Genomic DNA, 57,422 nt, shown 5'->3' with positions numbered 1-57,422 from the left:
CCGTGGGCTTGGCGCTGGCGCTGATGGCGTCTTCACGCGGCCGCGCGCCCGCGGAACCTGCGTGCGCAAACGCCGTCTAAGCCGAGTAAGACACTGGCCGAAACCGCTGTCGCCCCCACGCCACGCCTTGTTTGGCAGGCATGTGGACAGTACAGCAGGCTATGGCATTTACCAGTACAATAGAAAGTTCTTGGGGCCGATCCGGATTCGACGTGGGTCGCGAAACAACTCAGGGCATGCCGAGCACCAGTTCGCTCGTTAAACCACTGGAAACACTACAAACGCCAACGACGAGCGTTTCGCTCTCGCCGCTTAAGCGGTGAGCCGCTGCACTGATCTGTCCTTGGGTCAGGCGGAGGAAGGCAACTTCCTAGGGGGGTAACCCTCGAACCGCAGCAGCGACATTCACAAGGAATCGGTCTGCGCTGGGGTCACACGGCTCAGATTTAAATTACGTGAATCGCTTTGGTCCGGCCTGTCGGTTGGCTAAGTCCAAAGTTAAAACTAAATAAATCGACTACGCATGTAGAACTGATTGCAGAGGGCTTGCGGACGGGGGTTCAATTCCCCCCGGCTCCACCAAATACCCTTGATGCCGGTTTTTCTGATTTTCGACATTTTGATTTTCAGGAATAACGTTTTTGCCGAAAGGCACATTACTGACCGGCACTGACCGCTAGACGCAAAAAGCCGCTCGACATATCGTCGAGCGGCTTTTTCTTTTGGGATTTCCGAAACGGTTTGGCCGATCAACCCGCCGCCTTCGTCGCTAAATGGCGGTCCAGCGCGGCTCGGGCCCGCTGCGCATACGCGGGATCCGCGCGTTCATCCAGAATCTGCCCAAGGTGACGAAGCTGGCCCTCGGTAATGCCCACATTCATGCTGATGCGCATGTGCGCCTGTAACTGCGGTTCAGTGCCCGGCAGTGCCGACAGCATTGCCACCGTGGCGAGCTCCCGGCTTTGCCAATCCAGATTGTCGCGTTCAAAAATATCGCCGAACAGATGCGCACGCAGGTATTCGTTGGCGACGGGTGCGAAGTCGAACAGCGGCCCCGCCACCTCCCCGCCCGACAGCTTGGTTTGATTGGCGGTGCCCGCCGCAAGCAAGGCGTCGCCTTTCGGGATGGGACGGCTGGGTTCGGTGCCGGGTGCGTCGTTGATGCCGCGCTGCTTGCGCGCCTGTTGCACTTTCATCAACTCGCCCAGGGCGTTCAGGCTGCGCGGGAATCCGGCGTACGCGTAGAGCTGCACCAGCACTTCCTTGGCGTCGCTAAGCGTCATGCCGGCATCCAAGCCTTGATTTAAAGCGGCGTTCAGCTTGCCCAGGTCGCCGGCGGCTGCAAAAGCCGCAATCGGCACAATCGCTTGTTGACGGATAGAAAGCGTCTGGTCGGTAAGCGAAGACGCGGTTTGTGCGGGGGACATGGGTGGGGACTCCTGTGGATTCGCGGCGGACCGGGCGGTCGGGGTGGGCGGCGCGGTCGGGGTGGGCGGAGCAGCCTGGACGCCCGTGCAAGCCAGGCTCAGGCTCATCGCCAATGCGCGGCCATAACCCCGCGTAGCGGCGGATTTAGCGCGCGTTATATTGTTCATCGCTGACTTTTTCCATCCAGGTCACGTTCTTGCCTTGAGCCGTGCCGGTGACCGCAAGGTGGGTCATCGCGGTGTGGGGCGCCGCGCCGTGCCAGTGCTTGACATTGGGCGGGCACCAGACCACGTCGCCTGGGTGTATCTCTTGCACGGGGCCGCCCCATTCCTGAGTGAGGCCCACGCCCGACACCACGACCAGGCGTTGGCCCGCGGGGTGCGTATGCCAGGCGGAACGCGAACCGGGCTCGAAGGTGACCAAGCCGCCCGACGCGTTGATGTGCGCGTCGGCCGGCCAGACCGGATCCACCCGCACAGGTCCGGTGAAGTAATCCTCGGGCCCGGCCATCGAAGGCTGACTGCCCGCGCGCGTTAGCTGTTGGCTGCCTTTGGCCGGCTTGGATTCGAGCGCTTCGGCGGGGCCCGCGCCGCTCGCAGGGCCCGCGGAACCCGCGGAACCCGTGTGCAGCGCCGCCAGGCAGATGGCTGTTTTACAAAGCGTGTTCATGGATGGGTCCTGTTCTGTGTTGGAAAGGCGGCGCAATGCCGTTGCGCCGATCGCTTTTTCACACTGTATGATCCGAATCATTAGCTGAGAAGACTGCAAAATACGCACACACCGGTGTACAAAATTCACCAATGGCGAAAGGAAACCTGAACGACCTGCAAGCTTTCGTGGCCGTGGCTCGCGAACGCAGCTTTACCCGGGCGGCTGCGCAACTGGGCGTGTCGCGCTCTGCGCTCAGCCATGCCATGCTTGCCCTGGAAGCGCGCCTGGGCGTGCGCCTATTGACGCGCACCACCCGCAGCGTTTCCACCACCGAGGCCGGCAAGCGGCTGCTGGACGTGCTGGCGCCCAGGCTTGGCGAGATCGAGCAGGAGCTGGCTTCGCTGAGCGCGATGCGTGACAAACCAGCTGGCACGGTGCGCATCACGGCGCACGACCACGCCATCGCCACGGTGCTTTGGCCACGGTTGGCGCCCTTGCTGAAGCAATATCCCGACATCCAGATCGAGTTCAGCGTGGATTACGCGTTCACGGATATTGCCGCGCATCGTTTTGATGCGGGCGTGCGCGTGGGCAACCGGGTGGATAAGGACATGATCGCGGTACGCATCGCGCCCGAACTGCGCATGGCTGTAGCGGGATCTCCGGAATATCTGGCGGGCAAGCCGCTGCCGACCACACCGCATGAGCTGACCGAGCATCGCTGCGTGAACTTGCGCCTTCCCACCCATGGCGGCCTGTATGCCTGGGATTTTGAAAAGAATGGGCAGGCTTTGAATGTCCGCGTTGATGGCCAGACCGTGTTCAACAACACCTTCCTGATGCTGCAAGCGGCGCTGGACGGTCTGGGCCTGGCGTACGTTCCGTTTGACTTGATGAAGCCGCATATCGACAGCGGCCGCCTGATCCCGGTGCTTGAGGATTGGTGGCCCCAATTTCCCGGCTACCACCTCTACTACGCCAGCCGACGCCAGATCTCGCCTGCGCTGGCGCTCGTGATCGAAGCGCTGCGTTACCGGGCCGACGACGCGCAGCCGTAGCGCCGCCCCGCAGCAAACCCTTCCGCGCCCGCTCACAAAGTTGGCTTTTTTGCGTCTTAACAACGGGCCACGACACCTCGCGGTCGTCATCCCCTGCGTCTCGGAATATTGCAGTTACAGACATAATCCGTCACATATTACGAATACTTTCACGACATAATGGACGCCACCACGCTCTGGGGAGGGTCATCTTGTGATGAAAGTCCTATCCATCTTTGGGACCCGTCCCGAAGCAATCAAGATGGCACCGCTGGTCACCGCGCTTGGCAAAGAGCCACAGATACAGAGCGTGGTTTGCGTGACCGGCCAGCACCGCGAGATGTTGGACCAGGTCCTGGCGCTGTTTGACCTGCGCGCCCAGCACGACCTGGACGTCATGGTCCCCAACCAAACGCTCAACGGCCTGTATGCGCGGCTGATCGCAAGCGTGGACAGGGTACTGGACGCGGAGCAGCCCGACTGCGTACTGGTGCACGGCGACACCAGCACCGCGTCGGCGTGTGCGCTGGCATCTTTCCACCGGCGCGTGCGCATCGGCCACGTCGAAGCCGGTTTGCGCACCGGCAATCTGGCGATGCCGTTCCCGGAAGAGATGAACCGGCGCGTCGTCGATGCCGTGGGCGATTGGTTGTTTGCCCCCACGGCGCAATCGCGCGCCAACCTGATGCGCGAAAACCTTGCCGGAAAAATCACCGTAACGGGCAACACCGTGATCGACGCCCTGGCGATGACCTGCGCCAAGCTGGACCCGGCCGGGCCGCTCGCACAAGGTCTGGACGCGCGCTACGACTGGTTGGACCCCAAGCGGCGCCTGCTGCTGGTCACCGGCCATCGACGCGAGAGTTTCGGCGGCGGCTTCAAGAACATTTGCGCGGCGCTGGCGGAACTGGCGCGCCGCAATGATTTGCAGATTGTGTACCCGGTGCATCTGAACCCGCAGGTGCGCAATGTGGTCATGACGGACCTGGCCGGGCTATCGCATGTCCATCTGATCGATCCCCTGGATTACCTGGATTTCGTGTGGTTCATGCAGCGCGCCCATCTCATCCTGACGGATTCGGGTGGCGTGCAGGAAGAGGCGCCCTATCTGGGCAAGCCGGTCCTGGTGATGCGCGACGTGACCGAGCGCCCCGAGGCCGTGGAAGCCGGCACGGTGGCCCTGGTGGGCACCGACACGAGGCGGATCGTGACCCAGGTCAACCGGCTGCTGGACGACGCCGACCAGCACGCCTCGTTCTCACGGCGCATCAACCCCTACGGCGACGGCCACGCCAGCCAGCGCATCGTGGACGCGCTATGCGGGCGGGAGGTTTCCGAGTTCGATCCGTACCGGGACGCCAACGCGCCCTCGCCCTGACGTAACGCCCCTGCCCCGATCAATAGCCCCGATCAATAGCCCTGAACAGAAGCCCGATCAGCCATCCCGAGCCGTTGCCTTGATCGGCCCGACCTTATTCGCGACGCATTCCGCCCCGGAGCCCCCAATGCACCCCAGCGCCCTGCCCGTCCCCGTTGCCCGAGTCCTTTGCCATGCCTTGATGATGGCGGGGTTGGCCATGCCGCTAAGCAGCCTGGCCAGCCCGGCCGGCGATGCGTTGCGGCGCTTGCAGGGCGACGGCTGGATCACGCGCGACACCACCTTGCTGGACCTGGGCGTCAAGGACCCCGTCGTCCTCAGCAACAGCGATGCACGCCAGGAGTTCTATCTGCCCGTGCCGCGCGGCGTGCCGATCTCGGACGCCACACTGACGTTTGATGCCAGATATGCCAAGGGCGAGGCCGGCCGGACCACCTTGGTGCTGTGGCTGGATGGCGTGCCGCAAACGGCGGAGCGCATCGCCGATGGCGACGGGTCGGTCACACGCAGCCTGAACGTTGATAACCGCAACCGCGAGTCCGGGTTCTTGCGCCTGGGCGTGGACTGGCAATCGGAAATCGCGCTGCGCCGCTGCGAAAGCAACCGCGCCACCGCCAATGCGCTGGTCATTTCACCGCAAACGCACCTGAGCTATCGCTACGACGCCTCGGCCATCGGCAATCTGGACGACGCGTGGGGCACGCTGCCCGGCAAGCCAGTGCTGATGGTGGCGGGCGCCAAGCTGGACCAGCAGGCCTTCGACAGCGCCTGGCGCCTGGGGGTGGCGTTGGAAAGGTCGGGCAAGCGCGTCGCGGTTCGTGCGTTCCCATCGGTGGGCGACGAGGTCGATACGCGTGGCCTGCAAGCACCGGCGGGGCTGGAACAGGTTGCGGCATTTGCCGCCGTTGCCAACAAGCCTGCGCACAAACTGGCCGGCCCGGCGGAAATCGGCGCGCTGCTGGTGTTGGGCGCCCCCGCCGTCAGCGGCGACGTCGTGATTGCCGACGCCGCGCTGCGGGGCCGCTATAACGAAGCGCTGGATGCGCTGGCCGCGCAGCTTGCCGGCGACACCGATGCGGCCGCCGCCTTCAAGACCTGGCGCCAGGCGCGCATGCCGCTGGCAGGCACCGACCTGCCCTCGGGCGATATTCGTTTGCTGCCGCTGGGCCGGCAGGCCGTCATCGCCGTGGCGGCGGATGCCGGCGCGCAAGCGGCGGGCGCGTTCGACAGCGCATGGCGCCGCATACTGGTCACACGGCAGGTCAATGTCAAAACGGCCACCTCGCCGCAGGCTTCCGACGACGGCGCCGTGCGCCTGACCACCCTGGGCGGCTCGGCGACCAGCTTCGACGTCGTGGCGCGTGGCGACTGGACCACCACTTTCCCGCTGGGGACCGTGTCCTCGGACGGCCTGATGCCCGACGAACTGGTGCTGGACCTGGCGGCGGCCCCCGGCGCATCGTCGACGCGGCCCGTGGCATCGGTGTTCTGGAACGGCATCTTGCTGGCCGCCCGGCAGATGGATGCCGACGGCAAACCCGAGCGCCTGACGGCGCGCGTGCCCGGCTATGCCCTGGGGGTGACCAATGCGCTGCGCGTCCAGTTCCAACGCCAGCCCGTATCGGTCGACTGCAACGAAATTTCCCAGGGCTACCCGGTAAACGTGCTGCCCACCAGCTACGTAAAGCCCGGCAAGCCGCAGCCGGACGGCACCTTTGTGGGGCTGTTGCCGCTGATGGCCGGCAACCCGCAAGTGATCATTCCGGACAGCTACCTGGCCGACGCGCCGGACAACATCAAGCGGGTGATCGGCATCGCGTCGGCAAGCGGCGTGTCGCCCACGCGCGCGGAATTATCGGTAGCGCCGGCAGGCCAGCCGTTCAAGCCGGCCCGGGCCTTCCTGGCCATGGAAGTGCCGGTGGACGGCGCCAAGCCCATGGTCCAGGTCACCGACCGCAAGCAATTGAAGGTGGATGGCCGCAACGCAAGCTGGCTGGACATCTCCGGGCTGGACCACCTGAGCACCGCCGAGGTGGTGCGCGGTAATGGCCGGGACGGTGTGCTTTGGCACACCGTGGGCCAACACCCGGGCATGCTCGACGCGCCTTTCGTGCTGAACCGCGGCAACGTGGCCGTCGTCGGCGTCAACGGACCGATTGCTTGGATAGACAGCGCCAACCCGGAAGCCAGCAACCCCGCGGGCCCCGGAGGCAGCGCGTTCTTCGAATGGCGCCGCTACATCGCCTGGAGCGTGCCGGCGATCAGCGTAGCGCTGCTGATCCTGATATTGATCCTGATCGTGGCGCGGCGCGTGGGCCGCAAGAAGAACCGCGGCAACCCGTAAGCCGGACACCGCCATGTCTTCGCTTTATTGGCCGTATTTCATCGCGGACTATTACCGCGGGCTGGAAGTGGTGACCGCCGTCGTGGGGGTCATCATCTTGCTGTCCAGCCTGGATGATCTGTTCATCGACGCCTGGTTCTGGCTGCGCGAGCTGCGCCGTTCGCTGACCGTCAAGCGACGCTACACCGCGCTGTCCGCCGAGGAGTTGCGCGCCAAGCCCGAACAGCCGCTGGCAATCATGGTGCCTGCCTGGCTGGAGTACGACGTGATCTCGTCGATGCTTGAAACCATGGTGTCCACGCTGGAATACAAGGACTACATGATCTTCGCGGGCACCTACCAGAACGACCAGCGCACCATCGACGAAGTCGAGCGGATGCGGCGGCGTTACCGCAAGCTGATCCGCGTTGAAGTGCCGCACGACGGGCCTACCTGCAAGGCCGATTGCCTGAACTGGATCGTGCAGGCCATCTTCGCGCAGAACGCGAAGCAGCCGGTGCCATTTGCCGGCGTCATCCTGCACGACAGCGAAGACGTGCTGCATCCGCTGGAGCTCAAGTACTACAACTATCTGCTGCCGCGCATCGACTTCATCCAGCTGCCGGTCACGTCGCTGGAACGTCACTGGCACGAGCTGGTGGCTGGCACCTACATGGACGAATTCGCCGAATGGCACACCAAGGACCTCGTGGTGCGCGAGAGCTTGTCCAAGATGGTGCCGTCCGCCGGCGTGGGCACCTGCTTCTCGCGACGCGCGCTGGAGGAGCTGGCGGCCGAAACCAACAACCAGCCGTTCAATACCGACACGCTGACAGAAGACTACGACATCGGGGCGCGGTTGGCGCAGCGCGGCATGAAGCAGATCTTCGGCAAGTTCGAAGTGGAATACGTCACGCGCCGCCGCTCGTGGTTCGGCCTGGGGCCGGAAAGAGTTTCCACGATCCGCATGCCGCTGGGCGTGCGCGAGTATTTTCCGAACACGTTTCGCACCGCGTACCGGCAAAAGGCGCGTTGGACATTGGGCATCGGTTTGCAAGGGTGGCAACAAGTGGGCTGGACCGGGTCCCTGGCCAATCGGTACCTGCTGTTTCGTGACCGCAAGGGCCTGGTGACGTCCTTTATCGCGATCCTGGCCTACGTGTTGCTGGCGAACTTCTTCGTGTTCTTCCTGGCCGATAAATTTGGATGGTGGAAGGTGTACTACCCGTCGTATTTCCGGCCCGGAGGATGGTTGGTGATTTTGATGTGGCTCAACGCCGTGGCGCTGCTGCTTCGCGTTGTGCAGCGCGCGTACTTCGTCGGGCGCATGTATGGCTGTGAACACGCGGTGCTGTCGATTCCCCGCATGATCGTGGGCAACTTCATCAACGCCATGGCCGCGGCGCGCGCGTGGCGCCTGTTCATCGCACACCTGATTACGGGCAAGCGACTGGCATGGGACAAGACCATGCACGACTTCCCCAGCACGGACCAGTTATCGCAGCAACGCCAGCGGCTTGGCGAATTGTTGTTGTCCTGGCAGGCCATTGACCAGGACACGCTGGCGCGCGCGCTTGAGATCCAGGCGCGCGAAAAAAAGCCGTTGGGACAGATCCTGACCGAGCAAGGCTGGTTGGACGAAGGCACGCTAAGCGAAGCCATCGACTTTCAACAATCAGGACAGGCGACCACCCCACCGCACTCCAAAGACAAACCCGCGCCGACATGACACCGTTGACCCGTTCGCTGATTCTGTCCGCCGCCCTGGCCGGCATGGGGGTTGCGCCGCCAGCCAGCGCGCAAAGCGCCACGCCCGCCACCGCGAAAACGGAAGCGCCGCTGGAAGGCGCCGCGTTTCGGTTCGCCGAAGAGGCTTACAAGAATTTCGATGCCGGCAACTATGAGCTGGCTGCGCGGCAGGCCGCATCGGCCATTGTGCTGCGCCCGGACGTGGAACGCTTGCACCTGCTGCGAATCTACGCGCTGCAAAAACAAGGCAAGCTGAAAGAAGCCGACCAGGCCGCCGCCGACGCCATCAAGGAAGGCATCGATACGCCCGCGTTACGGCAGGCCCGCGCCAATCTGCGCGCGGCACCGCCAGCCGCCTCGGCTTCCACGCCCGCCCCGGCGACCGTGCCTGGGCCAGGGCCGGGGCCCGGTACTGCTGCCGCCACCGCGCCCGGCTCCGCATCGGCCGCTGCATCGGCCTCTGCATCGCCTGCCGCATCCCCCGCCGCCTCGGCCTACCGTCGCGGCTATCCCATCGCCACACGCGCCTACGCCGACTACAAGCGCGGCGACTATGCCGCTGCCGCAAGCGGCGCCGAGCGCGCATTTCGCATCGACCCCAAGCAAGGTGCGTGGGCCATGCTGTGGCTGGACGCATTGGAAGCGCAGAACCAATACGCCCAGGCCGACGCCGCCATCGACCGCGCAATTGCGCTGGGCGCTCCGAACAAAAAAGATCTGGCTGCTCGGCGCCAGACGATGGCAGCGCGCATGGCCGCCAAACAGGCCGATGCCGCCTACCAGGCATTAAGCAACAACCGTGTGGATGATGCCGTGCCGTTGGCGCGCCAGGCCGTGGCGGCGTCACCCGACACCGCCAGCTATCGCATGCTGCTGATAACAGCGCTGATGCAAAGCGACCGCCTGGCCGAAGCCGAAGCGGCCGCCACCGACGCCATCAACGCCACCGCCGGCGCCGAAGCCACCCCCGCCACCCGCGCGCCCAACGGCAACGTTACGGCACTGGTCATGCGCGGCTACCTGCGCCAGCGCCAGGGCAAGACCGATCTGGCGAACGCGGACTTTGACGCGGCGCTCAAGCAAGGACAATTAACCGAAGCCCAGCGCCGCAACGTCCGGCTGCTGGCCGCCGACGCCGCATTGGCCGGCGGCGAAAATGCCCGCGCGCTGGCCTTGATGACGCCATTGGGCAACCAGGACAACGCCGCCGATGCGCGGATAAAACGCGCGCGTTCCCGGCCCGCCGTGCCCGCCACGCTGACGCTGGCCAATTACCCCGCGCCGGTCCAAGACTGCCGCAATGCGCAGCCCGGCGCCTACTGCGAACTGCTGCCGTCCGACGCGGTCGGCAGCGGCGGCCCCGCCGCGCGGGCCTATGCCGCCTATGCGCGCGAAGATTATGCCGAGGCCATCGCTCAGGCCCGCCTGGCCGTCGAGCAAGACCCGGCCAACCCGGAATACCAGCGGCTGTTGACCACCACGCTTGCGGCCGGCAAAGGCGCACAGCTGGCCGAGGCCCATCAACGCATGACCGACGCGCTGGTGGCGCAACCCAACGACCCCACGCTGCTGATGCAGCGCGGCTACCTGCGCCAACGTATGAAGCAGCCGGCCCTGGCATTGCAAGACTTCCAGGCCGCGCGCGCCACCGGCAAGGCGCCGCCCACCGTGATCCTGGACGAAGGTTATGCGCGCGCCGGCGCGGGCGACAAGCGCGGCGCGGTAGCGGATTTAAAGCAGGCTATTGATGAAGCCGATGCCGGCAAACTGGAACTGACGCCGCAGCAGCGCTTCGACACGCGCAGCGGCGTTGCCGAGTTGTCGCGCGAATGGGGCGGCTATGTGTCCGCCGGCTATCGCGGCGCGCGACCGGCGTCCTCCGGGCTGGGCGGCGCGGCAATCACGGTGCCTGGCGACGCCGTCTTCAGCACGGCCGAGATCTTCTGGCGCCCGGCTGACTTCCTGAATTCGGCCACGCAGACCTTCGAGTTGTATGGCCGCTTTTCCAACACCTTGTATGACAAAGGCGGCAAGACGACCGGCCAGACCGTCGCCGACCCATGCGGGGGCAGCATCGATGTCGCAGAGACCCGCAACGAAGGCATCGCGGGCTTGCCCACGACGGTCGGGTCGCTGGGCATGCGCTTCACGCCATCCACCGAGGTGGGCCTGACGTTCGGCATTGAACGGCAGTTCAACCTCGGCACTGCCACGCGCCAGGGCACGTTCAGCCCCGCGCCGGCCGCCCTGCGTTGCGCGCTGAATCAGACGAATCAATCGCCCCACTACCAGACCACGGCGGACAACGGCGCGTGGCTGGCCTACATCACCTATGGCTTGTACGAAGGCACGAACCTGCGCATCGACCGCCCCGACTGGTTCACGATGGAAGGCTATTTGCAGGGCGGCTATTCCTGGCAGGACATGCCCGCAAAATTCTGGCTGCGCAACAACGCCACCGGCGAAGACAGCGACAAGGTCTCGGGCCGCATGAAACGCGACCAGGCGTTTGGCGCCGGTGAACTGCGGGCGGGCCGCAGCTATCGGATGGATGCCATCAGCGACCGGCTGGTGTTCTTTCCGTATGCAGTCGTGGGCGCCGACTGGCTGTGGAACAAGAACCGCGCCTCCTTCAACATCCAAGGCGATTCATATTCCATCGACCAACAAGGCAATGGCTCGTCATGGTCACTGGGCGCGGGCCCCGGCTTCAACGTGCGTTACTGGTTCCGTGAAGACCACTACAACGCGCCACGATCCTATCTGGACCTGACCACGCAGTACCGTTTCAACATCGGCGGGGGCGCGGCCGACCGGGCGCGCGGGCTGTTCATCAACCTGACGCTGTCGTACTAGACGCGCGCGTCCAGCCAGGCGCGCATCAGCGCTCGCGCCTCGGGCGTGTTGTCGATGACCCAGGGATCAATCGCAAACGCCACCACCCGCTTGGCGCCATAGCCGCGCGCGACTTCCCACTGTTGCTTGACGCGATCGAAGTCCGCCGAGCGTGCCTTGAAGGTCGAGCCGTCGGTGCTGCCCGAGGGCAGTTCTTCGAACAGTTCCAGGACCAGATCGAACGATGCGCGGCGCGCCAGCAGCATGTCGTGCAGCGGCGCAAGCGCCTGGTAGTTGGCCAGGCCGGACACGCCCACGCCATCCTGGATCATGGGGTGAATCGCCACCTGGTCCAGGATGGCGCTCCACAGGTTCATCAGCGAACCGTCGGTGGGCAGGCGGGAATGGTAGGTGGAAATACAGGGCGGGCGCCCCCGGCTGGTGTCCTGCGCCGCGCGCGACAAGGCGTCCAGCCACGGCATCAGCAACGCTTGCCGCGCGGCAGAGGCCCAGTTGTATTGTTCCAGCTCGTAGGGCAGGTACCACCCACGAAACGACCTGCGCTTGGGCCAGGGCGCGGCCTGCATGTACGCCACGCCGCGCGTGCGGGTGTGGTCCAGGTAGGCGGCCAATGCCCGCGGGTTGGCGTTGCCCAGCATCTCCCACCAGCGTTGGTCGTAAGGCAGGCCCACATGCACGCCCAGGCCCTGGTGTTCGGCCTCGTCGAAAATCATGCGCAGCGTGGCATCGGACGCCATCCAGTCGTCAGGGCGTCCGCCTTCCAGGCCGACCCATTGCAGGAAGATCTCGCGGCATCCCAGGCGCCGATAGGCGGACAGCCGCACGCGCCAGTCTTCAGGCGTCAAATCCAGATGGCTGCGCCACAGTTGCAGAAACGTGGCGTTCAAGGACAGGGGCGGCGCACAGGCGGCCAACGGCGCCAACGCGCCCACGGCCAGCGCCTGCAACAGGCGCCGGCGGGTGGGAGAGGAAAGCGGTTGACGTATCAGGGGTAAGCCCGTCCCGCTGGGTCAGCCCCGATTGCCGAACATGCCGGACAACGAGGCCAGCAGGTCGGTGGGGTTGAAATCCTGGCCAGGCTGGACCTCGCCTTGCGGCGTGGCCTTGTCCACCAGTTGCGGCAACAGCGACGACAGCGAACCCAGCACCGAATCGGTGTCCTGCCCGGTCTTGGCGGCCAGTTCGTTGACGACGCCCGGGTCCAGCACGGCGCCCAGCTGGTCGGGACTGACGGGCAGGTTCTGCCCCGTGCCCACCCAAGACGCCACGATTTCGCTCAAGCCGCCCTTCTGAAAGCTGGCGATCAGGCCGGTAAGACCGCCCGGATATTTGTTCAATTGTTCGATCAGCGCCGGCAGCAGCGATGCCGAGCCTCCTTGCTGACCGCCGCCGGCCATCGAGGCCAAGGTATCCAACAAGCTCATCGCGGTGCTCCTGAAAAGTGGGAAAACCAGTATAGGGCCGCGACCGGCGCGCGGCATGTCAAGGCGGTTACCCGAGGCCGGATCTTTGCAAAACTTGTAAATCCGGCCGCTGGGCGGGATCAACGCGGCAGAGTGGGCGCCTGGGATGCCTGCGACGCCCGCAGCGCCCGCAGCGCTTTCTGGCCCGCGCGCCCGTCAGCGGGCAGCCCCAGTTCACGTTGGGCGGCTTGCAAGGCCTGGCGCGTGCGGGTGCCCACCATCCCATCGGGTTCGCCCACGTCATAGCCCTTGGCGATCAACAAGCGTTGCAGGTCGCGGCGTTCCGCCCGCGACAGCCCCGGGTCATCGGTGGGCCAGGCTTGCAGCAGCGGGCCGCCGCCGCGCAAGCGGTCCGACAGATGGGCGATGGCCAGGGCATAGCTTTCGGCCGCGTTGTACGAATACAGCGCATCGAAATTGCGAGTTACGAGAAACGCGGGGCCTTTCCTGCCGGCCGGTAGCAGCAGGCCGGCGGGCGTATCGCCCGCGGGCAGCGCTTGCCCGTCCGCGCGCGTCACGCCTAGTTTTGCCCACGCGGACATTGCCCGTTTGTTCTTGCGCCCCGCCCCGGCCGTATCCAGCGCGGCGGGCAGGCGGACTTCATAGCCCCAGACCAATTGCGGATTCCAGCCGGCGCGTTTCAGGAAATTGGCGGTTGAGGCCAGGGCGTCGGGCACGCTGTCGACCAGGTCGCGGCGGCCGTCGCCATCAAAATCCACCGCCAGCCGAAGATAGGTCGACGGCATGAACTGCGTTTGACCAAAAGCGCCGGCCCACGAACCCACCAGCCGCTCCGGCGCGATGTGTTCGTCCTGGATGATTTTCAGCGTTGAAAAAAATTCGCCTCGAAAATACGCTTGCCGCCGGCCAAAGCACGACAGCGTGGACAGGGACGTCAACAAGGGGCGCCCGCCCAGCGTACGGCCGAAGTTGCTCTCCACACCCCAGACCGCCGCGATGGTGGCTGGGTCAACCTGATAGCGCGACGCCGCACGCGCCAGGTCAGCCTGCCAGCGCGCCATGCCGGCCTGCCCGTCCGCCACGCGCTCGTCATCCACCAGGCCCGCCATGTAGTCCCAGATGGGCGTCTTGAATTCGGGCTGCGCATCCAGCAGATCGATGACCGCCATGTCGGGCAACAAGCCTTTCGTGTGGGTGTCGAAGGTGGCGGCGGACACGCCCGCTTTCTGCGCGGGGCCGCGCAGCTGCGACAGGCAGGCGGCGTAAGGGTCGGCCGCCTGGGCGCCGAAAGCAGGCACGGCAAGCGCCGCGCAGCAAAGTGCCCGGGCCAGGGCGGATGTAGTCGGTAAGGACACTTTCATGTTTAACGTTCCTGCGATGTCGGGGCGTCCACATCGCCTTGCAGGCGGCGGGTCCAATCTTCAACCTGCCCGGCCTGAGCGCGCTTTTCGAACAGCGCCCGCCAGTTCGGCGACAGTTCGGGCAGCGCAGCCAAGGCGTGCAGCACATCCGCGTCCAGCACGCGCCGGTTCAGCACGTCTTGCACGCGGGCAAGCGGCCATTGTGCATGCGGGCGTTCGGACAGCGTCAGCGTGTCGCCCGCGCACAGCCAGCCCTCTTGCAGCACGCGGTAATACCAGCCCGTCATGCCGCTGGCCTGCACGCGGGCCGCCATGCCGCGCCGGGCGAATCGGTGATCCAGTTTCCAGCACGGCTGGCGCGCTTGCGACACCTGGATCAAGGCGGTGCCCGCGCGGAACACATCGCCCACGCAAACGTCGGCTTCGGTCATGCCTTGGGTGGATATGTTTTCGCCGAATGCGCCCGGCGCCTGCAACACCGCGCGTTCGCCCAGTTCGGCTTGCCAGGCGGGATAGTGTTCGCGGGCGTAATGATGCAGCGCCTTTTCCGGGCCGCCATGAAAACGGCGGTCGGCTTGTTCGTCGCCGCGCAGCCCTTCGGCCCCCAGCCACAGGCGCTGGGCGACCGGGTGTTTGTCGATACCGCTATCGCGGCCGGAATCGCCCAGCGGACGCACGGTGCCGGTCAGCAAGGCATCAATGGTGATCGGTGTCATCGAGTGTTCAGTTCCGGCTGGTCGGCTTGCAACGCGGCCAGCTCGGCGTCGTCGAACCCCGCCGCGCGGCGCGCTTCCAGGTTGAACGGGCCGCGCAACCGGGGGGCGTCATAACGCCGCGCCAGGTCGGCGTAGCAGGCCACGGGTTCCAGGCCCGATTGGGCGCATAGGTGCTTGAACCAATGGTTGCCGATGGCCACATGGCCGATCTCGTCGCGCAGGATGATGTCGACGATGGCCGCGCTGGGCGCGTCCCCTGCCCCGGCCAGCTTGTTGCGGATCATGGGCGAGGCGTCCAGCCCGCGCGCCTCCAGCGTACGCGGCACCAGCGCCAGGCGCGCAAGCAGGTCGCCCCGCGTGCGCTCGGCCATGTCCCACAAGCCGTTGTGCGCGGGAAAGTCGCCATAGGCGTAGCCCAGCGCCGCCAACCGCTGGCGCAACAGGTCGAAGTGATAGGCCTCTTCGCGCGCCACGCGCAGCCAGTCGCGATAGAACGCGTCGGGCATGCCGGCAAAACGCCACAGAATATCCAGCGCCAGATTGACCGCGTTGAATTCAATATGGGCCAGCGCGTGCAGCAGCGCGGCGCGGCCTTCGACCGTGGCCATGGACCGATGCCTGACCTGCGCGGGCGGCACCAATTCGGGATGCTCCGGCCGGCCGGGCAAGCCGTGCGGCGCGACGAATTCGCGGGTGCGGTCCAGCGGCGCGCTATCGGCGATATGGTGCACGGCCGCCAGTTTTTCCGGCCACGTCTTGGCGGCAAGCGCGGCCAAGGCCTGCCCGCGCAAGCATTCCGCAATCGGCGCGGCATCTGCCGCGGCGATGGTGTTGCTGTCCATGGTGTTTCCAATCCCAGGCGGCCCGTGCCGCCGCAATCCCTGAAAAAGCCCACGGTTTCAAACCCGCGTGCTGGCGAAGACTTTATCATTCACGGATGGATTCCCTGCGCTTGACCATTGAAACCGACCTGTCCCGCATCGACGCCCATGCCTGGGACGCGCTGGCCGGTGATCAACCCTTTCTGCGGCACGCGTTTCTGTGCGCACTGCATGAGACGGGATGCGCCGCGCCGGCCTCGGGCTGGGCGCCGCATTATCTGGCACTGTGGCGTGACGGCGCGCTGGCCGCCGCCACGCCGCTTTACCTGAAGTCGCACTCGCGTGGCGAATACGTGTTCGACTACGCCTGGGCCGACGCCTTCCAGCGCCACGGCATGCGCTATTACCCCAAGCTGCTGTCGGCCATTCCGTTCACGCCCGTCACGGGGCCGCGCCTGTTGGCCACCAACGACGAAGACCGCGCCACGCTGGTGCGGGGACTGGTCGCCTTTGCCGAGGAGATCAAGGTGTCGTCGCTACACCTGCTGTTTCCGGCCGACGCCGACATGCACGTGCTGCGCGAGGCCGGCTTCATGATCCGGGAAAGCGTGCAGTTTCATTGGACCAACCCGGGCTACGCAGATTTTGACGCATTCCTGGCGCTGATGAGCCACGACAAGCGCAAGAAGATCCGCCAGGACCGCAAGAAGGTCGCCGCCGCCGGCTTGTCTTTCCGCTGGTTGCGCGGTGGCGACATTACCCCCGCCGACCTTGGCTTTTTCTACGACTGCTATTGCCGCACGTATTTCAACCACGGCAATCCGCCCTATTTAAACCGCGATTTCTTTGAACGCGCGCATCGGGAACAGCCGGACGCGTTTGTATTGATCCTGGCCGAACGCGACGGCGTGCGGGTGGCGGCAGCGCTGAATCTGGCGGGCGGCGACGTGCTGTATGGGCGCTATTGGGGCGCCACCGAATACGTGCCGGGCCTGCATTTCGAGACCTGTTATATGCAGTCGATTGCGTACTGCATCGCGCAGGGAATCCGCCGTTTTGAAGGCGGCGCGCAAGGCGAACACAAGATGGCGCGCGGCTTGTTGCCGACGCCGACATGGTCGGCGCACTGGGTGGCGCACCCCGGTTTTGCCGAGGCGATCCAGAACTTCCTGGACGAAGAAACCTCGGCGGTCACGGACTATCTGGGCGAACTGGAATCGCACACGCCGTTCAAGGGCAGCGCCTAGCGCGCCAGCGCGGTATTCCTACAAGAAGCGGTCCAGCAGCTTGCGGCTGTGCTTGTCCAACGCCAGGATGTCGCGCACCAGATAGAAGATGCCGTGGCTGTCGGCGATCAGCAGCGTCTGCGGGCTCAGCCTGCGGATGTCTTCCTCGCCGCGCAGCGTGAAAGACGTGGGGCCTCGATCCGTTTCAACCTTCCAGGTGCTGGGCGTGGCAAAGGTCGATACGCTGGCCAGCTTGCGGATTTCGGGCATGAATTCACGCCCGGCAAGCTCTTCTTCGATCAACGCCCGTTGCGGCGCCGGCACGTCGGACAGGTGTTCGATCCACAGCAGTTCGTGGCCGTCGCCGGTCACCAGCGACAGTCCGCGTCCCGCTTCGCTGATGGGGAAGGCGCGCACGGGGATGACGCCTTCGTGCGTCTGGCCGTCGGCGGATTGATATTCCAGACGCCCAAAGGCATTGCGGCGTAGCTGAAAGGTCGGCAACGTCATGAAGATAATCCCGGTTCGGCGTCAGGCCACGGCGGCCATGTCTTCGCTGCCCGACGCCTGCGCGTCGGCTTCCGCCTGGCGCGCTTGCGCCTGGTAGAGGCGATAGTAGGCGCCCTCGCGGGCCATCAGTTCTTCGTGCGGCCCTTGCTCGACGATCTGGCCGCGGTCCAGGACGACCAACCGATCCGCCTTGCGCAGCGTGCTCAACCGGTGCGCGATGGCGATGGTGGTGCGGCCACGGACCAGGTTGTCCAACGCCTTCTGAATTTCCTTTTCGGTGGTGGTGTCCACCGACGACGTGGCTTCGTCCAGGATCAGGATGCGCGGGTCGATAAGCAACGCACGCGCAATCGAGATGCGCTGGCGTTCACCGCCGGACAGGGCTTGGCCGCGCTCGCCCACCAGCGAGTCGTAGCCGTGCGGCAGTCGCAGGATGAATTCATGCGCATGGGCCGCACGGGCCGCTGCGACGATTTCATCGCGGGTGGCATCAGGCTTGCCGTAGGCAATGTTCTCGGCAATGGTGCCGAAGAACAGGAAAGGCTCTTGCAGCACCAAGCCGATGTTGCGCCGATAGTCGGTCACGCGCACCGAGCGGATGTCGATGCCGTCCACCAGCACCGCGCCTTCGGATACGTCGTAGAAACGGCAGATCAAGTTGATCAACGTGCTCTTGCCCGAGCCGCTGTGACCGACCAGCCCAATCATTTCGCCCGGGGCGATGGTCAGGTTCAGCCCGCGTATCACCTGGCGGTTGCCGTAGCGGAAACCCACGTCGCGCAATTCGATGCGGCCGTTGATGTGCGGCAGCGTGGCCGGCTTTTGCGGTTCGGGCACGCTGGACACATGGTCCAGCACGTCAAAAATGCGCTTGGCGCCGGCAGCGGCCTTTTGCGTGACCGACACAATGCGGCTCATGGAATCCAGGCGCAGATAAAAGCGCCCGATATACGCCAAAAACGCAGCCAATACGCCGACCGTGATCTGCTTTTGCGACACCTGCCAGATACCGAATATCCACACCACCAGCAGCCCCACTTCCGTCAACAACGTGACGGTGGGCGAAAACAGCGACCACGTGGTGTTGACGCGGTCGTTCACTTCCAGATTGCGATTATTGGCTTCGCGAAAACGCGCGACTTCACGCTTTTCCTGGGCGAATGCCTTGACCACACGAATGCCGGGAATGGTGTCGGCCAGCACGTTGGTGATTTCGGACCAGATGCGGTCAACCTTTTCAAAGCCGTGGCGCAGGCGGTCACGCACCGCGTGAATCATCCAGATAATGAACGGCAGTGGCACAAGCGTCACCAAGGCCAGCCACGGGTTGATCGACACCAGGATCACCGCCGTCATCACAATCATCAGGATGTCGGTGGCGAAGTCCAGCAGGTGCAAAGACAGGAACACGCAAATGCGGTCGGTCTCGCTACCGATGCGGGAAATCAGGTCGCCCGTGCGCTTGCCGCCAAAGTACTCCAGCGACAGTTGCTGCAAGTGCTCATAGGTGGTGGTGCGCAAATCGGCGCCGATACGCTCGCTGACCCAGGCCAGGATGTAGGTTCGGGCCCACCCCAGCCCCCAGGCCAGGAAGGCGGACGCCAGCAAGCCGCTGAGATACATGCGCACCTTGCTGTAGTCGATAGGCGCGCCGTTCTGGAACGGAATCAACACGTCGTCCATCAGCGGCATGGTCAGGTAAGGCGGCACCAAGGTCGCGGCCGTACCCAGCAACGTCAGCACGAAACCGACCAGCAAGTGGCCGCGATACGGCCGCGCAAACCGCCAAAGCCGCAACAACGCCCACGTGGACGACGGTGCGGCTTGTTCCTGGTTGCAGGTCGGGCATTCTTCCTCGCCTGCGGGGATAACGTTATTACAGACGGTGCAATTGCGTTCCTGCGGCGCTTCTTCGGCTTTGCCCGAAAGCCGGATCGCCTGCTGCGATTCAAACTGCGCCAACAGGCGCAGCGCGGCCGGGTTGCGGGCCAGCGTGAAACGCCAGACGGCCAGACGCGCCGTGTCGTCGTGCAATTCCAGCACGGCGGCCCCAGCGTGGTCCGTCAGATTAAGCGTTAATTGCGGCCCGTAGGCCCACGAATCCCAACCGTTATCGGCGGAATTTCGGGCTAGAAGGCGCCGGTCAGTCGCGGCGACCAGCCCCGGCTGGAACTTCAGCCGCTGGTCCAGGTCTATTTCAACCCAGGCCAGCAAGGTTTCGCCATCCGCTAATTCAGCGCGGATTTCATCCCGCCAGCGGGCAGGAAAGGCATCGGCAAGGCCGGAAAGCAGGTGTGGTTTTTTCATTGGAACGCATACCGGGCCAGGACTCTGCCCTACTAGGCGGCAACCGGTTTACCACCTATGGCGGCAAACGTGTCCCTTCCTTACAACACAACGAGTTCACGCCTTGAAGGCGTCGTATAGTAGCAGCCGATTTTTCTAATTAGGAATATCTGGGATCCCCCACTCGTTGGCATTATTCTTACAGCGCAACCCCAAAAATTCGCAATAAATTCGCGGTCTTACATAGGGGCGTCCGCGCGTGCCAACCTGCTTCTCAAGTAAATTAAAACATGAAAAAGAAAGACATTGAATTTCTCGATGTCGTGGCTTTGCGCGGCCCGAACATTTGGACGTATCGCCCGGTCCTTGAAGCATGGGTGGATATTGGTGAATTGGAAGACTATCCGTCCAACACCATTCCCGGGTTTTACGAGCGCCTGTCCGAATGGCTGCCGACGCTGATCGAACACCGATGCAGCCCCGGCGTGCGCGGCGGTTTCCTGGCCCGCCTGAAAGAAGGCACCTGGCCCGGCCACATTCTTGAACATGTCACGCTTGAATTGCAGAACCTGGCCGGATTGCGCGGCGGCTTCGGCAAAGCCCGCGAAACGTCGACCCGCGGCGTCTACAAGGTGGTGGTGCGCGCCTGGCAGGAACAGGTCACCCGCACCGCCCTGAACGAAGCGCGCGACCTGGTCATGGCCGCCATTGAAGACCGCCCGTTCGACGTGCCCGCCACCATCGCCAAGCTGCGCAGCCTGGTGGACAAGCACTGCCTGGGCCCCAGCACCGCCTGCATCGTGGATGCCGCCGATGACCGCGACATTCCCTATATCCGCCTGTTTGAAGGCAACCTGGTGCAATTCGGCTACGGCTCGGCCCAGCGCCGCATCTGGACGGCCGAGACCGACCGCACCAGCGCCATCGCCGAAGGCATCTCGCGCGACAAGGACCTGACCAAGGAACTGCTGTCGACCTGCGGCGTGCCCGTGCCCGAGGGCCGCCTGGTGCGCAGCGAGGACGACGCCTGGGAAGCCGCCGAGGACATCGGCCTGCCCGTGGTGGTCAAGCCGTATGACGGCAACCATGGCCGTGGCGTCTTCACCAACCTGACAACCCGCGAAGACGTGGTGTCCGCCTACCGCGTGGCGGTGGACGAAGGCAGCGGCGTCATCGTCGAACGCTTTGTGCTGGGCAACGAACACCGTTTGCTGGTGGTCGGCAACCGCATGGTGGCCGCCGCCGCCGGCGAACCGGCCTGGGTGACGGGCGACGGCAAGTCCACCATCACCGAATTGATCGACAGCCAGATCAACATCGATCCGCGCCGTGGCCGCACCGAAAACCATCCGCTGAACCTGGTCCGCCTGGATTCAGCCGCCCGGCTGGAAATTGCCCGCCAGGGCATGTCGGAAGACAGCGTGCCGGCCGACGGCCAGCGCGTCTTGGTGCAGCGCAGCGGAAACGTGGCGTTCGACGTAACCGACCGCGTGCATCCCAGCATTGCCGCCACCGTCACGCTGGCCGCCCGCGTGGTGGGCCTGGACATTGCCGGCGTGGATCTGGTGGCTGAAGACATCACGCGCCCGCTGGCGGAACAGCGCGGGGCCATTGTTGAAGTCAACGCCGGCCCAGGCTTGCTGATGCACCTGAAGCCGGCCGACGGCGCCCCGCGTCCGGTGGGCCGCGCCATTGTCGACCACCTGTTCCCCGACGGCGACGCCGGCCGCATTCCCATCGTGGGCGTCACGGGCACCAACGGCAAGACCGTGGTGGCACGCCTGGTTGCGCGCCTGTTGCATCTGTCCGGCAAACGCACCGGCCTGGCGTGCAGCGAAGGGCTGTACCTGGACCGCCGCCTGGTGCAAAAGGGCGACCGCGCCGATTTCGCGTCCGGCACCCGATTGCTGATGAACCGCAACGTGGACGCAGCCGTCATCGAAAACGACAGCGGCGTCATCCTGGGCCAGGGCCTGGCCTATGACCGCTGCCAGGTCGGCGTGGTGACCAATATCGACGACGCCGACCATCTTGGCGACTTCGACATCAACGAAACGGAGCGCATGTTCAATGTGTTCCGCACGCAGGTCGACGTGGTGTTGCCGACGGGCGCCGCCGTGCTCAACGCGCGCGACCCCCGCGTGGTGGAAATGGCCGAGCTGTCCGATGGCGCGGTGATCTTCTTCGGCATCGACCCCGCCCTGCCCGCCATTGCCGCGCATTTGCAGCAAGACGGCCGCGCGGTGTTTGTGCGCGACGGCGGCATCATCCTGGCGCAAGGCACCCGCGAAGAACGGCTGGCCGACGTGGCCGCCATCCCGTTGACGCATGGTGGCCGCGTGGCCTTCCAGGTGGAAAACGTGCTGGCCGCCGTGGGCGCCGCCTGGGCGCTGGACATTCCCGTGGAGCTGATCCGCGCCGGTATCGAAACCTTCGATATCGATCAGGCCGACGCGCCCTGGCAGTTCACGCTGTTTGAACGCAACGGCAGCACGGTAGTGGTAGACGACGTGCACAACGCGTCCGCGCTGCGCCCGCTGATTGCCGCCATCGACCAGTTCCCGTCAACGCGACGCGCCGCGGTGTATTCCGCCGGCGCCGACCGCCGCGACGCCGACCTGATCGAACAGGGCCGCCTGCTGGGCGACGCCTTTGACCGCGTCGTGCTCTATGACGACATGACCGTGCAAAGCAAGCGTCCCGAAGGCCAGGCGCGCGCGCTGCTGCGCCAGGGGCTGTCGCAAGGCAGCCGCGTGAAAGACATCCAGGACGAGCCGGATCATGGCAAGGCCATCGAAAGCGTGCTGAACGGCATTGCAGCGGGCGACTTCGTCCTGCTGCAATCCGACGAAGCCTTTTCGGGCCCCACCATCGATCTGGTCCGCCGCTGGATTCAACAATACTGACAGGAATACCTGCCATGGAAGTTTCCCGTATCCGTGCCCTGCGCGGCCCCAATCTGTGGAGCAAGAACACCGCGATCGAGGCCATCGTTTCGTGCGCCGACGCCGAGTGCTCCATCGATAACCTGCCCGAGTTCGAAGCCCGCCTGCGCGCGCGCTTGCCGCAAACCGGGCTGATGCGGCCGGAAGGCCATCAAGGCGCGGTGTCGATCGCGCACGTGTTGCAGATCGTCGCGTTGACGATGCAGGCGCACGCCGGTTGCCCCGTCACCTTCGGGCGCACCTCGTCCACCGTCGAGCCCGGCGTGTTCCAGGTGGTGGCCGAATACAGCGAAGAAGAAGTCGGCTTGCTGGCCATGGAGTTGGCGCAGCAACTGGTGCGCGCCGCGCTGGACGACACGCCGTTCGACTTGCCCGATGCGCTGAAGCGTTTGCGCGATCTGGACGAAGACGTGCGCCTGGGACCCAGCACCGGTTCTATCGTGAACGCCGCCGTCGCCCGCAACATTCCCTATCGCCGCCTGACGCAAGGCAGCATGGTGCAGTTCGGCTGGGGCAGCAAGCAGCGCCGCATCCAGGCCGCCGAGACCGACCTGACCAGCGCCATCTCGGAATCGATCGCGCAAGACAAAGACCTGACCAAGATGCTGCTGGACGCGGCCGGCGTGCCGGTGCCCATGGGCCGCTCGGTAACGAGCGCCGAAGAGGCATGGGAAGCCGCGCAAGAGTTGGGCGGCCCCGTGGTCGTCAAGCCGCGCGACGGCAGCCAGGGCCGGGGCGTGGCGGTCAACATCGAAACGCGGGAACGCGTGATCCAGGCATTCGAAGTAGCCGAGGAAGTCAGCTCGGAAGTTATCGTCGAACGCTATATTCCCGGCCACGACTTCCGCCTGCTGGTGGTGGGCGGCGCGCTGGTTGCGGCATCGCGCCGCGACCCGCCGCAAGTGACCGGAGACGGACAGCACACCATCCGCGAACTGGTCGACCAGGTCAACGCGGACCCGTTGCGCGGCGACGGGCACGCTACCTCGCTGACCAAGATCCGCTTTGACGACATCGCGCTGGCCACGTTGCAAAAACAGGGCTTTGACGCGGATTCCGTGCCGCCCCCCGGCACCCTCATCTTCCTGCGCAACAACGCCAACCTGAGCACGGGCGGATCGGCCACCGATGTGACCGACGAAGTGCACCCCGAGATGGCCGCGCGCGCGGTCTCCGCCGCGCGCATGATCGGTCTGGACATCTGCGGCGTGGACGTGGTGGCCGAAAGCGTGCTGTACCCGCTGGAAGAGCAGCATGGCGGCGTGGTCGAAGTCAACGCCGCGCCGGGCCTGCGCATGCACCTGAACCCGTCGTTCGGCAAGGGCCGCGCGGTGGGCGAGGCCATCATCGCCAACATGTACGCGGACGGCGACGACGGGCGTATTCCGGTCGTGGCCGTGGCCGGCACCAACGGCAAAACCACCACGGTGCGCCTGACGGCCCACCTGCTGGGCGCCGCCGGTAACCGCGTCGGCATGACCAATTCCGACGGCGTGTATATCGACAACCTGCGCATCGACACCGGCGATTGCAGCGGCCCGCGCAGCGCGCGCAGCGTGCTGATGCACCCGGACGTGGACGCCGCCGTGTTCGAAACCGCGCGTGGCGGCATCCTGCGCGAGGGCCTGGCGTTCGACCGCTGCAACGTGGCCATCGTGACCAACATCGGCATGGGCGACCATCTGGGCCTGGGCTACATCAGCACCGTAGAAGACCTGGCCGTGGTCAAGCGCGTGATCGTGCAGCACGTGCACCCGTCGGGCACCGCCGTGCTGAACGCCGCTGATCCTATCGTGGCCGAGATGGCCGCCAGCTGCCCGGGTTCAATCACGTACTTTGCGGAAGACCGCAACCACCCCGTCCTGGCCACGCACCGCGCGCAGGGGCTGCGGTCGGTGTACCGCGACGGCGATGCGATCGTGGCGGCGCAAGGCGCCGAAGAAACGCGCTTCCCGCTGGCCGACATTCCGCTGACGCGCAATGGCACGATCACCTTCCAGGTTGAAAACGCCATGGCCTCGATTGCCGCGGCATGGGCGTTGAACCTGGACTGGGACGTTGTGCGCCGGGGCCTGGCCACGTTCGTGAACGACGCGCAGACGGCCCCGGGCCGCTTCAATGTGTTCGACTATCGCGGCGCCACGGTCATTGCCGACTACGGCCACAACCCCGACGCCATCCTGGCGCTGGTACGCGCGGTGGACGCCATGCCGGCCAAGCGCCGCTCGGTGGTCATCAGCGGGGCGGGCGACCGCCGTGATGAAGACATCCGCATGCAGACGGAAATCCTGGGCGCCGCCTTTGATGACGTGCTGCTGTACCAGGACCAGTGCCAGCGCGGACGCGCCGACGGCGAGGTGCTGGCGCTGCTGCAAGAAGGCCTGGTGGGGGCGCCGCGCACGACGCACATCGAGGAAATTCATGGCGAATTCCTGGCCATCGATACGGCGCTGGGCCGCCTGAAAGCGGGCGATCTGTGCCTGATCCTGGTTGACCAGGTGGAAGAAGCGCTGGCGCACATCGCGCACCGCATCGCCCAGCCCTGAGGGGCGGCGCGGCGGACACGCCGCAATACGAAAACGGGGCGCAGCGCGCCCCGTTTGCATTTCAATCGCGGCATTTCAGCCGACGCATTTCTGCCGACGCATGCCACTCACCGCATGCCGCCCGCCATGTTCTCGCCCGCCGTGCGCAAGACGAGGGGGGCCTGAGATCCCCTGCGTTCAGGTGCTGGGCGTGGCCGCTTCCAGCGCGGGGCCGGTGGCCTGGTACTTGTCCGTCACGTGCGTGCATCCCACCGCCGCCAGCGCGGCCAGCGTCAGCAAGAGAGCGCTGCAAAGTCGTTGCGTCATGCGTACCTTCCTTTTTCGTTGATGAAAAGCTTGAGGGTTGGGCACGACTATACCGGCCGGGCCTTGCCGCCACCAGCGTGGCGAAGGCGGTTGCCCCACGCGCCGCCGGGGAAATCGACGCATCTTCCGTTACCAGCCCCGCTCAAAAGGGGACAAGACATTGCCGGAATGTAACTCCTGCGAGGCGCTTTCCCCCGGGATTTTTCCCTCGAAAAATCGCGTCCGCCAAGCCATCCGGCGCTGTTACATATACCCACAGCCGCGTTTGACAGCCCCTTTGGCCACTCGTAAGTTAGGGGCTAGCTGATCAGCGTTCAAGTCAACCGCGACAGCAGGAACTTATAGGCCATAAGCCCTGTGTCGCACGAAGATAAGAAGAGAGGTCACCATGAATAACGACATCATCGCCGGCAAGTGGAAGCAAATGACTGGCAAGGCCAAAGCCGCCTGGGGTGAGCTCACCGACGACGAACTGACTCGCACGGAAGGCAACGCCGAACGCCTGGCTGGCCTGATTCAAGAGCGTTATGGCAAGACCAAGGATGAAGCGCAAAAGGAAGTCCGGGATTTCTTCGACCGCAATCCCTGAATCCTCCCACCGCCTTGATCGGTCGAACTCACTGGAGAAGCTGACATGTTGCATTACGCCGTAGTTTTCTTCGTCATCGCGATCATCGCGGCGGTTCTCGGCTTTGGCGGTATTGCCGCCGGGGCCGCGGGTATCGCCAAGATCTTGTTCTTCGTATTCCTGGTGCTGGCGCTCTTGTCCATCTTGAGCGGCGCGCTGCGAAAAAAATAGAACACGCCGATAGCACGCATACCCTACTGAAAATTTGATCCTCTGCCGCGCAGACGCATCACGCGGCAGACCATACTAATAAGGAGCACGACTATGGAATTTCGCAAGCTGATCGCCGCCGCCGCACTGGGAACTGGCGCTGTCTTCACTTCCATGGCTTTCGCGGCGGATGATGGCAAGCCCAAGCAATCCGTGGGCGAATATGCCTCCGACGCAACCGTAACGACCAAGGTCAAGGCCGCTTTCGTTGCCGACAAGCAACTGAGCGCGTTGGACATCGCCGTGGAAACCAACAACGGCGTCGCGACGCTGACCGGTACCGTGGGCACGGCGGCTGAAGCCGACCACGCCGCTACCGTCACCCGTGGCGTTGAAGGGGTGAAGCAGGTGAAGAACAACATCAAGGTCGACCCGGCCAAGAACAAGAAGTAAGGCAGGTTTGTCAGGACGGCCGCGTTCCATACCGGGGCCTAGAGAGAGAGGGCGGCGCCTGTGGAGACACAGGCGCCGTTTTCTATGGGCGAACACAATGCAGCGGACACAATGCAGCGGCCGCAGCGCAGCCGCACGGCGCCGCCACCGCCAAGAACCGGCGACCGCGCAGCGCCCGCCTTGCCCCGGGCGGGATGCCCCGGGTCGTACGCCCCAAATCACACGCCCCCAATCAGATCGTCAGATCGTGACGGTGCCCCGCCCGATTTCCAACGCACGGCCGCCCACCTGGATGCGGCCGTCGGCATGCACGTCCAGCAGCAAGCGGCACGGCCGGCCCATCTGGTCGCCCTGCTCGACCAGGATGCTGGCGGGCAAGGGCTGCTGCTTGTGGATCAACCAACCGCCCAGATTGGCGCAGGCCGATCCCGTGCCGGCGTCCTCGTCCACGCCGCCGCCCGCCTTGGCAAAGAAGTAGCGCGCCACGACCACCTGGCGCGCATCGCGCACATGGCCTTCGTCAAACGCGAACAGGTACATCGTTTTGCGGCCCAGGCTGCTGGCTTGCCAGCGGCTTAGCTTGGCGGAGTCGGGCATGGCGCGGCGCACCGCGTCCACGCTGGCCAACGGGACCAGCAATTGGTCCGCCCCGGTATCCACCCAGATGGGATCGCTTGCCAGGTCATCTGCCGACAATCCGACCAGCGACGCGATTGCCGCGCGGTCTTGCTCGGGCGGCGCCGTCTGCACGCCGTTGGGGCACGGCGCGGTGAAGGTCCAGGCGTCACCTTGCGCCTGCACCGGCACCACGCCCGCGGCAAATTCCAGCGTCAACGCATCGCCGGTGCCACGAATGTCGCGCACCACTTGCGACGTGCCGATGGTGGGGTGGCCGGCAAACTTCATCTCGTAGCCCGGCGTGAAGATGCGCACGCGCGCATCGGCCCTGTCGGACGGCAGGATGAACGTGGTTTCGGACAGATTGAACTGCGCGGCCAGGTTCAGCATGGTGGCGTCGTCCATACCGCGCGCGTCTTCAAACACGCAAAGCTGGTTGCCGCCGAAGGTGGACGACGCAAAGACGTTAAGCAGGCGAAAGGCGTAGGAGGTCATGAGGGGAATCAAGCAGGGAAAGCGCCGGCACCCGGCAAGGCTTCCCACTTTATCGCAGCGCCCGGCAGCGATCCATCGCGCATCGCTTACCAGATTGCAAAGAAAAACACCCATGCCATGCAGAACGGTGCCAAGCCCGCGGCCAGCACCGCCCACGCCGCTACCTTGCGCGTGGCGGTGACGGGGCGTGGCGCCAGCAGGCGGGCAAACAGGCGCAAGGTCCACAGCACGGCAAGCGTCAACAGCGTGAAGCGCACCGGGCCGGCCCAGCCCGCTTGCACGCCTTCGTGCTTGAGCAGGTTAACGGTGGTGGCGGACAGGCCCAGGAACACGCCGATGCCGGCCGACGGGATCAGCGCCTGCGCCAGCTTGTGCACGCCGGGGCGGATCCAGCGCGTTGCGGCGGCATCGGCCGAGGCGGCATCGACCGACGGCGCAGCGGGCGCCAGGCGGTCGGCCAGCCACAGCGACAGGAAGCTCGCGCCGCCCACAATCACGGTGGCGCCGATGACGAACATCAGGATGCCCGCGCCGTCCAGCCACGAAAAGCTGTCGTTGACATCGGGGTAGTGCGTCAGGATGAACCAGGGCGCGTTGTCCATCAGCGGCCACATGATGTCGTGCTCGACCAGCCACGTCGCGGCCCATTGCTTGGCCGTCACGTACCAGGGGCTGGCGCTCCAGAGGAACGCCCCGATGGCGATGCCCATCAGGCCGAAGCACAGCAAGGCGGTCTGCCAGGCGTCGCCATCCGAAACGTGCACGATTTCTTCTTCGGGCGAACGCGGCGTCAGGGCGATGGCGCCGCGATAATCGCTGCACCGACCGCACATGTGGCAATCGCCCGCGCCCTTCATGTGACGCAGCGGCACCAGCGGCGCGCAGTTGATGGGCTCGATGCGGATGACGGGGTGACGCCACTTTTCTTCATCGACCTTGAAGTGCCACGGCGCCAGCTTGGCCAACAGGTTGAACACGCCGTTGACCGGGCACAGGTATTTGCACCACACGCGCTTGCTGCGGCCATACCGCCAGCCGACGATCATGGCGGCCACGGTCGAACCGCCCAGCACGGCCAGCACCGCCAGCGGGTATTGATACACGCTGACCAGTTGGCCGTACACCGTCGTCAACGCAAACGCCACAAACGGCCAGCCGCCCCAGCGCATCCACTTCGGGATGGCGCGGCCCTGCCCGCGCTCGCTGGCCCATTCGGTCAGCATGCCTTCCGGGCAAAGCCAGCCGCACCACGCGCGGCCCAGGATCGGCATCGAGATCAGCACGAACGGCCACCAGACGCCCCAGAAGGCAAACTGCGCAACGATGGTCAGGTTGTTGAACACCGATGCCGCGTTGTCGGGCAAGGGCATGATTGCGGGCACGATCAGCAGGAACGCGTACAACGCAACAATGCCCCACTGAAGCTTGCGCAACAGCGGGGCATGGTCACGGAGAAAATCGGCGATCCGGGAAGTCACCCTCCCGAGTACAGCAGCCATGGTTAAACCTTCAATATTCAGTCCGGCATCACGTCGGAATCAAGATGCGTTGCGTGCGGGGACCGGCGCGCGGGCCGGCTTGCCGCCCACCCAGCGCAGCAGCGCCCACACCACGATCCAGTAAGCCACCCACAACAACACCGAAATCAGGGCGGGCAGCGCGCGGTAGCCTGCGAAGTCGGCCAGGACCTTGCCCACGCCGGTGCTGTCGCTCAAGAGCCACGAGCTATCCCAGACGGGATCGATGATGGTGGGCAGCACGTCCAGCGAAATCAGGTGATCCAGCCCGCCGACCAGCAGCGAACCGGCCAACAGCAGCAGCAGGATTTCGGTCACGCGGAAGAAGCGGCGCCACGTAATCATCTTGCCGCCCAACTGCAACAGCCAGAACGTCAGCAGGGCCACGGCAAAACCGGCCACACCGGCCAGGGCCAGCTTGGCCATGTCGCCGCCGCCCTCGCCCGCCGATACGGTGCCGTACAGAAACACCACCGTCTCGCTGCCCTCGCGCGCCACGGCAATGGCCACCAGCACGAACAGGCCCCACCAGTTGTCATTGGCAACGGAACTGCGCGCACCGCTTTCCAGTTCGCCTTTAAGCGTGCGGCCGTGCTTTTTCATCCACACGACCATCTGCACGACCAGCGCGCAAGCGGCTAGCGACATAATGGCCTGGAACCATTCCTGGCCTTCGTCGCTAAGCCAGGACGACACGCCAAGCAACACCAGGGCCAGCGCCACGGCCAGCGCCAGGCCCGCCGCCACGCCGCCCCACAGGTAGTTCAGCCCGCGCTTGCCTTCCGGCGTCGCGCGCAGCCAGGTGTACAAGATGCCTACCACCAGCAGGGCTTCAACGCTTTCGCGCCAGACGATAAAAAGGACCTGTTCCATGTATGGCTACCGCTTATTCCTTGGGCTTGACGACCAGGGTGCCTTTCACGCTTTGGTGAAAGTCATCAAAGAAGGGGTACTCGCCGGGGCGGGAAATGGTGATGACGACGAAGGATTTAACCCCCGGCCCCAACACTTTTTCCTTGCGCAGCGGAATGCTCTCAAATTCCACCGGCTCGTTGCTTTCGTTGATGAGTTCAATCTTGAAACGGCCGGCGGGCACTTCCAGGGTTGCCGGCTCGAACGTGCCGTCCGGCTTGAACCTGAGCGTGAACGTCGGCAATTCGTCCGCCTGCGCGGGCGCCATGCCGGCAAGGCCGGCCAGGCCGATCAGTGCGGCGGCAACAACGCGAAGCAGGCGGCGCACGATCAATATCCGCCCTTCTTGCCGGTGCCGGCGTAGACGAATTCGTATTCCAGTTCAAAGGGCTCGAACCACGGGCCCACGCCGGTTTCCTTGTCGACGTGGCGGCCGAAGTGAGCCATCTTGTTTTCGGACGGCGGCAGGATCGAGTACTTCAGCTTGTACTTGCCCGGGCCTTCCAGCTTGACGTTGTCGCCATAGTGCGGACCGTCGTTGGCGACCATCGGCATGAAGGTGCCTTTCTGCACGTTCTGGCTGCCGACCTTCTGGATCTCAAAATTCACGACCAGGTAAGGCACCCATTCGCCTTCCGGGAAGCCGGTTTTGTTGCCGGCCGTGGCGTGGATATCGGCCTCAAGGTGCACATCGGAATCCTTGGCGGGGCGCATCATCCCGGGCGGGTCCATTTCAATCGGCTGCAAATACACCGCGCCGATTTCCATGCCGCCCTTCTCAACCGGCTTGCCAATGGGGTATTCGGCCGCGTTGGCGGCCGACACGCTCATTGCAACAATGGCCAGCGCCAAGGCTTTCTTGATCATGTGCATCATCCTGAGAGACTCAAATTGGGTATCGGCTCTAAAAACATAAACAAGAACCGTTTGCATTAATGTAACGAAAAAAACTGACATATCCCTGAACCAAAAGGCCCGGGATGCATCAGTTCGTTGCGTTATCTCAAAGGGAAAAGCGGCCACAAAAAAGCCGGCGGGGACGATGCCACACCGGCTGCTGGCAGGGCAAAAAGCGCGGATGCGCCCTTGCCGCTTGGCGCTATTTGCGACCCTGGCCCGGCGTGCTGCCCGGCGTGAACGGGAACGTCGAGAACATCGCGCGCGTCTGGTCCTGCATTTGATCCTGCATCTGCACGAACAGGTTTTTGCTCTGGTCGATGTAGTTGTTCATCATGTTTTGCAGCATGGGCGTTTGCACGTTCATGAACTGCGTCCAGGCTTCCGGCCCGAACTGGCTGCCGTACAGCCCCTTGGACTGTTCCGCCATGCGCGTCTGGATTTCCATGAAGGCCTGGATGTTCTTTTCAAGGTAAGAACCCATGATGCCCTGCATGGCGTGCCCGTAGAAACGGATGATCTGCGACAGCATGTTCGACGAGAACATGGGCATGCCGCCGCTTTCCTCTTCCAGAATGATCTGCAAGAGGATGCTGCGGGTCAGGTCTTCGCCGCTCTTGGCGTCGACCACCTGGAATTCTTCATTGGCCAGGACCAGTTGCTTGACATCTGCCAGAGTGATGTAGGTGCTGGTCCGGGTGTCGTATAGGCGACGGTTGGGGTATTTTTTAATCAGGCGCAGGCTGGCGCCGGTTTGTGCTTGCGTCATGTGTGTCCCCGGATCGGGCGATCTCTAAGACTTCGAATAGGGTGGAGTGTAATGCCGGAAGGCCCTCTCCCCGAGGCCTTCCAGCGCCTTGAGCCGCCGGGGGGCGGCCCGCTAGCCTTCATCAGCCCATGTGCAGGCCGCCGTTCAGCGAGAAGTCCGCGCCGGTCGAGAAACCGGATTCGTCCGACGCCAACCACGACGTCATGGAGGCGATTTCCTCGGGCGTGCCCAGGCGTCGCACCGGAATGGTCGCCACGATTTTTTCAAGCACTTCGGGGCGGATGGCGCGAACCATGTCCGTGCCGATGTAGCCCGGCGAAATCGTATTGACGGTGACGCCCTTGCTGGCCACTTCCTGCGCCAGCGCCATGGTGAAACCATGGATGCCGGCCTTGGCCGTGGAATAGTTGGTCTGGCCGAACTGGCCCTTCTGACCGTTCACCGAGCTGATGTTGATGATGCGGCCCCACTGCCGTTCAACCATGCCCTCGATGACCTGCTTGGTCACGTTGAACAGGCTGTTCAGGTTGGTGTCGATCACCGCGCGCCAATCGTCGGCGCTCATTTTGCGGAACAAACCATCGCGGGTGATGCCCGCGTTATTGACCAGCACGTCGACCCCGCCCAGCTCCGCGGTGACCTTTTCAAAGGCCTTCACCGTGGATTCCCAGTCGGACACGTTGCCCACCGACGCATAGAACGTGTAGCCCTGCGCAGCCTGCTCATCCAGCCATTGCTGGTAGTTGCGGCTGGGGCCGCAACCTGCCACGACGCGAAAGCCATCCTTGGCCAAGCGCTGGCAAATAGAGGTGCCGATACCGCCCATCCCGCCTGTTACGTAAGCCAGTTTTCCGCTCATTGGACTTCCTCCTGTGTGCGACGGACGCCTCGTTGATTAACTTCTTATTAGCCCGGGGTAAACCGCGTCGTGCGGTTTCAGGCTGCCCGGACCTTCACATACCTGCCAGGCGCCGGCTCGATCGGCTGGTACTTGGCATTGCCTAATTTTGTGCGCGCCTTGATCTGCTTGCCCGAATGGTCGGCCAGCCAGGCCGTCCAGTCGGGCCACCAACTGCCCGCGTGTTCGGTGCTTTGCGCGAACCAGGCGTTCGGGTCGCCCGGCATGTCATGGCCTTTCTTGCCCAGCTTGTCCGCGACCCAATAGCTGCGGCGCTTCTTGGCGGGCGGGTTCACCACGCCCGCGATGTGGCCCGAGGCCCCCAGCACGAAGCGCTGCGGTCCGCGCAGCAATTGCGTGGAGGCATAGGCAGACACCCAGGGCACGATATGGTCTTCGCGCGAGCCAAAAATGTACGCCGGCATCGTCAGGCGCGTCAGGTCCAGCGATGTGCCGGCCGCTTGCGCGCGGCCCGGCACCTTCAGGTTGTTTTCCAGGTAGGTATTGCGGAAGTACCAGGAAAAGAACGGCCCGGGCAGATTGGTGCTGTCGCCATTCCAGAACAGCAGATCAAACGGTGGCGGCTTCTGACCCTTCAGGTAGTTGCCAACCACGTAGTTCCAGACCAGCTCGTTGGGCCGCAGGAACGAGAACGTGGTGGCCAGGTCACGGCCGGGCATCAAGCCGCCGTTGCCCAGTTGTTGATCGCGCAGCAGCGCATGGGCTTCGTCGACAAAGACCTTCAGCACACCCGTGTCGTGAAAATCCAGCAGCGAAGTCAGCAGCGTCAGCGACGCTACCGGCTGTTCACCGCGCGCCTCGGCCAGCGCCAGCGCCGCCGCCAGCATCGTGCCGCCCACGCAGAAACCCAGCGCGTTGACCTTGGGTTGCTTGGTGATGTCGCTGGCCACGCGCAGCGCTTGCAGCACGGCGTCGTCCAGGTAGTCGGTCCAGGTGGCGCGGTCCACGCCGTCGGTGTCGCTGGCCAGCGGGTTGCGCCAGGAAATCAGGAATACCGTGTAGCCCTGCCCCACTGCGTGGCGCACAAAGGAATTTTCGGGCTGCAAGTCCAGGATGTAGAACTTGTTGATGTTCGGCGGCACGATGACCAGCGGCCGCTCGTAGACCGTAGCGGTCGAGGGCGCGTACTGGATCAGCTGGAACAGCTTGTTCTCGAACACCACTTCGCCGGGCGATACGGCCACGTTGCGGCCGATCTCGAACTGCGATTCATCGGTTTGGGTGATGCGGCCTTTCTTGACGTCGCCAAGCAGGTTGGCCAGGCCTTCATTCAACGCGCGGCCGGCGCTTTCGACGATGGACTGCTGGGCGTCCGGATTCAATGCCAGGAAGTTGGACGGCGACAGCGCGTCCACCCACTGCATGATGGAAAAACGCAGGCGCTCGCGCATGGGTTCGCTGACCTGGGCGGCGTCAACCATGCGCTGCATGGCGCGCGCGGACAGCAGGTACGTGTGGGCCAGCAGCAGGTGCGAGCCATTGGCGGCCCAGGCGTCGCCGGCAAAGCGGCGGTCAGCGGGAGGCACAAGCGCGCCGCGCCGGGCGTCGTCACAAAGGCGCTGCCACTCGCGAGAGAATTCGGCCTGAATTTCGGCCAGGATTTCCGGTGCCACGCTCACCGGAATGGGTCCTGCGGAGAGATTGGCGTTCACTTCCACACCTTGTTATCGACACTGCTCGATTGATGTTGCATTCCGGGTCCATCACTGTCAATGCGGGTATACAAGGAGTTTCGCCGCACGGGTTTGCGCCCTGTGCAGCGGCCTTGCGCCAGATCAAACCGGGTCGAGCCAAGCCAGCAACGCCATGCGTCCGGTTTCGGTATCGCGGCGGTATGAAAAGAAGCGCTGCGGGTCCGACACCGTGCACATGCCGCTCAGGGCCACTTCTTGTACCCCGGCGCGGCGCAGGCGGAAATCGGCCAGTCCGGCGAGGTCGGCCAGCCACTTTCCCGATAGACCGGGACGCGGCGTGAAGAACCGCAGCGTGGCCGGGTCGTCCGCCGTGAAGGCGTCCAGCACGTCTTGCCCCACTTCGAATTCGGTCGGGCCGATGCCGGGGCCGACCCAGGCGCGCCAGCCGCCGGCGTCGGGCGCCTTGGCTTGCATGGCCGCCAGCGTGTGTTCCAGCACCCCGCCCGCCAGGCCACGCCAGCCGGCATGCGCCGCGCCCAGCACCTGGCCCCGGCCGTCGGCGATGACAACGGGCAGGCAGTCGGCCACCATGATGGCCAGCACGCGCCCCGGTTGCGCCGTGACGCTGGCGTCCACCGCGGGTTCGTCGGGCAAGTCAGGCGCATCGGCATCGACCACCTCGCTGCCGTGCACCTGACGCAGCCACAGGGGCTCGCCCGGGACGGCGGCGCGCACGCGGCGTCGGTTTTCGGAGACCGTGTCGGGGTTGTCCCCGGCGCGGCGCCCCAGGTTCAGGGAATCATGCGGCGCCACGCCCACGCCCCCGGCACGGGTCGTGCAGAAGTACGAGACGCCCGGCCACGACGGGCCGGTCACAACAGGCAGGCTGGCGATCACGCGGTCCATGCAACGGTTTCCTGAACTAACGCCATGTCGGCCGGAACGTCAGCGGCGAATTGCACGTCGCCGTTGCCGCCGGGGTCATCGAAATGCAGGGCGCGCGCGTGCAGCATCTGGCGCGTGGCCCCGGCAATGTTCTTGCCGCCATAGATGGTATCGGCCAGCAGCGGGTGCCCCAGGCTGGCCATGTGGACGCGGATCTGGTGGGTGCGGCCGGTTTCCAGGCGACACACCACTTCCGTGACGCGACCACCCGGGTCCACCTGCCCGCGCCGGACCGGCGAGTAATTGGTAATGGCGGGTTTCGGGGCAACGGGGCGCTCGACGCTCATGCGCACGGGCACGCGGGCATCGCGCCCGATCGCGCGGTCGACCCGGCCGGCCGCCGCCATCCAGCCATGGGCCAGGGCGACATACTCGCGGCCCATGCTGCGCGCCTGCAATTGGCGCACCAGATGGGTCTGGGCCTTTTCATTGCGGGCCACGACCATGAGCCCCGAGGTGTCTTTGTCCAGCCTGTGTACGATGCCGGCACGCGCCACGGCCGCCAATTCCGGGTAGCGGTACAGCAGGCCGTTGAGCAGCGTGCCGCTCCAGTTGCCGGCGCCCGGATGCGTCACCAGGCCCGCGGGCTTGTTCACGACGATCCAGTCGGGGCTTTCGTCCACAACGGTGAATTCAACGGGTTCGGGGGTGAAGGCGCGCGCGTCAGGGGCGGGCTGGGCCCACACCAGCAGTTCGTCGCCCGGGCCAACGGTCTGGCGAATCTTGCCCGGCGCGCCGTTGACATGCACGTTGCCGGATTCGATCCAGCCTTGCAGCCTGCTGCGGGAATGGTCGGGCAGCAAGCCGGCCAGCACCTTGTCCAGCCGGTCGGCGCGGGTGCTGGAAGGCACGGTTACACGTTGCGGTTCACCCCGGTTTTCGGCGGGGTTTGCCTCGGTGATTTCGTCGGAGTTTTCGTCAGGAAGGCCCAGGAGTTCGTCGTCGGAAACGAGATCTGTGCCGGCGGCTGTATCGGACATGGAGACAAATCATATAATCAGCCTGCCATGCTAACACCAAGGATACGATTCTCGTGATTCACCACCCCGCAGCTCCCTCGAACCCCGCATCCCGAAGCGGGCCGGTTTTGCGCGTGGTTATCGCGCTATTTGCCGTCATCGTCATCGCCGGTTGCGGCTCGACCAACAGCAAATATGACAAGACCACCAACTGGAGCGCCGAACAGCTCTACGCCGACGCCAAGTCGGAAATGTCCTCCGGAGGCTGGAAAGAAGCGCGCGAGCGCCTGACCGCCATCGAAAGCCGCTACCCCTTCGGCGTGTACGCCCAGCAAGCCCTGCTTGAGCTGGCCTACGTCAACTGGAAAGACGGCGAAAACGAGCAGGCCCTGGCCGCCATCGATCGCTTTCAGCAGCTTTACCCGAACCACCCCGGCACCGACTACGCGCTGTACCTGAAAGGCCTGATCAACTTCACGCCTGCCAGCGCGTTCATGACCAACATCACGGGCCAGGACCCCGCCGAGCGCGACCCCAAGGGCCTGCGCGCGTCCTACGACGCGTTCAACGAACTGATCAAGCGCTACCCGGAAAGCAAGTATTCGGTTGATGCCGAAAAGCGCATCGCCTGGCTGGTCAATACCATCGCCATGAACGAAGTCTATGTGGCGCGCTACTACTACGAACGCGGCGCCTACGTGGCCGCCGCCAACCGTGCACAAACCGTCATCACCGACTTCGAAGGCGCCCCCGCCACCGAAGAAGCGCTTTACCTGATGGTCGAGTCCTACGACAAGCTGGGCATGACCGACTTGAAGAACGACGCGCAGCGCGTCTACGACAAGAACTTCCCCAACAGCGAATTCAAGACCAAGGGCCTGAAGGCCGACCGCAGCTGGTGGAATCCGTTTGACTGATTGATCAGCGGATTTGCCCGCATGGGAAAAAGCCCCTCGGATCCTTGGATTCGAGGGGCTTTCAATTGGGCCCGAGGGTTGTGCGTTGGCGGCGCTGACGAAATAAACCTTCGTGCCGCAACGTCGGCGGCAACGCCCGTGCCCTACGCCGCCACGTCGTCGTCGCCCTGCTTGCGCCGGTAGAACGCCAGCACCTCTTCCAGTTCGCGCGTGCGAGCAAACGGCGGCAGGCCTCGCCACAGACGCTTGCCGTAGGGCTTTTCGACCAGGCGCGCATCACCCACCATCAACACGCCCCAGTCCGATTCCGTGCGGATCAAACGGCCCGCGCCCTGCTTGAGCGAAATGGCGGCTTCCGGCAACTGGTATTCCGAAAACGGATTGCCCCCGTGTGCCCGACACGCGCGCAGGCGCGCTTCGATGACGGGGTCGTCAGGCGGCGCGAACGGCAGCTTGTCGATGGCTACCAGCGTCAGCACGTCGCCCGGCAGGTCTATGCCTTCCCAGAAGCTGGCGCTACCCACCAGTACCGGGTGCTTGAGCTTGCAGAAGCGGTCCAGAAGATCCCGGCGCGTGCCCTCGCCCTGCTTTAACAGCGGCCAGTCATGGCCGGCGTCGTCAAACGCGTCGGCCAGCAACGTAGCCACTTTTTCAACGGCGCGCAGCGTCGTGCACAGCACCAGCGTGCCGCCCGGGCTGGCTTCCAGCAGCGGCATCAGCGTGTCGACAAAGCGATCCAGGAATTGCGGCGACTGCGGCTCGGGCATGCCGCGCGGCACGAATAGCAGCGCCTGTTCGGGATAGTTGAACGGGGATTCCCACTTGCCCGTGCGCGCTTGCTCCAGGCCAAGCTGGCTGGTGAAGTGGGTGAACTCGCCATTCACCGACAGCGTGGCCGACGTCATGATCCAGGCCTGCCCCGGCTTGCGGTATTTGGAAAACGCCTGCGCCACGGACAGCGGCGCGGAATGCAGCCGCACATGATGCAAACCGTGTTCGACCCAGCGCACGGCCGGGCCGGTCCATTGCTGGGCGGCCGCCACGCCTTCCAGGATGGCCGCGGGTGTGGACGGCCCGTCGGCCAGCGCGATGTCGGCGGCGGGCTCGGGCGCCTGGTCATCACGGCCCCAGCCTTCGTCTTCCATGTGGCCACCCGCGCGGCCCGGCGTGGCCCAGCGTTTCAGCCGAATCGATATTTCGGCGCCGCTGCGCGCGGCCGCCATCAGGTCGGGGTGCTTTTCAGCCACCACGCCCAGCGCCTTGGTCGCCGTGTCCACGGCCTCGCGCAAGGCGGCAAGCGCCTCGTCGAATTCCTCGGGGTTGGGGATGGCTTCAAACGCGGCCTTGCGGCCGGGCATCTTGTCCAGCGGCGCACAGGCCAGGCGCAATTCGCGGGCGGCGGTTTCCAGGTGGCGGCTGACGTCGCTCCATTTGGCGGCTTCGCGCGCATAGGCCAGCCCGGCCACTTCCAGCGCGCGGCCAAAGTCCATCAATTGGTGCGTGGACACGCTGCTGCCCAGGAAGCGCGTGGCGGTGTCGGGCAGTTGATGGGCTTCGTCGAAAATGACGGTGTCGGCTTCGGGCAGCAGGTCGGTAACGCCTTCTTCGCGCAGCACCAGGTCAGCCATGAAAAGCGCGTGGTTGACCACGACGACATCGGCCTCCTGGGCCTGCCGGCGCGCCTTGACGACAAAGCAGTCGCGGATGCGCGGGCATTCCTGGCCCAGGCAGTTTTCGCGGGTCGAGGTCACGCGCTGCCAGATGTCGGCGTCTTCGGGCACTTGCGCCAGATCGCTGCGGTCACCGGTCTTGGTAATGCCCGCGAACACCTGGATCTGGCGCAGCTGCTGGATTTCGGTGCGCGACTTCAAGGCCCGCTCATCGCCCTGCAGGCGTTCAAGGTGGTAGTGGCAGACATAGTTGCCCCGCCCCTTGAGCAGCGCGGCGGTGACGGGCGCGGCCAGCGCGGCGCGTACGCGCGGCAGGTCGCGCGCGAACAACTGGTCTTGCAGCGTGCGCGTTCCTGTGGAAATCAGCACCTTGCCGCCCTGGATGAAGGCGGGTACAAGATAGGCCCAGGTTTTGCCGATGCCGGTGCCCGCTTCGGCCACCAGCGTGGCGCGGTCCTGGATGGCGTCGCCGATGGCCTGCGACAGCTCCACTTGCGAAGGGCGAGGCTTGTAGCCGGGCATGGCCGTGGCCAACGGCCCGTCCTCGTCAAAGAATTCGGAAATATCCAGGTCCAGCATTACGGCAGCCTAGTGTCGGTCGGAGTCTATGGTGAACCGGTACCGGTAACGGTTCGGGCGCCAGACACTGATGTGGGAAAGGACCAAATGATACCCCTTGCCACGCCGCCTTTCCGGCTGAGCAAGGGACAGATCGGTCCCCCCTGGCACGTTTTGTAATAGCCGCTTATGGCACAATCCGCCCCTTGTTTTTCCTTTTTGCCGTCGTATAGAGATGTCTGAAACTTCCGCTATCACGTACGTCGCCGCCGGCGTCGACAACGCCCGCATCATCGCGCAGCTTGCCACCGAGCTGGGCGCGCGCACCTCCCAAATCGCTTCGGCCGTGGAACTGCTGGATGACGGCGCCACCGTGCCGTTTATCTCGCGCTATCGCAAGGAAGCCACCGGCGGCCTGGACGATACCGTGCTGCGTAACCTGGAAGTGCGGTTGGGTTACCTGCGCGAGCTCGAAGAGCGCCGTGGCGCCATCCTTGAGTCCATCTCGCAGCAGGGCAAGCTGACGTCCGCGTTGCAGCAAGAAATCGCCACGGCCGACACCAAGCAGCGCCTGGAAGACTTGTACGCACCGTACAAGCCCAAGCGCCGCACGCGCGCCCAGATCGCCCGCGAGGCCGGTCTGGAGCCCCTGGCGGACGCCATCCTGGCCGACACCGCCTGCGACCCCGCCGCGCTGGCCGCGCAATACCTGAACCCCGAGGCGTCCATCAACGATGCCAAGGCGGCGCTGGACGGCGCGCGCGACATCCTGGCCGAACGCTACGCCGAAAATGCGGACCTGCTGGCCGACATGCGCGAGCACCTGTGGTCCACCGGCCTGATCTATTCCAAGATGATCGACGGCAAGGAAACCGAAGGGGCCAACTTCCGCGACTGGTTCGACTTCAACGAGCCGCTGCGTACCCTGCCCTCGCACCGCATCCTGGCGCTGCTGCGCGGCCGCCAGCAAGGCGTGCTGGAATTGCGTCTGGGACTGGAAGCCGAGCTTGAAGCGCAGGTGCCGCACCCGTGCGTCGCGCGCATCGCCAACTTCCTGAAGCTGGGCAACGGCCTGTTCGCGCTGGACGCGACGCCGCGCGCCCGCTGGTTGGGCGAAGTGTGCCGCTGGACCTGGCGTGTGAAGCTGCTGACGGCGTTCGAAAGCGAACTGATCGGCCGCCTGCGCGAAAGCGGTGAAGCCGAAGCCATTCGCGTGTTCGCCGCCAACCTGAAAGACCTGCTGCTGGCCGCGCCGGCCGGCCCCAAAGCCGTGCTGGGCCTGGACCCGGGCATCCGCACGGGCTGCAAAATCGCCGTCATCGACCAGACCGGCAAGGTCGTGGACACGACCACCGTCTACCCGTTTGAACCGCGCCGCGACCGCGACGGCACGATCAACACGCTTGCCGCGCTGGTGGCGCGCCACAACGTGGACCTGATCGCCATCGGCAACGGCACCGCTTCGCGTGAAAGCGAAAAGCTGGTGGGCGACATGATGGAACGCTTCCCCGACCTGAAGGTCACCCGCGTGGTGGTTTCCGAAGCGGGCGCATCCGTGTATTCGGCCTCGGAAATGGCTGCGCTGGAATTCCCGGATCTGGACGTGACGCTGCGCGGCGCCGTGTCCATCGCCCGCCGCTTGCAGGACCCGCTGGCCGAGCTGGTCAAGATTGACCCCAAGGCCATCGGCGTGGGCCAGTACCAGCACGACGTCAACCAGCGCGAGCTCGCCCGTTCGCTGGACGCCGTGGTCGAGGATTGCGTGAACGCCGTGGGCGTGGATGTGAACACGGCGTCGGCCGCGTTGCTGGCACGCGTGTCGGGTTTGAACTCGCTGCTGGCCAAGAACATCGTTTCCTGGCGCGATGAAAACGGCGCGTTCCCCACCCGCGAAGTGCTGCGCAAGGTGCCGCGCTTTGGCGAAAAGGCGTTCGAACAGGCTGCTGGCTTTTTGCGCATTCCCAATGGCGAGAACCCGTTGGATGCCTCGTCGGTGCACCCGGAAGCCTATCCCGTTGTCGAGCGCATCGTTGCCAAGATCAAGGCCGAGGTCAAACAGATCATCGGCCAGCGCGAGGCCTTGAAGGGCGTATCGCCGTCCGACTTCACGGACGAACGATTCGGCCTGCCGACGGTGCGCGACATCTTCGCCGAACTTGAAAAGCCCGGCCGCGATCCGCGCCCGGAGTTCAAGACGGCGCAGTTCAAGGAAGGCGTCGAAACACTGAACGACCTGTACCCCGGCATGGTGCTGGAAGGCGTCGTCACCAACGTGGCCAACTTTGGCGCGTTTGTCGACATCGGCGTGCACCAGGACGGCTTGGTCCACATTTCGGCCTTGGCCGAAAAGTTCGTGAAAGATCCGCGCGATGTCGTGCGTGTTGGCCAGACGGTTAGCGTGAAGGTGCTGGAAGTGGACGCGGCCCGCAAGCGCGTGGCGCTGACCATGCGCCTGAACGACACCGCCGCCCCCGCACGCCGCAGCGGCGACCGCCCGCGCCGTCCGCAAGGTGACGGCGGCCGTGGCAACGCGGCAGGCGGTGCCGGCGGCATGAACAGCGCCATGGCGGACGCCTTCGCCAAGCTCAAGCGCTGATCTTTTCGCGCGGCGCTAAAACAAAGCCAGGGCTGATGCCCTGGCTTTTTCTTTTGCCGTTTTCTTCGTCCGCTTCTTTGCCCGCTTCTTTGTTCGCTTTCTTTGCCGATCCCTACCCTAGGACTTTCCCCTAGATTGGGCGTTTTCCTTGCGCGCGCTCAATCAGGAAATCTAAAAATAAGGGAAAATATCGAATTGTGTCCAAATAATAAAAGCCGGTGGCGTTGGGGAACACGGCAGACACAAACATCCATGATCAGGCGAACTGCGGCGCGAACCGTCTATCAGGCAAGAAGTAAAAGAAAAAGCGCCCTACCCTGATAGCCCCCCCGGAGAGCCATTGAACATGAGCACGACCATTACGCTTGCCGCCAATGAAGCGGCAACGATCACCGAAAAAGAAGTTGGCCACAGCGGCACCTACGCGGAAGTCACGCTGGGCCAATACTCGCACTTGGTCGTTGACGGCGCCGAAGTCGCCTTCAAGCACATCACCCTGGAACGCCTGGGCAGCCGCGTAATTGAATTGCGCAACGGCGCGCAGCTTCAAGTGGGCGCCCTGGGTTTTGCCAGCATGGGCGCCAGCATCGTGTACCGCATCGGCGTGGGCTGCGCGCTGACCTTTGACGCCAGCCAATGGGACCCGGAAGTGGTGGCCAACACAACGTTCGACTTTGCCAGCCAGGGCAGCGGCGCGCTGAAGTACTTTCCGTTCATCAACCCGGAATGGCTCGACTGCCCGAACGTGACCGGCTATTCAGAAGGCGATCTGCTGGAAATCGCCGGGCAAGGCAGCGCACAGCGTTTCCAGGTGCGCGATGGGCGCATCGTGGCGGGCGCCCGTACGGCGTAACGGCGCACGGGCGGTAGACGGTGGCGGGCAGCAGGCAGCAGGCAGCAGGCACTAACGCGCTGCCCCGCCGCTTATTCTTTTGCCAGTGACGCCAGCGCGTCGCGCGTGCGCGTCAGGCGCGACTCTGCATCGCCTTGCGCGCCGGCCGGCGCTTCGGCAACCGTCTCGCCGTCAATGACGGCGGTGTAGGTTTCGCCGGACGCTTGCAGCACGGTGTCAGGCGAGTCTTCTTGCAGCCGGCGCATCAAGGCGCCCGCCTGCTTCGGGTCCGCGAAGCGTCGCGACAACAGCAGCTCTTGACCATCAGCCGCCAGCAAGCGGAAGCGGAAGCCGCCCGTTTCATCGCGGAAGCTGACGAAGCGCGCGCCCTTGTCCTTGTCTTTCTTGCCCTGCGACTTCGCCGTCGCCGCGCCCGCATTCAGGTTGCGCAAGCCGACGGCCACGCGCAGTTCCTGCATCAGCGGCAAGGCTTGCTTGCGCGCCTTGTCGGCGCCCGCCTGAAGAATGTCTTCGATGCGGCCCGGGTTGGCGATCAGGTCCACGTATTTTTCGCGCATCGGCGCCAGCAGGTTTTCCAGGTGCTCGTATAGCGCCTGCTTGGCGTCGCCCCAGCCCATGCCGTCTTCCAGCTGCTTGCGGAACGCCGCCGATTCCGCCTGCGTGGCGAAGGCACGGTACAGCGTGTACAGGTGCGAATTTTCGGCGTCCTTGGCTTCGCCCGGCGCGCGCGAATCGGTCACGATACGCATCACGGACGCGCGCAGCGCCTTGGCGCCGCCTTCGAACAGCGGGATGGTGTTGTTGTAGCTCTTGGACATCTTGCGGCCATCCAGGCCGGGCAAGGTCGCCACGTCTTCTTCAATGGCTACCTCGGGCAGCGTGAAGTAGTCGCGGCCATAAAGATGATTGAAGCGCTGCGCGATATCGCGCGCCATTTCCAGATGCTGGATCTGGTCGCGGCCCACCGGCACGCGGTTGGCGTTGAACATCAGGATGTCGGCGGCCATCAGCACCGGATACGAGAACAAACCCATCGTAATGCCGTCATCCGGGTCTACGCCCTTGGCCACGTTCTGATCCACGGACGCCTTGTAGGCGTGCGCGCGGTTCATCATGCCCTTGGCGGTGACGCAGGTCAGCAGCCAGCTGAGCTCGGGAATTTCGGGAATGTCGGATTGCCGGTAGAACGTCACGCGTTCGTGGTCCAGGCCCACCGCCAGCCAGGTGGCAGCGATTTCAAGGCGGGAACGCGCCACACGCGCTGGATCATCGCACTTGATCAGCGCGTGATAGTCCGCCAGGAAGAAGAACGCGTCCACGCCAGGCTGGGTGCTGGCCTGCACGGCGGGCCGGATAGCTCCCGCGTAATTGCCAAGGTGGGGGGTGCCAGTGGTGGTAATGCCGGTAAGGACGCGGGTATTCATAAGGCGAAGAGGCGTGTGCTAGGGGAAACAAGCAGTGTAACGTGCCGGCGCATCGGCGCCTTGCCCCGTGGCGACGGCGGGTGCCCGCCTGGCGTTGGGCAAATCGCCATCGCGCACGGTGCGCCGGCTTGGCGAGCGCCCCGCCTACAGAACCGCAAACACCGGCGCGGCCAGCGCGCAGATTCCGCCCGTGGTCAACGCCGCGCGCGGACGGAACGTCAGGAACCAGATCAGCAGCAAGCCGGCGATGCTGAGGATGCCGATCCATTCCACCGTGCCGTAGCTCCAGCCCCAGACCGTGGCCGATGCGTACAGCGACAGGGCCAGCGCGATCCAGCCGAAGATGCGCAACGGCACGCGGTGGCGGCGTGGGATGGCGCGATCGAACAGATCTTCGTAGTGGCGGTCCATCCCCAGGCACAGCGCGGAAAAACCGGCGTAGGCCAGGCAGAAAGCGGCAAGCGTCATGGCGTATCACCTCGCGGTTCATAAACGACGGCGCCGGGCGCAGCGGACGTTGGGGCCGTTGCGGACTTTGCGGACTTTGCGGTCGTTGTGGCCGCAGGGGCCGACGCATTGGTCCGCCCACGGGCTGGGCCCCTGGCCGGCGCACGACGCGCGCGCGCCGCCTTGCGCGACATCCAGGCGAACAACACGGCACTGGCCAGGCAGGTCAGATCAAACCCGGCCATGACCCAATCGCCCTGCGGCAACGACACGCCCAGGTGGCGCGACGTGGTCAACGCGTTGACCACCGGCACCAGGGCCAGCGCGGCGGCGGCAATTCCCAGCAGGTCCTGCCACTTGCGGCGCTGGAACAAAAAGGCATAGACCAATGACACGGCCCACGCCGCGAAGAAGCTACGGGACTCCCACAACTGGCGCCCCGGCAGGTCGGCGGGCAGCAGGCGGTTGGCAAGGAAGAACACGGCAACGCCCAGCACCACGCCAGCGATGGTGCCAGCATTCAGGCCGTCCACCAGCCGCAACGAAAACGCTTCGCGCGCATCCTGGGGCCGCGCCTTCTGGCGGCGCTTGGCGATCCACAGCACCAAGCCCGTGGCCACCATGCCGGTGCCGGCCAGGCTGACCAGGAAATAGAACCAGCGCAGCAAAGGCTCGGCGAACAAGCCCAGGTGCAGCCCGGTGATCGTGCCGGCGGTTCTGGCGGTAGCGCCCAATTCGTCCTGCCCTTCCGTAAGCTTGCCGGTCACCCCGTCAAACCGCATCCACGGCGCCATCAAGCCGTACGACACGCCGTCGGCCGCCGCCTGCGTCAACGTCACGGTGGCCCCGGCGTCGCCCGGGTTGTTGACCGTGACGCGGCCCAGTCGACCTTGCCACTGCTGCTGCGCCTGCTCCACCAGCGGCGCAATCCGCACCAACGGCGCGGGCTGGTTCAGCGGCGGCGTGACCTTGAACGACTTGAAGACATCATCCGTGTACTGGCGCGGATTGTCGTAGACGGCCTTGATGCCGGCCGGCATCAACATCACCATGAACAGCACCAGGCCGCTGAAAGTAATCATCAGATGAAAAGGCAGCCCCAGCACCGACAGGGCATTGTGGCCATCCATCCAGGCGCGTTGCCCGCCCTTTCCAGGACGGAAGGTAAAGAAGTCGGCAAAGATTTTCTTGTGGGTGATGATGCCGCTGATGATCGCCACCAGCATGAACATGCCCGCGATGCTGGCCAGCCAGCGCCCCCACGGGAACGCGGTCTCAAGTTCGAAATGGAAGCGGTAGAAAAAATCGCCGCCGCGTGTTTCGCGCCCCTGGACCGCCTGCCCGGTGGCGGGGTCCAGCTTCACGCGCACAAACCCGCGCTCGCCCGGCTTGGGCTTGGGCAGTTGGTACAGCAACAGGATCAGCGGCTCGCGATCGGACGGCGGCGTGATGAACCAGCGCTTGGCGTCCGGTGCATGTTCGTCCAGATAGCGCTGCGCCATCTCCACCGACTGCACCGCAGGCGCCGGCTGCACCTGGATTTCGGGCTGCATCCAGCGCGTGATCTCGGGCCGGAAGAACGCCAGCGAGCCGGTCAGGAACATCGCGAACAACACCCATCCGAATATCAACCCGGCCCAGGTGTGCAACCACGACATCGATTGGCGCAGGCCTTCTTCGCCCTGCGCTTTGGGCTTGCGTGCCGTCATGCCATCCCCATCCCGCGTCCTGCCAGAAATAGGCCGCCCAACAATGCGGCCGGCAGCAAAATTCCGATCCAGGCGCGCCACGCGCTACGCGTGGCAAACACCCAGATCACGCCGCACGTGTAGACGACGAACGACAACATCAAGGCGGTGGTGACGGCGTCTGCCCGCCCCATCGGCAGCCAGACGGCCAGGCACGCCGCAGCCGCCGAGGCAAGGGCATAGCCGCCCAGAATGGCGGCTGCCGCCCTGGAAAACACGGCCATGCGATAGCGCATCATGCCTGCGCCGGCTGCGGGAGCTTTCACGGATTCACGTTGAAGGTCAGGGTGGAAACGTAGCGGATCTTGGCGTAGGTCTTACCGTCGGCCTCGCCCGCCTTCTCTTGCATGTGCGCCGCTTCCAGCACGTACTGGCCCGGCCACGGCGTCGTGATTTCGATACGACCGTTTTCATCGGTCCAGAAGCGCTTTTCCCACTTCGGCGGACCAAAGACAGTCACTTCGGTCTTGGCCAGCGGCTTGCCTTCAAAGTTCAGGACAAAAGAGTTGGCGCCGGCGGCGGTGGGCACCAGTTCCAGGTCCAGCTTGGCCTGCGTATCGGTGCGGCCGGCCTTGGCGCCGTACTTGACCAGCGTTTCCTTGAACTGCATCGGCTGGGCCAGGCGTACGTCGCCCTTTCCAGACACCGCGTACTCCACAAAGTCCGTGCCCTTGGCCGAGGCCTTCAGCACGGTGCCGTCAGCGGCGGTCACGACAGGCGCCACCAGGACCTTGCCCAGCAAGCCATCCTGCTTTTCGCGCACGTCGTCGGCCCATTCGCCGAAGTACGCCTTGGCCGCGCCTTCGCCGCCCCGTTCCAGCCAAACAAAGTGTGCCTGCGCAGCGCCCGCGCACCCCATGAGGGCGATGGCCGCCAAAGTCCTTGCAAGGTTCATTCTGGTTCCTTTGGTTTTTTAGTCTGATAAAGACAACAGACAAGCCCCGCGGCCGATGCCTGTTTTTTATCGGCCTGAATTATAACCATTCTCACTACCACTTCCATCGAAATTTGGGCCGGAACGCCGGGCGCTGTTAACCCCATTCCTGGTTAACCCCCATTCCTTTAACCTGTGGATTAAATATATTAGTCATATATCTGAAGCCACCCACCGCACGTGAACCCTGGAGTTCCTCATGACGCACCCACGCTGGACAGGCATCTTTCCCGCCATCACCACCAAGTTCCACGCCGATGAACGGATCGACGCCGAAGGCACCGCCAAACACATCGATTTCCAGATCCGCAACGGCATCCATGGGATGGTCACCTGCGGTTCCCTGGGCGAGGCCAGCACCTTGACGCTGGAAGAAAAGCTTGAGGTCACCAAGATCGCGCTGGAGGCGTCCGGCGGCCGCGTGCCGGTGCTGGCGAACGTATCCGAGACCAGCACGCGCGAGGCGCTGCGATACATCGAAGGCGCCAACAAGCTGGGCGTGGCGGGCTTCATGGTCATGCCGTCGCTGATCTACGTGGCGGACGCCCGCGAGGCCATGCTCAATGTGCGCACCATGGGCGAGGCCGCGCAGCAGCCCATCATGGTCTACAACAACCCGCTGGCCTATCGCGTGGACCTGACACCGGCCCACATGGCCGAGCTGGCCGATTGCAAGTGGATCGCCGCCGTCAAGGACAGCTCGGGCGATACCCGCCGCGTGACCGACCTGCGCAACACCGTGGGCGATCGCTACCAGATCTTCCTGGGCGTGGACGATCTGGCCTACGAAGGTCTGGCGCTGGGTTGCGATGGCCTGCTTGCCGGCGTGGGCTGCGCGTTTCCCCGCGAAACCGTCGCGCTTTACGACCTGATGAAGGCCGGCAAATACGCCGAAGCGTTGTCGCTTTATCAATGGATGACGCCGCTGCTGCATCTGGACGTATCCGCCAAGCTGGTTCAGAACCTGAAGCTGATCGACGCGCTGGTTGGCGTGGGCACCGAGCACGTGCGCCGGCCCCGCTTGCCGGTGATCGGCGAAGAGCGCGCGTTGATCGAACGCGTGGTGGCGCAGGCCTTGGCGACGCGCCCCGCGCAATACCAGTCGGTGCCCTGACCGCCCTGGCCGCCCGCGATGACTCCGTCCGATGACATCCAGGAATTACCTGCAATGTCATGGAGTTATCGCTGAATCGCCAAGTGAAAAATTGCGTGGCGTTGCGGTCTCTACGACACGACGCCACGCGTTTAATTGCCTAGACTAGCCCGTTCGGTTGTTCGTTCGCTTCTTGTTCGTCCGCCGGCAAGCCACGGCTTGCCGGACCGCTTTCTCGCTGCACGTCCACAACCTCTGCACAAGGCGCGTCAATGAATCAGATCCGTGTCATCGACTCCCACACCGGCGGTGAACCCACCCGGCTGGTCGTCTCCGGTTTTCCCGATCTGGGCGCCGGAGACATGGCGCAAAGGCAACGCCGCCTTGCCGACAAGCACGACGCATGGCGCGCGGCAACCGTCCTTGAACCCCGAGGCAGCGACGTCATGGTGGGCGCCTTGCTGTGCCCCCCACAAAACCCGGCCAATGCCGCCGGCGTGATCTTCTTCAACAACGCCGGGTACCTGGGCATGTGCGGCCACGGCACCATCGGGCTGGTCGCCACCTTGGCCTACCTGCGCCGCATCAAGCCCGGCGCGCACGGTATCGAAACGCCGGTGGGCACGATCCGCGCCACCCTGCACGAAGACGGCTCGGTCAGTGTGCGCAACGTGCCCGCCTACCGGTTGCGCCAAGGCGTATGCGTCGATGTACCCGAATACGGCAAGGTCATGGGCGACGTTGCCTGGGGCGGTAACTGGTTCTTTCTGGTCAGCCAGCACACGCAGCGCGTTGCGCCAGACAATCTTGATGCCCTCACCGAGTACGCCTGGGCCATCCGCCAGGCGTTGCAGGCGTCGGGCATCACCGGCCGCGATGGCGCGGAAATCGACCACGTTGAACTGTTCGCCCCCGACCCCAACGCCGACAGCCGCAACTTCGTGCTGTGTCCCGGCAAAGCCTATGACCGCTCGCCGTGCGGCACCGGTACCAGCGCCAAGCTGGCCTGCCTGGCCGCGGACGGCAAGCTGGCCCCGGGGCAGATCTGGCGGCAGGCCAGCGTCATTGGCAGCACCTTTCAGGGCAGCTATGAACTGATGGAGGGGCAGATCATTCCCACCATCCGCGGGCGCGCGCACATCTGCGCCGAATCCACGTTGCTGATCCAGCCCGACGACCCCTTCGGCTGGGGCATCCGGCTTTGATCGCCGGCCGTTATTTGCTGAACGCTGATCGCCGTTTGCTGATCGTTATCGCTAATCGCTAATCGCCACGGAAGCCTACGCATGCCACACCCCTCGAAGGACGTGCTGATCGTCGGCGCGGGCATTATCGGCGCTGCCTGTGCGCACCACTTGGCGGCTGCCGGCCTGTCGGTGCATGTGCTGGATGCCGGCCTGAAAGGGGCCACGCAGGCCGGCATGGGGCATCTGGTCGTCATGGACAGCGACCCCGCCGAACTCGCACTGAGCAGCCTGTCGATGGACGCTTGGCGGCAATGGGGCCCGCGCATGAACGCAGCGGACCCCGCCTGCGCCTACACCGAATGCGGCACGCTGTGGGTCGCTGCCACTAGCGACGACATGACCGAAGCCGAACGCAAGCACGCGCGGCTTGGCCACCAGGGGGTACCGGCCACGCTGCTTACCGCGCGGCAACTGGCCGATGCCGAACCATTCTTGCGCAGCGGCCTGGCCGGCGCGCTGCACGTACCCGGCGACGGCCTGGTGTACGCCCCCAACGCGGCGCGCTGGCTGTTGACGCATGCGCCACCCGGCGTGTCATTCGAGGCCATCCGCGTCGACAAGATCGACGAGCAAGGCGCCGTTCTGGCCGATGGCTCGCGGCGCAATGCCAAGGCCGTCGTGCTGGCGGCGGGCATGGTGGCTACCCACCTTTGCGACGACTTGCCCCTCGCACCCAAAAAAGGCCATCTGGCCATCACGGACCGCTACCCAACCGGCATCCGCCACCAACTGGTCGAGCTTGGCTACATGGCCAGCACCCAGCAGCGCGACGGGGCCGCCGTCGCATTCAATGTGCAGCCCCGTCCCACCGGGCAATTGCTGATCGGCTCTTCACGGCAGATCGGGCAAGCCGATTCCGACATCGATCCCATGGTGCTGTCCGGCATGCTCAAGCGGGCCATCGACTTCCTGCCGGGCCTGTCGGGCATGAACCTTATCCGCACCTGGACAGGCGTGCGTGCCGCCACACCCGACGGCCTGCCACTGATTGGTCCGCATCCCACCCGCGCCGGGCTCTGGCTGGCCTTGGGCCATGAAGGCCTGGGCGTCACCACCGCGCCCGCCACCGCCGCCTTGCTGACCGCCCTGATGACCAACGCAACGCCGCCGCTGGCTGCCGCGCCCTTTGCACCATCCCGCTCATTTGACGAGGTAACGCCATGACGCATCCGCGAGACTCCGCCCGCCTTCGTATCCTGCTGGACGGCCGGCCGATGCGCGTGGAGCCGGGCAGCAGCGTCGCCGCCGCGTTGGCCGCCAGGTCGCCCGGCAACTCGCGCGTATCGGTGTCCGGCGAAAAACGCGCGGCATTCTGCGGCATGGGCGTCTGTCACGAATGCCGGGTCCTGGTCGATGGCCACCTGCGCCTGGCCTGCCAAGCCCGCTGCCACGAAGGCATGCGCGTGGACACGGTACTGGAGCACGGCACCCCGCCTGACGCCCCCCTTGCACAAGACGATGCCGCTAACGCCTGCGACCTGCTCATCATCGGCGCCGGGCCTGCGGGGATGTCCGCCGCGCTGGCGGCCGCGCCCAGCGGACGCGCCATTGTGCTGGTCGACGACAACGCCGCACCCGGCGGCCAGATCTGGCGTGATGGGCCAGGCGCCTCCGTGCCTGCCCTGGCCCGACGCCTGCGTGAACAACTGGCGCGATATTCGAATATCACGCTGCTTGGCGACACCCGTGTCATCGGCATGGCCGGCTTGCCTGGCCAACGGGCGCTGATGCTGGAGAATGCGCGCCACGGTTGGGCGCAGCACTATGGCGCGCTGATCCTGTGCACCGGCGCTCGCGAGCTCCTGTTGCCGTTTCCCGGCTGGACCTTGCCTGGCGTGACCGGCGCGGGCGGCCTGCAAGCCTTGATAAAGGCGGGCGTAAGGCTACGCGGCAAGCGCATCGTCATCGCCGGCACGGGCCCCTTGCTGCTTGCCGCGGCGCATGCCGCGCATCGGGCGGGCGCGCGCGTCGTGCGCATTGCCGAGCAAGCAGACTGGCGCGCCTTGCTGCGCTTTGGCTATCGCTTGCACCGCTGGCCCGCCAAGGCCGCGCAGGCCGCCGCGCTGTTCAACCCGCACTACCGAGCTTCCAGCCACGTGCTGGAAGCCACCGGCGATGGGCGCGTGCAACAGGTGCGGCTGCGCCGAGCCGACGGCGAAGAAACCATCGCCTGCCATCGCTTGGCCTGCGGCTTTGGCCTGGTGCCCAACATCAAGCTGGGCCAGATGCTGGGCTGCGAATTGGACACGCACGCAGGCCTGCAAGTGGATGACATGCAGCAAACCACCGTCCCGGGCATCTTCGCGGCGGGCGAATGCACGGGCATCGGCGGCAACGAACGCGCCCGGGTACAGGGCGCGCGCGCCGGCCATGCGGCGGTGGGCGAACTTACCCAGGCCGCGCGCCTGTCGAACGATCTTGCACGTTGGCAGGAGTTCGCCGACGCGCTACGCACCCCCTTCGCGCTACGCGCGCCGCTGTTGTCCCTGGCACGCCCCGACACCCTGATTTGCCGTTGCGAAGACGTGCCGCAATCCGCGCTTGCGGCGCATCAAAACTGGACCGACGCCAAGCTGCACACGCGTTGCGGCATGGGCGCCTGCCAGGGCCGCATCTGCGGCACCGCCACCCAAGCGCTTTATGGCTGGCAGCCCTTACCCCCGCGGCATCTGCTTGCGCCCGCCCGCATCGACACGCTGGCGGCCCTCGCGTCCTCATCCGGCAATTCGCTCGACTAAGGAAACCTTCATGACGAACACCCTGGACGCCCACATCGCGTTCGCGCAAGGCTTGGCTGACGAGGCGCGGAAAATGTACGCGCCGTACCTGCGCGACTCTGTCTACGCCGACAGCGGCAATGCCAGTGCCAGCGCCGACGCCGCCACACCCCGCCTGCCGCGCACGGAAATCAAACCGGACCGCAGCCTGGTCACCGCCCTGGACCAGGCCATCGAAGCGCACCTGCGCGAGCGCATTGAAGCCGCCTACCCGCAACACGGCATCTACGGAGAAGAAGGTGGCACCGTCCGGCTGGACGCCGAGTATGTCTGGGTGCTTGACCCCATCGACGGCACCGCGCCCTTTCTTGCCGGCGTGCCGGTCTTCGGCACCTTGATCGCGCTTATGCATCGCGGCACGCCGGTGCTGGGCGTCATGGATTTCCCCGCCACGGGCGACCGCTGGGTCGGCGCTGCCGGACGCCCCACCCTGCATCACGGCGTGCCCTGCCACACGCGCGTCTGCGCCCAACTGGGCGATGCGATGCTCAGCACCAGCAACCCGGACTTCTACGCGCCCGACGAGCTTCCCGCCTTCCAGGCGCTGCGGGAACGTACCCGCTGGCGCATCTACGGCGGATGCTGCCTGGCGTATGGGCTGCTGGCCGCCGGCCGCACCGACATCGCCATCGACGCCCGCCTGGCGCTTTACGACTACGCGCCTTTCATCCCCGTCATCCAGGGCGCCGGGGGCGTCATTACGGACTGGAACGGCCGGCCGCTCGGGCTGGACAACCCGGCGTCGCGCATCCTGGCCGCGGGCGACCCGGAACGCCATCGGCAAGCCCTGCAGCTGGTGCGCCAGGCAATGGCAATGGATTGATTCTTCCACCCCCACACTTGCACGCATCAGGAGCCCCCGGGCATGGACATCCGCATTGAAAAACTCTGCATTTCGTACGGCGATCAGCGCGTCATCGACGGCCTGAGCCTGGATATTCCTCCCGGCGCCTTTTTTACCTTGCTGGGGCCCAGCGGCTGCGGCAAGACCACCCTGCTGCGCGCCATCGCGGGATTCACGCCCATTGCATCCGGCCACCTGCGTTTCGGCGGCAAGGACGTGACCCGCCTGCCCGCGCACCAACGCAACATCGGCATGGTGTTCCAGGACTACGCACTGTTTCCCAACCGCAGCGTGTTCGACAACGCGGCGTACGGGCTGCGCGCAAGAAAGGTGGCGTCCGCCCAGATCCAGCAGCGAGTCACCGCGGCATTGGAACGGGTGGGCCTGGGGCAATACGCGGCAAGACTACCCGCCGAATTGTCCGGCGGACAGCGGCAGCGCGTCGCGCTTGCACGCGCGCTGGTCATCCAGCCGCAGGTGCTGCTGATGGATGAACCGCTTTCCAACCTGGACGCCAAGCTGCGCATCCAGGTACGCCAGACCATCGCCGAGCTCCAGCGCGAGGCCGGCATCACCACCGTCTTTGTCACCCACGATCAGGAAGAAGCGCTGGCGCTATCCGATCAGATCGCCGTCATGCAGCAGGGCCGCGTGGCGCAGTTGGGCACGCCGCGCGACATCTACAGCCAGCCGGCCAGCGGCTACGTGGCGGACTTCATCGGTGCGGCCAACCTGCTGCCCGTGCAATGCCACGCGCACGAGATCGGGCCGGTCCGCTTGCAGGTCGATGGGCACCCCGTGGCCGCGCATGCCCCGGTGCCCGTGACGGGCCAGGCCGTTCTGGTGGCGCGCCCCGAAGACATCCTGCTGTCCACCACGGCGGGCGCCGGCGTGCCCGCGCGCATCCTGACGCAGCAGTACCTGGGCATCAAGACAAACTACCGCGTCGAACTGCCCAGCGGCCGCCATATGAACGTGGACGTGCACGGCGACCCGATCGCGGCGCTGGCACGAGGAACCGAGGTGGACCTGGTGTTCAACCCGCAAAAAACCCTGGTCTTGGCATCATGAAGCGCCTGGTCCCCATTCTGCGGTCGCCCTGGACGTGGTTGTCGCTGGCGGTGCTGGCCGTGTTGCTGGTATTCCTGGTGTGGCCCGTGCTGAACATCCTGTCGGCCAGCGTGCTGGCCCGCAACGACGAAGGCCTGTCCGGCTGGCAGATCATGCTGGCGGATCCGCGTTATGTGCGCGCCATCGGCAACACCTTGCTGCTGGGCGCCGGCGTCACGCTGCTGGCCGCCGCCATCGGCGTGCCGCTGGCCTACCTGACCGCGCGACACCGCTATCCCGGCAAGGCCTTGGTGTCGATCCTGCCATTGATCACGCTCATCATTCCCGAAGTCATCGGCGCGCAAACCTGGCTGATGATCCTGGGCAACAACGGCGTGCTGACGCGCCCGCTGCGCGACGGCCTGGGGCTGGACCCACCGTCGTTCTACGGCTGGCCGGGCTTGCTGACCGTCATGACGTTCACGTATTACGCGTACATCTACATAGGCACGCTGGCCGCTATCCGTGGCTTTGATGCGCAGCTTGAAGAGGCCGCCCAAAGCCTGGGCACGTCGCCGCCGATATCGCGCCTGAAGGTGATGGCCCCCGTCGTGCTGCCCGCCGTGCTGGCCAGCGCGCTGCTTGTCTTCACCATGGTGGTGGGCAATTTCTCCACGTCGATGATTCTCGGGCATCGGGTCGAACTGCTATCGGTATTGACCTATCAGGCGTCTGTGTCCGAAACCGGCAGCGACCCGGTCATGCAAAGCACGCTGGCCACCACATCGATTGCCCTGGTGATGCTGGCCCTGTTCCTGCAACGCTGGATCGTGTCGCGTGGCCGCTATGAAATCACGCAAGGGCGCACCGCGCCCGAGACGCCGATACGCGGGCCGGGCGGGCTGGCGATGGCGGGGGCGGCGCTGGCTGTGATGACGCTGTCCATGTTGCCGCTGGGCACCCTGGCCGTGGGCGCCTTCACGCGCGCGCATGGCCCGGTCATGCGTTGGGGTGAATGGACGCTTGCGCATCTGGAACGCGTGCTGATCAATGCCCCCGGCCCGGTGCTGAACTCCGTCTTGTTCGCCGGCGCCGCCACGCTGATCGCCATTGCTTTCAGCACGCTGGCCAGCTACCTCATCGTCAAAAAGCGCAATGTGTTGACGCCTTGGCTGGATTACCTCAGCTCGATTCCGTTGGCGCTGTCCGGCACGGTAATCGGCATCGGCCTATTGATGACCTTCGGCCATGGCGCGTTCGATTTGTCCGGCACCGCGTCATTGATCGTGCTGGCCTACATCGTGCGGCGGCTGCCGTTTGGCGTGCGCAACGCGTCGTCCACGCTGTTCAACCTGCCCGATTCCATCGAAGAAGCATCCATCAGCCTGGGGGTGCCGCCGCTGGCGTCCTTCTTGAAGGTGGTGCTGCCCTTGATGGCGCCCGCGATCGCCGCGGCCGCCGTCCTGACCTGGACCACCACCGTCTCCGAACTGAGCGCGTCAGTCATTGTGTATTCGCCGGGCCATGAAACGCTGCCCATCCAGATTTTCCGCTTGATCGACAGCGGCCTCATGGCGCAGGCATCGGCTTATGGTCTGGTGCTGATCGCCGTGATTCTGGCGCCGGTGCTGCTGGCGACCCGTGTCTTCAATATCCGGCTCTTTGCCTGAGCCGGGCTCTTACACCCCACCCAACAAGGAACCGCCATGATCCAGCTTCCCTCTTTCAACCGCCGCCAGGTGCTCAAGCTGCTGGCCGTCACCGGAGGCATCGGCGCGCTGCCCGCCCAGGCGCTGGCGCAGCGGGCCGAAAAAGTCGTCCTGTACACCACCTTGAACGCGCAGTCCGTCGAGACCGCCAGCGATCTCGCGCGCGACCTGCTGCCCCATATCAAGCCCAGCACGGTGGCGGGCGGCAGCAGCCAGTTGCTGAAACGAATCGAGGCCGAAGCGGGCCAGCCCAAGGGCGATCTTTTCTGGACATCCAGCGCCAACGTCATGCACGGCTACCGCGCCTTGTTCGAGCCTTACCGCTCAAAGCACATCGCCGCGATTCCCGAACCCCTGCATGGCCCGGACGACCTCTGGATGGCCGCCAACCTGCACGTCGTGGTCGGCATGGTCAATGCGCGGCAGCTGTCCGGCCCCGCGCCCACATCTTGGGCCGACCTGACCGACCGCCGCTTCAAAGGCAAGGTCATCATCGGCGACCCCGGCAACAGTTCCACAGCCTTTACCGCGTTGTGGGGCATCGAGCGTGTCCTGGGTACCGACGGCTTGCGGGCGCTGGCGCGCAACGTCAGCGTTTCCAGCGCGGCCTCGCATGTGGTGCGCAGCGTGGGCCAGGGGGAATACGCCGTGGGCATCACCTTCGAATCGACGGCGTATCCCTATGTGGCGGGCGGCCAGAAGGAAATCGGCATCATGTACCCGTCGGATGGCACCTTCACCGTGGCCGACAACATGGCCATGGTGAAGAACTCGCCCAACCCGCAGGCCGCCGGCCTGATGTACGACCTGCTGCTGTCGCGCCAGATGCAATTGGCATTGCTGCAAAACGCCTATCGCCGCCCCAGCCGCGACGACATCGACGTCAGCAAACACCTGGACATGCCGCCGCTTGCCGACATCAAGATCGTGCCGGTCGATGAAGCCGAAGCCTCTGCCGGTCGCGAGGCCTTTCTTGCACGCTGGCGCGCGTTTGTCGCAGAGGCGCGCAGCGCCTGAGGCACGGTGCTTGAAACGCGGCCTCCGGGGTGCAGCCCCGGAAGTGCGGCCCCTGAGCGCAGCGGGCGGACCGATGGTC

Annotated in this window: 49 protein-coding genes and 1 other RNA gene (1 of these 50 running past the window's edge); 24 read left to right on the top strand and 26 right to left on the bottom strand. The window is 65.0% G+C overall.

What is annotated here, in order from left to right; translation table 11 throughout:
* Both AC6LJY_RS09335 and ssrA read left to right on the top strand, forming a co-directional pair.
* Positions 1-80, top strand: the 3' end of a protein-coding gene (locus tag AC6LJY_RS09335; RefSeq protein ID WP_498135807.1) for an MFS transporter. Its footprint begins 1,099 nt before the window's first position; 80 of the gene's 1,179 nt are visible here — the last part of the coding sequence; its start codon lies beyond the left edge, outside the window; the stop codon is at positions 78-80.
* Between the two features lie 112 nt (positions 81-192).
* Positions 193-582, top strand: a transfer-messenger RNA (tmRNA) gene (gene ssrA, locus AC6LJY_RS09330).
* Positions 583-749: 167 nt separating this feature from the next.
* Here ssrA and AC6LJY_RS09325 read toward each other — a convergent pair.
* A complete protein-coding gene (locus tag AC6LJY_RS09325; protein ID WP_046802717.1) occupies positions 750-1,427 on the bottom strand; it encodes a carboxymuconolactone decarboxylase family protein in 678 nt (225 codons plus the stop codon).
* A 145-nt stretch (positions 1,428-1,572) separates the two neighbouring features.
* Entirely contained in the window at positions 1,573-2,097 is a 525-nt protein-coding gene (locus AC6LJY_RS09320) for a (R)-mandelonitrile lyase (RefSeq protein WP_498135806.1), read from the bottom strand.
* A 131-nt stretch (positions 2,098-2,228) separates the two neighbouring features.
* Here AC6LJY_RS09320 and AC6LJY_RS09315 point away from each other — a divergent pair, with 131 nt between their 5' ends.
* The 5 genes from AC6LJY_RS09315 to AC6LJY_RS09295 all read left to right on the top strand — a co-directional run bounded on the left by AC6LJY_RS09315 (position 2,229) and on the right by AC6LJY_RS09295 (position 11,422).
* On the top strand, positions 2,229-3,137 hold the full coding sequence (locus tag AC6LJY_RS09315) for a LysR family transcriptional regulator (RefSeq protein ID WP_498135805.1): 909 nt from the start codon (positions 2,229-2,231) through the stop codon (positions 3,135-3,137).
* A gap of 196 nt (positions 3,138-3,333) precedes the next feature.
* Entirely contained in the window at positions 3,334-4,494 is a 1,161-nt protein-coding gene (gene wecB / locus AC6LJY_RS09310; protein ID WP_498135804.1) for a non-hydrolyzing UDP-N-acetylglucosamine 2-epimerase, read from the top strand.
* A 127-nt stretch (positions 4,495-4,621) separates the two neighbouring features.
* Complete coding sequence (locus tag AC6LJY_RS09305) at positions 4,622-6,838, top strand: cellulose biosynthesis cyclic di-GMP-binding regulatory protein BcsB (RefSeq protein WP_498135803.1); 2,217 nt, start codon at positions 4,622-4,624, stop codon at positions 6,836-6,838.
* Positions 6,839-6,851: 13 nt separating this feature from the next.
* Positions 6,852-8,546 carry a glycosyl transferase family protein gene (locus AC6LJY_RS09300; protein ID WP_498135802.1) on the top strand — a complete coding sequence of 565 codons (1,695 nt, stop codon included), beginning with the start codon at positions 6,852-6,854 and terminating at the stop codon, positions 8,544-8,546.
* Positions 8,543-11,422 (top strand): NfrA family protein, encoded by a 2,880-nt coding sequence (locus tag AC6LJY_RS09295; RefSeq protein ID WP_498135801.1) that lies wholly within the window; start codon positions 8,543-8,545, stop codon positions 11,420-11,422. Before AC6LJY_RS09300 ends, AC6LJY_RS09295 begins: the two co-directional genes overlap by 4 nt.
* Here AC6LJY_RS09295 and AC6LJY_RS09290 read toward each other — a convergent pair.
* From AC6LJY_RS09290 to AC6LJY_RS09270, 5 genes are all read right to left on the bottom strand, one after another.
* Entirely contained in the window at positions 11,419-12,369 is a 951-nt protein-coding gene (locus AC6LJY_RS09290; protein WP_104143122.1) for a DUF4434 domain-containing protein, read from the bottom strand. The genes AC6LJY_RS09295 and AC6LJY_RS09290 overlap by 4 nt on opposite strands.
* A 63-nt stretch (positions 12,370-12,432) precedes the next feature.
* Positions 12,433-12,846, bottom strand: coding sequence for a YidB family protein (locus AC6LJY_RS09285; protein WP_104143120.1), 414 nt, complete (start codon positions 12,844-12,846; stop codon positions 12,433-12,435).
* A 119-nt stretch (positions 12,847-12,965) separates the two neighbouring features.
* Positions 12,966-14,207 (bottom strand): lytic murein transglycosylase, encoded by a 1,242-nt coding sequence (locus tag AC6LJY_RS09280; protein WP_498135800.1) that lies wholly within the window; start codon positions 14,205-14,207, stop codon positions 12,966-12,968.
* 2 nt (positions 14,208-14,209) lie between these two features.
* Positions 14,210-14,923 (bottom strand): MOSC domain-containing protein, encoded by a 714-nt coding sequence (locus AC6LJY_RS09275; RefSeq protein ID WP_314360930.1) that lies wholly within the window; start codon positions 14,921-14,923, stop codon positions 14,210-14,212.
* On the bottom strand, positions 14,920-15,765 hold the full coding sequence (locus tag AC6LJY_RS09270; RefSeq protein WP_498135799.1) for a ferritin-like domain-containing protein: 846 nt from the start codon (positions 15,763-15,765) through the stop codon (positions 14,920-14,922). The genes AC6LJY_RS09275 and AC6LJY_RS09270 overlap by 4 nt, the downstream gene beginning before the upstream one ends.
* 95 nt (positions 15,766-15,860) lie before the next feature.
* Between AC6LJY_RS09270 and AC6LJY_RS09265 the strand changes: the two genes are divergently transcribed.
* Positions 15,861-16,991, top strand: a complete 1,131-nt coding sequence (locus AC6LJY_RS09265) for a GNAT family N-acetyltransferase (RefSeq protein WP_314360927.1) — start codon at positions 15,861-15,863, stop codon at positions 16,989-16,991.
* An 18-nt stretch (positions 16,992-17,009) separates the two neighbouring features.
* Here the strand turns inward: AC6LJY_RS09265 and AC6LJY_RS09260 are convergent, their stop codons facing one another.
* A complete protein-coding gene (locus AC6LJY_RS09260) occupies positions 17,010-17,480 on the bottom strand; it encodes a cyanophycin metabolism-associated DUF1854 family protein (RefSeq protein ID WP_498135798.1) in 471 nt (156 codons plus the stop codon).
* 21 nt (positions 17,481-17,501) lie between these two features.
* Positions 17,502-19,787 carry a cyanophycin metabolism-associated ABC transporter gene (locus AC6LJY_RS09255; protein WP_046802704.1) on the bottom strand — a complete coding sequence of 762 codons (2,286 nt, stop codon included), beginning with the start codon at positions 19,785-19,787 and terminating at the stop codon, positions 17,502-17,504.
* Positions 19,788-20,056: 269 nt separating this feature from the next.
* Here AC6LJY_RS09255 and cphA (AC6LJY_RS09250) point away from each other — a divergent pair, with 269 nt between their 5' ends.
* Both cphA (AC6LJY_RS09250) and cphA (AC6LJY_RS09245) read left to right on the top strand, forming a co-directional pair.
* Positions 20,057-22,672: a cyanophycin synthetase gene (cphA, locus tag AC6LJY_RS09250; protein WP_314360922.1), complete on the top strand. Its 2,616-nt coding sequence runs from the start codon at positions 20,057-20,059 to the stop codon at positions 22,670-22,672.
* Between the two features lie 14 nt (positions 22,673-22,686).
* Complete coding sequence (gene cphA / locus AC6LJY_RS09245; RefSeq protein ID WP_498135797.1) at positions 22,687-25,257, top strand: cyanophycin synthetase; 2,571 nt, start codon at positions 22,687-22,689, stop codon at positions 25,255-25,257.
* Positions 25,258-25,434: 177 nt separating this feature from the next.
* On the opposite strand, the gene AC6LJY_RS09240 is transcribed toward cphA (AC6LJY_RS09245), so the two are convergent.
* A complete protein-coding gene (locus tag AC6LJY_RS09240) occupies positions 25,435-25,563 on the bottom strand; it encodes a hypothetical protein (RefSeq protein WP_255593987.1) in 129 nt (42 codons plus the stop codon).
* A gap of 388 nt (positions 25,564-25,951) precedes the next feature.
* Here AC6LJY_RS09240 and AC6LJY_RS09235 point away from each other — a divergent pair, with 388 nt between their 5' ends.
* From AC6LJY_RS09235 to AC6LJY_RS09225, 3 genes are all read left to right on the top strand, one after another.
* A complete protein-coding gene (locus AC6LJY_RS09235) occupies positions 25,952-26,152 on the top strand; it encodes a CsbD family protein (protein ID WP_046802701.1) in 201 nt (66 codons plus the stop codon).
* Between the two features lie 45 nt (positions 26,153-26,197).
* Positions 26,198-26,362 (top strand): DUF1328 domain-containing protein, encoded by a 165-nt coding sequence (locus AC6LJY_RS09230; protein WP_006218179.1) that lies wholly within the window; start codon positions 26,198-26,200, stop codon positions 26,360-26,362.
* A 93-nt stretch (positions 26,363-26,455) separates the two neighbouring features.
* Positions 26,456-26,794: a BON domain-containing protein gene (locus AC6LJY_RS09225; RefSeq protein ID WP_046802700.1), complete on the top strand. Its 339-nt coding sequence runs from the start codon at positions 26,456-26,458 to the stop codon at positions 26,792-26,794.
* A gap of 240 nt (positions 26,795-27,034) precedes the next feature.
* Here the strand turns inward: AC6LJY_RS09225 and AC6LJY_RS09220 are convergent, their stop codons facing one another.
* The 10 genes from AC6LJY_RS09220 to AC6LJY_RS09175 form a co-directional block, all read right to left on the bottom strand.
* Positions 27,035-27,907, bottom strand: a complete 873-nt coding sequence (locus AC6LJY_RS09220) for a PhzF family phenazine biosynthesis protein (protein WP_498135796.1) — start codon at positions 27,905-27,907, stop codon at positions 27,035-27,037.
* Between the two features lie 86 nt (positions 27,908-27,993).
* On the bottom strand, positions 27,994-29,406 hold the full coding sequence (locus AC6LJY_RS09215; protein ID WP_498135795.1) for a 4Fe-4S binding protein: 1,413 nt from the start codon (positions 29,404-29,406) through the stop codon (positions 27,994-27,996).
* A gap of 39 nt (positions 29,407-29,445) precedes the next feature.
* A complete protein-coding gene (locus tag AC6LJY_RS09210; RefSeq protein ID WP_219991919.1) occupies positions 29,446-30,297 on the bottom strand; it encodes an FTR1 family iron permease in 852 nt (283 codons plus the stop codon).
* A 13-nt stretch (positions 30,298-30,310) separates the two neighbouring features.
* Entirely contained in the window at positions 30,311-30,664 is a 354-nt protein-coding gene (locus AC6LJY_RS09205; protein WP_046802874.1) for a cupredoxin domain-containing protein, read from the bottom strand.
* Between the two features lie 2 nt (positions 30,665-30,666).
* Entirely contained in the window at positions 30,667-31,203 is a 537-nt protein-coding gene (locus AC6LJY_RS09200; protein WP_046802873.1) for an iron transporter, read from the bottom strand.
* Between the two features lie 232 nt (positions 31,204-31,435).
* On the bottom strand, positions 31,436-32,002 hold the full coding sequence (gene phaR, locus AC6LJY_RS09195; RefSeq protein ID WP_006218172.1) for a polyhydroxyalkanoate synthesis repressor PhaR: 567 nt from the start codon (positions 32,000-32,002) through the stop codon (positions 31,436-31,438).
* 121 nt (positions 32,003-32,123) lie between these two features.
* Complete coding sequence (gene phbB / locus AC6LJY_RS09190; protein ID WP_046802696.1) at positions 32,124-32,861, bottom strand: acetoacetyl-CoA reductase; 738 nt, start codon at positions 32,859-32,861, stop codon at positions 32,124-32,126.
* A 77-nt stretch (positions 32,862-32,938) separates the two neighbouring features.
* Positions 32,939-34,573, bottom strand: a complete 1,635-nt coding sequence (locus AC6LJY_RS09185; RefSeq protein ID WP_498135794.1) for a PHA/PHB synthase family protein — start codon at positions 34,571-34,573, stop codon at positions 32,939-32,941.
* A gap of 123 nt (positions 34,574-34,696) precedes the next feature.
* A complete protein-coding gene (pgeF, locus tag AC6LJY_RS09180) occupies positions 34,697-35,461 on the bottom strand; it encodes a peptidoglycan editing factor PgeF (RefSeq protein ID WP_120154379.1) in 765 nt (254 codons plus the stop codon).
* Positions 35,449-36,480: an RluA family pseudouridine synthase gene (locus AC6LJY_RS09175; protein ID WP_498135793.1), complete on the bottom strand. Its 1,032-nt coding sequence runs from the start codon at positions 36,478-36,480 to the stop codon at positions 35,449-35,451. Before AC6LJY_RS09175 ends, pgeF begins: the two co-directional genes overlap by 13 nt.
* 107 nt (positions 36,481-36,587) lie before the next feature.
* On the opposite strand from AC6LJY_RS09175, the gene AC6LJY_RS09170 reads away from it, so the two are divergent.
* Positions 36,588-37,376: an outer membrane protein assembly factor BamD gene (locus tag AC6LJY_RS09170; RefSeq protein WP_046802694.1), complete on the top strand. Its 789-nt coding sequence runs from the start codon at positions 36,588-36,590 to the stop codon at positions 37,374-37,376.
* Between the two features lie 143 nt (positions 37,377-37,519).
* On the opposite strand, the gene yoaA is transcribed toward AC6LJY_RS09170, so the two are convergent.
* Entirely contained in the window at positions 37,520-39,625 is a 2,106-nt protein-coding gene (yoaA, locus tag AC6LJY_RS09165) for a DNA repair helicase YoaA (RefSeq protein ID WP_498135792.1), read from the bottom strand.
* Between the two features lie 214 nt (positions 39,626-39,839).
* On the opposite strand from yoaA, the gene tex reads away from it, so the two are divergent.
* Both tex and AC6LJY_RS09155 read left to right on the top strand, forming a co-directional pair.
* The gene (gene tex, locus AC6LJY_RS09160; protein ID WP_498135791.1) at positions 39,840-42,200 is read left to right on the top strand and encodes an RNA-binding transcriptional accessory protein Tex; all 2,361 of its coding nucleotides are present in this window, start codon (positions 39,840-39,842) and stop codon (positions 42,198-42,200) included.
* A 346-nt stretch (positions 42,201-42,546) separates the two neighbouring features.
* Entirely contained in the window at positions 42,547-43,053 is a 507-nt protein-coding gene (locus AC6LJY_RS09155) for a hypothetical protein (RefSeq protein ID WP_314360893.1), read from the top strand.
* Positions 43,054-43,124: 71 nt separating this feature from the next.
* On the opposite strand, the gene AC6LJY_RS09150 is transcribed toward AC6LJY_RS09155, so the two are convergent.
* The 5 genes from AC6LJY_RS09150 to AC6LJY_RS09130 all read right to left on the bottom strand — a co-directional run bounded on the left by AC6LJY_RS09150 (position 43,125) and on the right by AC6LJY_RS09130 (position 47,567).
* Positions 43,125-44,477, bottom strand: coding sequence for a tryptophan--tRNA ligase (locus AC6LJY_RS09150; protein WP_498135790.1), 1,353 nt, complete (start codon positions 44,475-44,477; stop codon positions 43,125-43,127).
* A 144-nt stretch (positions 44,478-44,621) separates the two neighbouring features.
* Complete coding sequence (locus AC6LJY_RS09145) at positions 44,622-44,945, bottom strand: DUF3325 domain-containing protein (protein WP_219991916.1); 324 nt, start codon at positions 44,943-44,945, stop codon at positions 44,622-44,624.
* Complete coding sequence (locus tag AC6LJY_RS09140; protein WP_498135789.1) at positions 44,942-46,633, bottom strand: PepSY-associated TM helix domain-containing protein; 1,692 nt, start codon at positions 46,631-46,633, stop codon at positions 44,942-44,944. Before AC6LJY_RS09140 ends, AC6LJY_RS09145 begins: the two co-directional genes overlap by 4 nt.
* Entirely contained in the window at positions 46,630-46,911 is a 282-nt protein-coding gene (locus AC6LJY_RS09135; RefSeq protein WP_046802687.1) for a DUF3649 domain-containing protein, read from the bottom strand. The genes AC6LJY_RS09140 and AC6LJY_RS09135 overlap by 4 nt, the downstream gene beginning before the upstream one ends.
* A 23-nt stretch (positions 46,912-46,934) precedes the next feature.
* Positions 46,935-47,567: a DUF4198 domain-containing protein gene (locus tag AC6LJY_RS09130; protein ID WP_104143099.1), complete on the bottom strand. Its 633-nt coding sequence runs from the start codon at positions 47,565-47,567 to the stop codon at positions 46,935-46,937.
* 238 nt (positions 47,568-47,805) lie between these two features.
* Between AC6LJY_RS09130 and AC6LJY_RS09125 the strand changes: the two genes are divergently transcribed.
* From AC6LJY_RS09125 to AC6LJY_RS09090, 8 genes are all read left to right on the top strand, one after another.
* Complete coding sequence (locus AC6LJY_RS09125; RefSeq protein ID WP_314360883.1) at positions 47,806-48,720, top strand: dihydrodipicolinate synthase family protein; 915 nt, start codon at positions 47,806-47,808, stop codon at positions 48,718-48,720.
* Positions 48,721-48,971: 251 nt separating this feature from the next.
* Positions 48,972-49,904, top strand: a complete 933-nt coding sequence (locus AC6LJY_RS09120) for a 4-hydroxyproline epimerase (RefSeq protein ID WP_498135788.1) — start codon at positions 48,972-48,974, stop codon at positions 49,902-49,904.
* 81 nt (positions 49,905-49,985) lie between these two features.
* The gene (locus AC6LJY_RS09115) at positions 49,986-51,110 is read left to right on the top strand and encodes an NAD(P)/FAD-dependent oxidoreductase (protein WP_498135787.1); all 1,125 of its coding nucleotides are present in this window, start codon (positions 49,986-49,988) and stop codon (positions 51,108-51,110) included.
* Positions 51,107-52,684: an FAD-dependent oxidoreductase gene (locus tag AC6LJY_RS09110; RefSeq protein WP_498135786.1), complete on the top strand. Its 1,578-nt coding sequence runs from the start codon at positions 51,107-51,109 to the stop codon at positions 52,682-52,684. The genes AC6LJY_RS09115 and AC6LJY_RS09110 overlap by 4 nt, the downstream gene beginning before the upstream one ends.
* A gap of 10 nt (positions 52,685-52,694) precedes the next feature.
* On the top strand, positions 52,695-53,546 hold the full coding sequence (locus tag AC6LJY_RS09105; RefSeq protein WP_498135785.1) for an inositol monophosphatase family protein: 852 nt from the start codon (positions 52,695-52,697) through the stop codon (positions 53,544-53,546).
* Between the two features lie 42 nt (positions 53,547-53,588).
* Positions 53,589-54,638 carry an ABC transporter ATP-binding protein gene (locus tag AC6LJY_RS09100; protein ID WP_046802681.1) on the top strand — a complete coding sequence of 350 codons (1,050 nt, stop codon included), beginning with the start codon at positions 53,589-53,591 and terminating at the stop codon, positions 54,636-54,638.
* The gene (locus AC6LJY_RS09095) at positions 54,635-56,287 is read left to right on the top strand and encodes an ABC transporter permease (RefSeq protein ID WP_498135784.1); all 1,653 of its coding nucleotides are present in this window, start codon (positions 54,635-54,637) and stop codon (positions 56,285-56,287) included. The genes AC6LJY_RS09100 and AC6LJY_RS09095 overlap by 4 nt, the downstream gene beginning before the upstream one ends.
* 36 nt (positions 56,288-56,323) lie before the next feature.
* On the top strand, positions 56,324-57,343 hold the full coding sequence (locus AC6LJY_RS09090; protein WP_104143090.1) for an extracellular solute-binding protein: 1,020 nt from the start codon (positions 56,324-56,326) through the stop codon (positions 57,341-57,343).
* Positions 57,344-57,422: the final 79 nt, after the last annotated feature.

Source organism: Achromobacter sp. RT286_PF (genome assembly GCF_059760425.1).
Note: the sequence above shows the minus strand (reverse complement) of the source record. Positions and strands in the feature narration are given on the sequence as shown.

What these genes read in the sequence shown, in the direction of transcription:
- AC6LJY_RS09325 (WP_046802717.1), bottom strand. Translation starts at nt 1,427, where the DNA reads ATGTCCCCCGCACAAACCGCGTCTTCGCTTACCGACCAGACGCTTTCT.
- AC6LJY_RS09320 (WP_498135806.1), bottom strand. Translation starts at nt 2,097, where the DNA reads ATGAACACGCTTTGTAAAACAGCCATCTGCCTGGCGGCGCTGCACACG.
- AC6LJY_RS09315 (WP_498135805.1), top strand. Translation starts at nt 2,229, where the DNA reads ATGGCGAAAGGAAACCTGAACGACCTGCAAGCTTTCGTGGCCGTGGCT.
- wecB (WP_498135804.1), top strand. Translation starts at nt 3,334, where the DNA reads ATGAAAGTCCTATCCATCTTTGGGACCCGTCCCGAAGCAATCAAGATG.
- AC6LJY_RS09305 (WP_498135803.1), top strand. Translation starts at nt 4,622, where the DNA reads ATGCACCCCAGCGCCCTGCCCGTCCCCGTTGCCCGAGTCCTTTGCCAT.
- AC6LJY_RS09300 (WP_498135802.1), top strand. Translation starts at nt 6,852, where the DNA reads ATGTCTTCGCTTTATTGGCCGTATTTCATCGCGGACTATTACCGCGGG.
- AC6LJY_RS09295 (WP_498135801.1), top strand. Translation starts at nt 8,543, where the DNA reads ATGACACCGTTGACCCGTTCGCTGATTCTGTCCGCCGCCCTGGCCGGC.
- AC6LJY_RS09285 (WP_104143120.1), bottom strand. Translation starts at nt 12,846, where the DNA reads ATGAGCTTGTTGGATACCTTGGCCTCGATGGCCGGCGGCGGTCAGCAA.
- AC6LJY_RS09280 (WP_498135800.1), bottom strand. Translation starts at nt 14,207, where the DNA reads ATGAAAGTGTCCTTACCGACTACATCCGCCCTGGCCCGGGCACTTTGC.
- AC6LJY_RS09275 (WP_314360930.1), bottom strand. Translation starts at nt 14,923, where the DNA reads ATGACACCGATCACCATTGATGCCTTGCTGACCGGCACCGTGCGTCCG.
- AC6LJY_RS09270 (WP_498135799.1), bottom strand. Translation starts at nt 15,765, where the DNA reads ATGGACAGCAACACCATCGCCGCGGCAGATGCCGCGCCGATTGCGGAA.
- AC6LJY_RS09265 (WP_314360927.1), top strand. Translation starts at nt 15,861, where the DNA reads ATGGATTCCCTGCGCTTGACCATTGAAACCGACCTGTCCCGCATCGAC.
- AC6LJY_RS09260 (WP_498135798.1), bottom strand. Translation starts at nt 17,480, where the DNA reads ATGACGTTGCCGACCTTTCAGCTACGCCGCAATGCCTTTGGGCGTCTG.
- AC6LJY_RS09255 (WP_046802704.1), bottom strand. Translation starts at nt 19,787, where the DNA reads ATGAAAAAACCACACCTGCTTTCCGGCCTTGCCGATGCCTTTCCTGCC.
- cphA (WP_314360922.1), top strand. Translation starts at nt 20,057, where the DNA reads ATGAAAAAGAAAGACATTGAATTTCTCGATGTCGTGGCTTTGCGCGGC.
- cphA (WP_498135797.1), top strand. Translation starts at nt 22,687, where the DNA reads ATGGAAGTTTCCCGTATCCGTGCCCTGCGCGGCCCCAATCTGTGGAGC.
- AC6LJY_RS09240 (WP_255593987.1), bottom strand. Translation starts at nt 25,563, where the DNA reads ATGACGCAACGACTTTGCAGCGCTCTCTTGCTGACGCTGGCCGCGCTG.
- AC6LJY_RS09235 (WP_046802701.1), top strand. Translation starts at nt 25,952, where the DNA reads ATGAATAACGACATCATCGCCGGCAAGTGGAAGCAAATGACTGGCAAG.
- AC6LJY_RS09230 (WP_006218179.1), top strand. Translation starts at nt 26,198, where the DNA reads ATGTTGCATTACGCCGTAGTTTTCTTCGTCATCGCGATCATCGCGGCG.
- AC6LJY_RS09225 (WP_046802700.1), top strand. Translation starts at nt 26,456, where the DNA reads ATGGAATTTCGCAAGCTGATCGCCGCCGCCGCACTGGGAACTGGCGCT.
- AC6LJY_RS09220 (WP_498135796.1), bottom strand. Translation starts at nt 27,907, where the DNA reads ATGACCTCCTACGCCTTTCGCCTGCTTAACGTCTTTGCGTCGTCCACC.
- AC6LJY_RS09215 (WP_498135795.1), bottom strand. Translation starts at nt 29,406, where the DNA reads ATGGCTGCTGTACTCGGGAGGGTGACTTCCCGGATCGCCGATTTTCTC.
- AC6LJY_RS09210 (WP_219991919.1), bottom strand. Translation starts at nt 30,297, where the DNA reads ATGGAACAGGTCCTTTTTATCGTCTGGCGCGAAAGCGTTGAAGCCCTG.
- AC6LJY_RS09200 (WP_046802873.1), bottom strand. Translation starts at nt 31,203, where the DNA reads ATGATCAAGAAAGCCTTGGCGCTGGCCATTGTTGCAATGAGCGTGTCG.
- phaR (WP_006218172.1), bottom strand. Translation starts at nt 32,002, where the DNA reads ATGACGCAAGCACAAACCGGCGCCAGCCTGCGCCTGATTAAAAAATAC.
- phbB (WP_046802696.1), bottom strand. Translation starts at nt 32,861, where the DNA reads ATGAGCGGAAAACTGGCTTACGTAACAGGCGGGATGGGCGGTATCGGC.
- pgeF (WP_120154379.1), bottom strand. Translation starts at nt 35,461, where the DNA reads ATGGACCGCGTGATCGCCAGCCTGCCTGTTGTGACCGGCCCGTCGTGG.
- AC6LJY_RS09175 (WP_498135793.1), bottom strand. Translation starts at nt 36,480, where the DNA reads ATGTCCGATACAGCCGCCGGCACAGATCTCGTTTCCGACGACGAACTC.
- yoaA (WP_498135792.1), bottom strand. Translation starts at nt 39,625, where the DNA reads ATGCTGGACCTGGATATTTCCGAATTCTTTGACGAGGACGGGCCGTTG.
- tex (WP_498135791.1), top strand. Translation starts at nt 39,840, where the DNA reads ATGTCTGAAACTTCCGCTATCACGTACGTCGCCGCCGGCGTCGACAAC.
- AC6LJY_RS09155 (WP_314360893.1), top strand. Translation starts at nt 42,547, where the DNA reads ATGAGCACGACCATTACGCTTGCCGCCAATGAAGCGGCAACGATCACC.
- AC6LJY_RS09150 (WP_498135790.1), bottom strand. Translation starts at nt 44,477, where the DNA reads ATGAATACCCGCGTCCTTACCGGCATTACCACCACTGGCACCCCCCAC.
- AC6LJY_RS09145 (WP_219991916.1), bottom strand. Translation starts at nt 44,945, where the DNA reads ATGACGCTTGCCGCTTTCTGCCTGGCCTACGCCGGTTTTTCCGCGCTG.
- AC6LJY_RS09140 (WP_498135789.1), bottom strand. Translation starts at nt 46,633, where the DNA reads ATGACGGCACGCAAGCCCAAAGCGCAGGGCGAAGAAGGCCTGCGCCAA.
- AC6LJY_RS09135 (WP_046802687.1), bottom strand. Translation starts at nt 46,911, where the DNA reads ATGATGCGCTATCGCATGGCCGTGTTTTCCAGGGCGGCAGCCGCCATT.
- AC6LJY_RS09130 (WP_104143099.1), bottom strand. Translation starts at nt 47,567, where the DNA reads ATGAACCTTGCAAGGACTTTGGCGGCCATCGCCCTCATGGGGTGCGCG.
- AC6LJY_RS09125 (WP_314360883.1), top strand. Translation starts at nt 47,806, where the DNA reads ATGACGCACCCACGCTGGACAGGCATCTTTCCCGCCATCACCACCAAG.
- AC6LJY_RS09120 (WP_498135788.1), top strand. Translation starts at nt 48,972, where the DNA reads ATGAATCAGATCCGTGTCATCGACTCCCACACCGGCGGTGAACCCACC.
- AC6LJY_RS09115 (WP_498135787.1), top strand. Translation starts at nt 49,986, where the DNA reads ATGCCACACCCCTCGAAGGACGTGCTGATCGTCGGCGCGGGCATTATC.
- AC6LJY_RS09110 (WP_498135786.1), top strand. Translation starts at nt 51,107, where the DNA reads ATGACGCATCCGCGAGACTCCGCCCGCCTTCGTATCCTGCTGGACGGC.
- AC6LJY_RS09105 (WP_498135785.1), top strand. Translation starts at nt 52,695, where the DNA reads ATGACGAACACCCTGGACGCCCACATCGCGTTCGCGCAAGGCTTGGCT.
- AC6LJY_RS09100 (WP_046802681.1), top strand. Translation starts at nt 53,589, where the DNA reads ATGGACATCCGCATTGAAAAACTCTGCATTTCGTACGGCGATCAGCGC.
- AC6LJY_RS09095 (WP_498135784.1), top strand. Translation starts at nt 54,635, where the DNA reads ATGAAGCGCCTGGTCCCCATTCTGCGGTCGCCCTGGACGTGGTTGTCG.
- AC6LJY_RS09090 (WP_104143090.1), top strand. Translation starts at nt 56,324, where the DNA reads ATGATCCAGCTTCCCTCTTTCAACCGCCGCCAGGTGCTCAAGCTGCTG.